Genomic DNA, 57,671 nt, shown 5'->3' on the forward strand with positions numbered 1-57,671 from the left:
ACGGCTCTTTTCTCAGTTGTGTGATTAACGCGCTGAGTGGTCCGACGGATAACCCAGTATATGTTCGCTTTGATGTTTCCGTTGCCGGCAAAGAAGCGACCAGCCTGATTGGCCGTTGCCAGAAAGCCGTTGATGAGGATAAAAAAGTCCTTATCGGCTTCACCTTAAGTAATCCGTCCACGGATATCTTTACGCTTAACAAAGGCGATCATGCCGGCGAGCAGCGTGTCAGCCTGAAAGCCCGCTTAATAAAAGTGGACTGGATAAAAATAGGCCAGGATATGGTTTATAAGACTGAAAAACCGGACTCCATGCCGCCTCAGAACGGTACTGCTCAGCCCGAATACGCTGAAAATTCTTTCTGAGTTATTTTTACCCTCACCTCCCTGAATAACGGACCTTCCTTCAGGGAGGTCTGTTTTCTTTATTAAGGAAACACATCATGAATAATTCAACAGGAATTCTGGCAGCAGAGTCCGGTTTTACTTTACCTTTGCAGGTGCTCAAAAGCGGTCGCGGTTATTATATCGGTACGGCAAATCATGAGGGACCTGTTTCCCGTGAGTCTGAAGAATACTTCAGTACCCATAAAAAAGCGGTTCAGGCGTTCACCACTGGTGCCTGGACTCAACGTGAGTGGGCATAAGGAGAGAGCCTCATGGCTTCACGTGGAATTAACAAAGTCATTCTGGTTGGAAATTTAGGCCAGGATCCTGAAGTGCGCTATATGCCCAACAGTAACGCAGTGACCACGCTGTCGATAGCGACTTCAGAGAGCTGGCGCGATAAGCAAACCGGCGAAATGAAAGAGCAGACCGAATGGCACCGTGTTGTGCTGTTTGGCAAACTGGCGGAAGTGACCAGTGAATATCTGCGTAAAGGCTCGCAGGTGTATATTGAAGGCCAGTTACGTACCCGTAAATGGCAGGATCAGCATGGCCAGGATCGTTATTCTACCGAAGTGGTGGTCAACGTGAACGGTAGCATGCAGATGCTGGGGAGTCGTCAACGGTCGGGTAGCTCCTCTTCCCAACACCAGGGCTCTCAACAGCAGGGATGGGGACAACCTCAGCAGCCTGTATCAGGTGGTCAGCCGTCTCAGGTTGGGCCGTCGTCAACCGGACGCACCGCTGCCGGCATGCCGATGGATTTTGACGACGATATCCCCTTTTGAATGACATAAAGTAATTATTGTTAAGTAATTTATAGTCAGTTATATTCAACCGATTGGTTTTGCTGACAGTAAGTGGAATTATAGCCCTTCTAGTGCGTAAACACTCGAAGGGCTTTTTTGTTAAAGTTAATTTTGTTGCATTATAAGATGATATAAAAAATTTTTTGTGAAGATAAGGGTTTTTGACTATTCTTATTTTGTCAACAAGAGAGGTGCAATGAAAATAGAGCCAGTCACACACAAAACCGGTGAGCAGGTACCAATGATGCTGGATGCTTATGGTATGCCCGTAGCCATTACCTAATGAGTTTATTCTTTCCAGACGCTCCCTTAGCACCAATACTTTGGTTCGGAATTTGAGATAATTGTCAGTGCTTTATCGCTGGCTGGTGAAATCGAATTGTGACTTGTCAGGGAAATTGCTGGCACAGAACCCATTCAATGAGGCTGAATTAAAAGGTATTTTGGTTGAAGCGCTAAGAATTGATCAGTAGTTAATCACAGAAAATAAAAATAGGGGTTTCATAATGTCTATCTATCTTAATTTCCCACCACCCGCGAACTGGCAGGATTTTCAAATTCTAACATTGCGACTTGTAGAACAAATGTGTGAACCTGATACAGTGAGAGAATATGGAAGGCAAGGACAGCGGCAAGATGGTGTTGATGTGTATGGAGAGATGTCTGGTGAATTGCATCTGGGCGTTCAGTGTAAACAGATGGAGCCCGGCAAGAAACTAACTATGAAGTTGATTCAGGATGAAGCTGACGCAGCATTAGCTTTTAAGCCTGACTTACATGTATTCATAATTGCAACAACTTTAGCCGAAGATACTGCAATTCATAAGGCAGTGACTACACTTAATGCGTCAAAAAAATATAATTTCAAGATTAGTTATTGGAGCTGGAATCATTTCAATGACAAGCTAAATCGATCTAGTAAACTAATGGAGGAGAGCTACTGTAACTACGCTAAATCGTTTGATGATAATGAATATCTTCGTGACCTTGAAGCGATTTTCGAAGCTTTTTCTCGACCCGCATTCATTGACAATTTTAAGCACGAGCTAAACTACAATGATTTTCTTCACGGGTTAGGTGACACAGTACTTTTTCTGCAAACAGGCCTCCTAAGAGATCGGCTTACTGGGGAATTACTTCGTGGCACCTATCCTCTTAGCATGTTGCCTGCTGGTGAGAGCAAAAAGTTGCGCAAACGCCTACTTGACGAAGTCAAGAATCTTCGTAAGCGCGCTCTTGAAGATTACTCGAATGGACAACTGGATCAGTCTAAAGCACAAGAATACAACGCTTCACGATATCTTCTTATCTCAGAAGTTAACAAATTATTTTTATCTAGTGGGATGCCAGTAATTGTCCCATTATATGGTTTTTAGTTAGCTTTTTGTCGTAGATGAGAAATCCAAAAGGTTTTAGCGCAGAAAATTACATGGAAAGTGTTTATCTGAGAATCGCAATTTTGACCTGTGAGTTCAATCGATGTGAGACCGTCCAGTAGAGTTCTGCGCCGACAAATTGTAAAGGTCCTATCTTTACACTTATCTGCTAACTTCTAAAAAAAGACATGTTAAGAAGTTGGTAAAAGAGTGTTTAAGTTAATAAAGTTGAATTAACAATTTATATGCGATATTTTCAATAAGTTGAACTGTTTTTATGTGAATTAGTTGCTTCGTTGGCAGCAGCGTTGCTTACAACGCTAGGGCAAGATTCGGTGCCTAGATGAGTCTGCTCGACACGCCCAGCAATCCTAAGGATGGGCTCCCTGCCTGACTGCGGGGCCTCTCTAGGCACCGCGGGGTTCGTTAATGCTCTGCTGGGCATTTTTTGTTCGTGTGTCTAATTATGCGTGCTGGGTCGTTCTGTGATACCTATGATCTTCTCTAGGTCAAGTTTTGCAGGGCTCTATTACGAGCCCTTTGATTCATCACCGTCCATTTTCTATTTTGGTATGTATATGGTCGGTGACAGCTGTGAGTCGATCACCGCCCCCGGCTCGATTGAGTATAATGGCAGTTCGCCAGGCAGAGCTAGCGGAGAGGGTCTATACGTCGTTTTCCCGTCTATTATTTCTTGATAGTAAAAGGTGTCTGTAGGGAAAACGTAATCGATGAAAGACTCTAAAGTCGAGATTAGTTGGTCAATATCTCTGGCCCAATCAATTTTTATTGCATTGAGTATTTTCGTATGTCCGAGATCCTCGATGTCTTCAAGATGGCCGAAGTGTCCATCCACAAGCCCTTGGATATTTCGAACCGCGCTGCGGTAATCCTTTGCAAAATGGCTAGATTTTGAAAAGTTTAGAATCCAGCGTCCTACAGCCTCGCTTTTGTTTAAACTGACCTCCCCTTTGATGGGGACCTTGTTATGCTTTGTCTTTTCCGAAATCCCTATGCAGAAAGTGCAATATTTGTCTTTGACAGGCTTTCGTTTGAAGTAAGAGGCAAGGAACAAATCTTCTCCATTGTTGCCTTCTACTTCGCCGACAAAACCTATTGTTTCTTCATCGTTCGATATCAATATGAAAAGATCTGAATTGTCTAGCGTTCCGTTCAATGTAAGGCCGAGACCCTTTGTTTCGGGGTATGCTTTTTTGTTTCCAGGCAAAAGCATAAGAACTCGATCCAAGTTGTAGTTTTGCTTGGCAAAATATAGCTCGGAGTCGTTTCCGACTTTGAAGATATTCATCTTCGTGATGTTGAACCCGTTTATGTCATAGTCGGCCAAGATACTGGTGCATAAGCTTTTAAAGCACTCAATTCCAGTTTTTGTTCTAAGGAAGTCGACCATGACATATTCAAATGCATGATTAAGAACGGTTTTCTCCATGTTTTTAAAGAAGCCGCTTTCTCTGAGCGCACCTCTATAGTCTTGGAGGCTTTTGCTGTTATTCCAGCTAGATGGAAGGTTTTTCTGGTAGCGTACAGTTTTAAGAATTCCACAGTAGAACGATGCCCAGTAAGGCGCAGTGTTCAGTACCAAGGTTTTCTCTACTTGAGGAAGGATCACTGTTGTACTGTTATTCAAATCTTTACCTCGGTAGGTTTTGCGAATGTCGTGTTTTCAGCCCCGAACCTGATTTGCCTCGGTGAAAGATTGGCAAAATCTGGTACATCCGTGCATGGTGAAGCGTCATTTTTAGTCAGTTGGAACAGGCCGCCAACGCTACTGTTTTGCAAGCCTTTTGTCTACTAGCTGCAAAGGTTGATTCAGTGTCGTTGATTTTGATCGAACGTTTAGTTTTGTACGAGTAGGTGGCTGGCTATGGTATGCACTGGCCTGAGCTGGATGAGGACCTGAGTACCCAAGGGCTGCTTCGTGGTGCTAAAGGTGCGATTCCACGACAATCGCCGGTGTAATTTGACAAACAGAACGCTGACCTTCCGGTCGGCGTTTTTTTCATCTGTGGAAAATCAGTTGTTAATTGAGTGAATGCGGGGGGATTTCGCACAGTGAGGCCTGCTAATCACTGTAAAGGAAACCCCGGATGAAATTTCAACCCCGTTATAAGACTCTGTCTGTTGTTCTGCCGCTGCTTTTACTGGCCGGCTGCTGCTCCTCTCCACCTCAGAAACTACAACAGCGTGAAGCCGCTGTACCCACGCCTTCCGTGGCTGTCACCCGCAATGTTCAGACTGTCGCGCCTGATGAATATGCCAGAACGCCGGAGGTGGTGCGTTATGACCGTTATCTGCTGGTCAGCACGGATCCGATGGCTGCCCAGCGCGATCCGCTGTCGCAGATTATTGATATCCGTATCCCGTCATCCCTGCATCCGACCGTGGCGGATGCCCTGCGCTATACCCTGAAGCAGTCCGGCTATTCACTTTGCGCCACAGGACCGGCAAACGGCGTTCTGTACCGCCAGCCACTACCGGCCGTGCAGTATCAGCTGGGACCCATGCGACTCCGCACCGCCCTGCAGGTGATGGCTGGCCCGGCCTGGCAACTGGAGGTTGATGATGTTCAGCGTGTGGTCTGCCACAGTCTGCGTGACGGGTATCAGTTACCGGCCAGTCAGTTACCGCCTGTCCAGGTTCCCCGGAAGGTACCCACCCCGGTTACGGGAGGGTTCCTGAAAAAATGAGCGAAAAGAACATCACTGAGTCTGTTCCCGCCGGGGAAAAGAGGCGTCTGTGGTCATGGTGGTCTGCTGCCGGCGTCTGTCTTTGTCTGATGATGGCAGCGGCCGGCTTTGTATTGTACGTGCTGGTCAGTGGTATGACTGACCTGGATACGCGCCTTTCACGTCTGGAAGCACAGGATAATACAGCCACAACCAGCACACTGTTATCCACTCTTCAGTCGCAGGTCTCAACGCTGCAGGCCGGGCTGGCTGATAACCAGCAGCGTGTGACCGCACTACAGAAAGAGACCGAAGCCCGGACCGGACCCTCGCAGGAACTGGCCACTCTGCAGGCATCTGCCGCACGGCTGCAACAGGCGCAGCAGGAGATGGAAACCCGGCTGAGTGTGCTTGCTGACCAGCTGAATGCCCTGAAAGCGGTACCGGCTGCTGCGACTTCGGCTCCGGAAAAAACACCGACAGAAGTCAAAAAACAGTTACCTGTTAAACCCCGTTCGACGGCTGTTGTTGCACGTCATGCGCCGTTTGTGCTGACCGGCGTGGAAAGACGAGGCGCGGAGTCCTGGGCGGCGGTAGCCCCCCGCGGTTACCACAGCCTGTCGCAGATAGCGCTTATCGGGGAAGGGGAAACCGTCTCCGGCTGGACGCTGGTTCGTGCCGGTTACAGCGAAGCGACTTTCCGTGTCAACGGGCGCCTGACAGCCCTTAAGGTGGAGTAAACCATCATGCAACTGAAACTGACTTTTCTTGCGCTGGTCATGCTGAGTTCGCGGGCTCTGGCGGCCACGGATACCTCCGTAGTTGAAAACTCGCAAACCACTCAGAGCCAGACGCAGTCCCTGCAGCAGAAAGCCGGCGAATGGGGGCTAAGCCCGGAGGATTACCAGCGGTATCAGCAACTGATGAATGGCCCCAGGGGGATTCAGTCCCCGGGGCTGGACCCACTCTCGGCGCTGGGGATTGAGGCCCGCACGCCGGCAGAGCGCCGTCAGTATGCGGAAAAATGGGTTAAAGAGGAATTTGCCCGTACGCAAAAAGAACTGGATTTCCAGCGGGAAATCAATACGGCATGGCAACGGCTTTATCCGGACAGACTGCCGGTGAATCTGGGGAATGCTGCCGGTGTTGCCCGGGATACCGGGGGGCGTCTGGCGTTGTTCGTTAAGTCGAAGAACTGTCCGACCTGCGATGCGCGGCTGTCTGCGGTGCTCAGTGACAATCGTCCGGTTGATATTTACCTGGTCGACAGCGAGGGGAGTGACGATACGTTACGCCAGTGGGCCCGTGCTCACCGTATCCCGGCGGAGAAAGTCCGTTCCCGCCAGATTACGCTGAACCATGACGGTGGCCGCTGGCTGCGCTTTGGCGACGGAATGATGCCGGTGTTGCTGCAACAGGGAGAAAAAGGATGGCATATCGCCGCATTCTGATCGCCCTGATGCTGGCTGTAAGTGGCAGTGCAACGGCAGCAGGTGAGACTGTACCGGAAGGGTATATCCGGGTGGCCGTTGCGCATGGAGTACCGCCGGAAGCGCTCTATTCTGTCTCGCTGACGGAAACCGCTATGGCGCCACGATCAATTGCTGCGGTGGTCAGGCAGAAGACAAATCTGCCTGCGGTGAGTCGTCCCTGGCCGTGGACGATTAATGTGGCGGGTAAGGGATACCGCTACGCCAGCCGTCTGGAGGCCTGGCGGGCACTGCAGGTTTTTATGTCACGCTATTCCCTTAAACGTATTGATGTCGGTCTGGCTCAGGTAAACCTGGGCTGGAACGGGCATCACTTTGTTTCGACCTGGGCGGCGTTTGACCCGTACACCAACCTCAATGCTGCAGCCAGCATTCTGCGCGAGTGCTGGGAGCGTAAACCGGGTAGCTGGCTGGATGCGGCCGGTTGTTATCACCATCCGGCGGGTGGGCAAGCTGCAGCACGATACAAAACTATCGTGAAACGTCATCTTGTCCGTCTCAGCGGCACGCCCCGCCAGTCCTCTTTGTTGCCGCCTTCTTTATTACCGCAGACAGTGGCAGCCATTGCCCCTGAACCTGGTTTTATCTGGACTGAGCCCGGGAGTGAACCCTGATGAAAAAACTGTTTTTAATGATGTGTCTTTTTCTGCCCCTGACGGGCCATGCCGGACTGAACGTCCTCGCTGACCTCGGCGGGGAGGATGCCACGTCTTATTTTGACGGCATTAATAAACAACCCGGCCTGCCGGAGGCGTCACCGGCAACCCCGCCAGTTTCTGCGATGGCAGCAATGTTTCCGATCAGCACGCCGGAGATGATGCCGGGGACGGTGGAGGATCGTCCGCTGCAGTTGCCGGGCATTGGTGCGCTTTTCCTTATCGGTGATGACGAACAGTCACGGTACTGGCTGGCGGAGAATGCGCAGGCGCTAATTGCCCGACATGCGGCAGGCATGATTGTCAGTGTTGACAGTGCGTCGGCTGTTGAGTCATTGCGGGATCTGGCTCCCGGTGTTCCGATGGCACCGGCATCCGGCTCTGAGCTGGCCCGCCGTCTGCAGTTACGACATTACCCGGTGATGATCACCGATACCGGATTGTCCCGACAGGTGCGGCCGTGATGAGCGCACTGCAACTGAGTGCTGCGCTGTTGGTCAACCCGTTGCCGGCCCCGCTTCTGGCGGCGCTGTTTATCATGGTGATGCTGCGTCTGAGCTTTCGCCAGCGGGAGAAAGCCAGCGTTCGTCGCCACCGTCGCTATCAGGCTGCGGCGGCACGGGTGCTGGAAAAACTGGGCACTCTGCCGGGGGACGGTCAGCGTATGCAGTACCTGCGCAAAATTAACCCTTATGTATTTGAGGAATTGCTGTTGCTGGCGCTGGAACGACAGGGGCTGACGGTCGTTCGTAATGCGTCTTACAGTGGGGATGGCGGCACTGACGGACAGGTCATTATTGATGACGAATGCTGGTTGATCCAGGCCAAACGCTACAGCCGGGCGATTACACCTGCCCATATTCGCGACTTTGACCAGCTTCTTGAACAGCGTACCTGCTGCGGTTTTTTCATTCACACCGGGCGGACCGGACACATGAGTCGGGCGGTCTGCTCCACCTCTCCGCGTCTTTTTATCATCAGCGGCCAGCGCTTGCTGGATCTGCTTGCCGGCCGACATGGCTGGCTGTCAGGTTGTTCATATTTTCAGAGGACATCTGTATGACATTTTCTTTACAGCGTTTACTGCGGACCGGCTGTCTCAGCCTCGCCCGTTTACTTTTTTTGTGGCCGGCGTTACTGACCGGAGCCGTGATGCTGGTGATGGCCTTCCTGTCGTATCAGGGGGGCGTCACATCGCGTCTGGATTATTACACGTATGAGGCTGCCCGCTGGCGCAACGCGCCGGAAGGGAGCCTTATGGTGCGGCGCTGTATCGATGCCGCTACGGACAATGCCGTATTCCCTGTTGCACCGCTGAGCGGGGATGAGTGGCGTGTGATGGCAGCAAGGGAAACTGACTGCCCGACAGTGGCGGAACCGTTTGAACAGGCAGCTGAAAACGATATCCGTGCATTACACCTGCTAATGAAAATTGTTCTGGTGATCAGCGTTTGCCTGGAACTGTTTATGACGGTTCGTGCTCGTAGGGGAAGGGGGCACAGTGGCGCGGTGGCGCATGTTCGCATGGCAAAGGGCGGCGTCCGTATCGTCAGGGAGGAAGATAATGAGTAACCGCTACGTGATTGAAGCCCTGTTGCGTCCGGCGGTTGAGCTGAATACTGCTGTCGTGGCCGGTATGGCGGCATATGTTTGTGTACAGGCTCCCTGGGCTGTGGCGCTGGCACCTTCAGTTAGTTATGTAACCGCGTCTGGCTTTGCGGTGTTATCTGTTGTGCGTGCCCGGCAAGGGATGAAGATTCTTCGTTATCGCCGCAATCTGACCCGGCTCCCCCGCTACATCATGAGCGCCGGACAGATACCGGTCAGCCGTCAGCGCCTGTTTCTCGGGCGCGGGTTTCGCTGGACGCAAAAACACACCCAGCGACTGCAGGATACGCTACGTCCGGAAGTGGCGAAGTACCTGCAGCCGGGCTGGCTGTATCAGGCCGCTCGCTGGCTGGAAATGAGGACGGAGCACTCAGCTCCGGGGCTGGGAAAACTGCTGCGTACGGATTCGCCCCTGAACCCGGTTCGCCCATTGCCGCCAGTGGGTGGTAATCCGGTGTTGCATGGCATTGAGCCGAATGAGCAGGATGTCTGGCTGACGCTGCTGGAGCGTGTGGGGCACACCATCGTCTATGGCACCACCCGTGTGGGGAAAACACGCCTGGCAGAGCTGCTGGTTACCCAGGATATTCGTCGCGGTGAAGTTACCATTGTTTTTGACCCGAAGGGCGATGCCGATCTGATGAAGCGCGTCTGGGCTGAAGCACACCGTGCCGGCCGGGGCGACGCGCTGTATATTTTCCATCTGGGCTGGCCTGAAATATCTGCACGCTATAACGCCGTCGGGCGTTTTGGTCGGGTGTCAGAAGTGGCGTCCCGCGTGGCGGGCCAGCTGTCAGGAGAGGGGAACAGCGCGGCGTTCCGTGAGTTTGCCTGGCGGTTCGTCAACATTATCGCCCGGGCCCTTGTAGCACTGGGCGAGCGTCCGGATTACACCCTGATTATGCGCTATGTGAACAATATCGCCGATCTGTATATCCGTTACGCAGAGAAGGTTATCCGTGAGCAGCTTCCCTCGCTGCAGGCTCAAATTCAGAATAACGAGCAGATTCTGGGGGATGATGATGTCCCGCGGAATATGCAGGGGCAGCCGGATGCGATACGTATCTGGTCCATTGAGGTGGCACTCAGTTCAGAAGAGGGAAAGCAGCTGTATGATCCCATTCTGGATGGTCTGCGTAGCGCAGTACGCTATGACCGTACCTATTTTGATAAAATTGTGGCTTCCCTACTGCCTTTGCTGGAGAAACTGACTACCGGGAAAACAGCGGAGTTGCTGGCACCGGACTATCTGGATATGAACGATTCACGACCGATTTTTGACTGGGAGCAGATAATCCGCAAAAAGGCCGTGGTGTATATTGGCCTCGATGCGCTCAGCGACAGTGAAGTGGCCAGCGCCGTGGGAAACTCCATGTTTGCCGATCTGGTGAGCGTGGCGGGTCATATCTACAAACACGGTATTCATGCCGGGCTACCGGGAGAGGGGGAGAGCAAGGTCCCGATTAACCTGCACTGTGATGAATTCAATGAGCTGATGGGTGATGAATTTATCCCGCTTATTAACAAAGGGGGCGGCGCCGGCATGCAGGTGACGGCCTACACCCAGACCTCATCGGATATTGAGGCCCGGATCGGCAATGCGGCCAAAACGGCTCAGGTCCAGGGCAACTTCAACAATCTGATTATGTTACGTGTCAGGGAGAACCGTACCGCCGAACTCCTGACCACGCAGCTGCCGCAGGTGGAGATTTACACCAAGACGCTGGTCTCTGGCCATCAGGATACCGATATCAGTGCGGGCCAGGATTTTACCTCCAGTACGCAGGATCGTGTCGGGACGGTCAAGGTGCCGTTGCTGGAGCCAGCTGATGTGGTAACACTTCCGAAAGGGCAGGCATTCGCCCTGCTGGAAGGCGGGCAATTGTGGAAAATCCGCATGCCGCTGCCTGCCGGTGATGTGGATGATAAACTGATGCCGCAGAGTATTGCGAAAATTGCCGAGGAAATGCGCCGCAATTATCACAGTGGTGAAGCGTGGTGGAATGATGCGCCGGCCATTGTGCCAGCAGGAGGTGAACTTGGCTGAACCTCAGCGTAATAGTCCTCCTCCGCCCCGGCCGGAGAAGCCACATGGTTTGCTTTATAATGTGTTCTGGGGCTGGCCCTGGGCATTGTTCGGCATGCTACTGGGTTCGCTGATGTTGAGCCTGCTGATTGAGTACACCGGCATAGCGTTCTTCTGGCCGGAAGCGGGGGCAGCCCACAGCGAGGCGGTGATGAATACTGAACTGGGCTGGCTGTCGACAGAATTCACCCGCAGCCTGTTGCTGTCTGAGCCTTCTGTGACTGTTGTTCGATGGGTAACATTAGCGTATCAGTGGCTGTTTGTTGACAGTGGGTTTACTGGCTGGATAAAGCAGCAGAATGTGTTGCAGACTGGCAGCGATAACGAGCTGACCCGTAATCTGAACAACTGGAGTGGGTGGCTTGCGGGCTATCTGCATGAATATCTGATGGCGACCGTATGGATATGCGTGATTACCCTGGTGCGGGTAACCATACTGGTTCTTTCAGTCCCGCTGTTTCTGATGGTAGTGCTGGTTTCGCTGGTCGAAGGGCTGGGACGCAGGGATCTTCGGCGCTATGGGGCGGGTTATGAAAGTTCGTTTGTTTATCACCATGCTAAAAAGATGGTGAAACCAGCTATCGTAGTACCCATGATGCTGTATCTTTCCTGGCCGACGGCGGTATACCCCAACCTGTTGCTGTTGCCTGCTGCCATATTGCTGGGTGTCGCTATCACGGTCACCACGGCTTCATTCAAGAAATATCTTTAGTTATCGGCGCTGGACGAAGGCGTACAAAACTTGTTTTTGTGCGTCTTCGTCAGCAGACAAGCCCCTGAACAGTCGCTAACTGGCGCGTCAGTTTTAAACTCAGACTTGCCGCTGGTAAATGATCAAAAATTTTGGGTGCACGGCGTTGGCGATTAGAGGGGGACAGGTCAGGAGTGGCCTTACGTTTCTAATGAAGAAATTTCTAGCATTTCTTAGTGTTAATAAATGAGGAACAGGCAGGCTTGTTCATTGGCTTCTGGGGAAAATTTAAGTATTTTAATGTGTTAACTTGAGTGGGGTAAAGGAAGATTGCTACAATACTCTGCAGTAAGGTGGTACTGGAAAAAGTGTCACCTCAAAAAAGCGAAACCCCGAGAGGGACCAAAGTCTGTCTCGGGGATCTAAGTAGATTGTTGGAGGCGCTTAGTGTTACCACCAGAGGGGCCGAACCAACTGCTCTGATAAGGATTCTAAACACTCATGGCTGAAAGTCAAGTTCCTTACGATTACGCTGGCAACGAAGCTGGCATCATTGGAAACCTGTCTAAAGAGCGATTCGCGCCCTACTTAAAAAACGCTGGGTTTAATACACAATATGCATTTAGTTTGTATCTTTATAATGCACGGTTGTCAAAATCCTTCCTTTATCCTTTACATATTCTTGAGGTCACTCTCCGGAACAGGATGAGCGAGATATTTAGCGTTTATTTCGATGAGAAATGGTTTAACCATAGTTCTTTCAGATCAGGTTTATCAGCTGAAAGCATGGATGCGCTTGATCGCGGGATTAGAAGAGCTAAAAAGCCCAACAAGGAAGATATTATTTCAACATTAACTTTTGATTTTTGGTCAAACCTGTTTAGGCCAGAGTACGATCGGTTTGTATGGCAAACAAATATGCAGAATTTATTGCCGAATATCTCTATGACCCGAAAAGATTTCGAGAAAACGGTCAGGGATATTAACGATTTTCGAAATCGTATTGCGCATTATGAGCCAATACATAAAATGAACTTGAGTCAGATGCATGTTAAAATATTAAATGCATTGCAATGGTTATCAAATGAAACCAGCCTCTGGGTGAAGCATCATTCCACTGTCAACGAATGTTTACGCATGAAACCATCACCTAAAGGAGACGGGAATGTTTTAATAAGCGACCGATGTGATAAAGATTTTAAAGTGGTAACTCTCGATGAAGCTATCAGTGAGATAAAAATCTCAAAATTTACAGTTTGTGTTAATGGTGAAGGTGATATAAAGGCTGTTCTAAAGAAAGAACACCTGGCCAAGTATTTGATCTCCCAATCGGAAGATGATGAGATAATTATAGATCTTAAGTCTCATAATATAAGCACTCTAATTGAAAAGCTAAGTGTTAGTAACATGAATTTTTGCAGTGCAAGTGAGCCTTATAAAACTATTGAAAAGTATTTCAAAAGTAGAGTCAGTTTTCTTGTCGTTCTGGACAAAGGACAAATCATGGGCATAGTAGAGAAAGCACATCGGAGATATTAAAATTTTTATATAGTTAATCAGTTAATAATATTCTCCCTCCTGCACAAGTGGGTTTATTCACTCCTTCATAAACCCGATCCGCACTCCCCTTTCTGAGGGGGCTCCCGAGAAATATTATCGTGAAGATCTGACCGCTTGATCGAGAACGATAATGAAAATCCGCCAGGTCAGTCAATCTACTGTAACTGACCGCTCTTCGTTCAAATCCAGCTGTCAGATTAGATGGTGTTCTGTTCGCAGAAACTTGTTGATATTTGGTAGTTTTTAAAAGTCCTCCCGCAGCCTGACTAGGTTTGTAAGCCCACTGTTGCATGTCGTCATATAATTAAATTCGTCTTTCTTCTTACCGCCAGCATTGCTTCCTTTTCCGCAAAATTTTCAAAAACGCAAATAGAGTTTATCGCTGACGAGTCTTTTTGTCCTGCGCATCCTGTACGCACCTGTTAATCCTCAAGGAGGTGCGTATGAATCATCCCCGTCCGGTCCGAAGCCTGAGCGCTCGTATCCCGGGCATCACCGGTCTGTTGCTGTTGGCCACATTGTCAACGACTGCACAGGCGGCAGAAAAAGACGAGCTTGCCTCAGCCCAGCGCCAGCTGGATCAGGTGCAGGCTTCGCTTGAACGTGCCCGCGTAGCGGCGGCCCAGGCCGATCCTGCTGAGCAGGGGCGTTTCTTTTTTGACTACCGTCAGGCCACATCCGATTTAAACACCATTCGTGCCGGTATTGACCGCTATCTGGAGCCATCCCGGTCCCAACCCCGGGCTTCATCTGTCAGCGGCAATTATCGTCGGGAGCGTCCCTGATGGGAATGACCTCCGCACAATCCACCGCCTTTAAAGCTGCCTCCGGCAATGTCGAGGTCAGCATTCTGCACCTGGTCTGCATCGGTGTGTTACTGGCCTTTCTGTTTCTGTGGGCTGCATGGGCATTGTCCGATGTGTGGACCGGCTGGAGTAACGAGAAAGTTCGGAATGCTGCGCTGGGTCGCTTTGCTATCCGGGCCGTGCTCCTGCTGGTTGTGAGTATCTGGATGTTTGCCAGCTGAATTAACCAATCAATTTCTGGAGAAAAATTTATGTATTACTTTGAGTCTGTTGCCGCCCGCGTGCGTCGTGGTATTGACCGCGTTATTAACCGTACGTTCACGTGGGCATTACTGGTCTGGCTGACCTGTAAACCCGCATTTGCTGACCTGCCCACTGTAGAAGCGCCTGAATCAGGAGGCGGCAGTGGCCTGATGGGGCAGATCAAAGGTTATCTGCAGGATGGTGTTGTTATTGGTGGGCTGGTAGTAGCCGCCATTGCGTTCATTAACGTGGCGATTGCAGCAGTTCATACTTTTTCTGAGGTCCGGAATGAGAAGGCCACCTGGACGAAGTTTGGCTCCATCATCGTGGTGGGTGTGGTGTTACTGGTTGCCGTTATCTGGCTGCTGGGCAAGTCCGCCGCCATTATTCTCTGAGGCGACCCCATGCAGATCATTCGCTTTTTACCTGACCGTCTGAACAGTGAACCGGTGGTGTTTCGCGGATTCACTACACCGGAGATGGGGCTTGCTGCCCTGGCCGGTCTGGGCGTGGGTCTGCTCCTGTCTCTGCCATTTATTCCTCTTGTCGGCTGGGTCATTATCCCAACCGGCATGTTACTGGCGCCGTTACTGGTTATCGGTTTCGGTGGCCGGTGGCTGAGCCGCATTAAACGCGGCAAGCCGGAAAACTATATCTGGCAGCGGCTGGAGGCGTTCAAACGTCGTCACAGCCTGGGCAACCCGACACTGATCGTTGATGCCCGGGGATGGTCCCTGAAACGAACCGGGAGAGAAAAATGAGCCGTTTTCGTCATGCGGTCAAAGACCGGGATCAGCATATTCTGACACTGCGTATTGCCTGCGGTGTACTGGCCTTTTTCCTGTTAATCACCTGCGCCGGCTGGATGCTGGCCCCAAACAAACTGACTGTCCATAACCCACCTGATTTACGTACCGGCAGTACCCGACCCTGGTGGGAAGTACCGGCGTCATCGGTTTATTCCTTTGCCTTCTATATTTTCCAGCAGCTCAACGCCTGGCCGAAAAATGGTGAAGTGGATTATCCGGCAAAAATTCATGCGTTGTCAGCCTATCTGACCCCGGGTTGCCAGGACTATCTGAATACCGAGGCCCGGAAAAGAAGCAACGCTGGCGAACTGACTGACCGTGTTCGTGTGGTGTATGAAATTCCCGGTCGGGGTTATCAGTCGAAGAGCGTCAGCGTTATCAGCAGAGATAACTGGGTGGTTCGTCTCGACCTGGTGGCGGATGAGTATTTTCATGCTGAACCGGTAAAACGCGCCCTGGTCCGTTATCCACTGAAAGTGGTGCGCTGGGAGGGGGATGCTGAACGCAATCCGTTTGGTCTGGCGCTGGACTGCTATGACGGTGTACCGCAGCGTCTGGAGGCGGCATTGCCGACGGAAATTCCCGCGAAATCAGGAGTGTTTCAGTGATGAAGACCCGTAATGATACCCGCGCCGGGCTGATGGCGCTGTCCCTTTTGCTGTTGCCGCTGGTCTCTCTGAACAGCGAGCTGGCTAAGGCTGATGAATTTATGAAATGGGAGCGTATCCCGTTGCAAATCCCGCTGCAGGTGGGGCTGGAACGGGTGGTATTTGTGGATAAAAATGTCCGGGTGGGTTTTCCTCCGGCACTCAACGGTAAGCTGCGTGTGCAGAGTACCGGCGGGGCTGTCTACCTGAAGGCCGACAGCGCTTTTCCTCAGACGCGGGTGCAGTTGCAGGATGTGGAAAGCGGTGAGGTTATTCTTCTCGATGTCACTGCCGGTGAAAAAGGTCCTTCCGAGCCCGTTCGTCTGGTCTACAGCGGTGAGGTGAACACGGTAAGCAGTACGGCCGATACCCGTCGGCAGGCGGAAAACAGCAACATCCAGCCGGGAAGTGATGACGGTACACAGGCGAAGCGTAAAAAGGTGCAATACAGCGCCCCCGTTCCGGTATTGCTGACCCGTTATGCTGCTCAAAGCCTGTATGCGCCGTTGCGTACGGTAGAAGCCGTGCCGGGTATCCGCCCGGTGAATCCGCATTTACCCAAACGCCTGACAACACTGTATCCGTCTGAAGCCATAACGGCCACGCCGCTGGCCGCCTGGGGCGTGGCAAATCGCGCTGTAGTGGCCGTCCGTCTGCAAAATACTGCCAGCCGCAGGATTGTACTGGATCCTCGGGCCCTGCTGGGACAGTTTGTCGCGGCGACGTTCCAGCACCGCTGGCTGGGGCCGGTGGGCACGCCGGAAGATACCACCACAGCCTATATCGTGACGGGCACGCGGCCGGAAAGCGCTTTCATCGCTGAACCTTCCCCGATGCGTAAGGCTGTTCATACCGCGAAGAAGGGGGTTAACCATGCAGATTAAGTCCAATGCCATGGTGAAATTCATTGTTCCCGCAGTGGTGGTGGCGGGGCTGGCTGTGGGCCTGAAAAGCTGTAAGGGAGAGCGATTACCTGAGAATGCATCGGGTGATGTGACGACGGTACTGAAAAATCTTTCACAGGATGAGCTTAAGGCGCTCGGAGTGGAAGGTGATACGCCGGAAGATACCCTGCGTACGCTGATAGGTCGGCTGAATGACGTTCGCGATCGCCAGAAAACGCTGGATAAGCAGAATGCCGATTTGCTGAAAGAGAATGAGCAACTGCGTAAACGCGGCACTAATGTATCCGGTCAGGTTGACGAGGCAGTGCAGGAGCTGCGTAAAGAGTATGACAAACGTCAGCAGCAGCTACAGAACGAACAGACCAGCCTACTGGCAAAAGTGCAGGCACTGTCTGAACAGCTGAAAACCACCGACCGTGGTGCAGCAGGTGCAAAACCGGCTTCTGACAGCGATATTCCGCTGGGTCTCGGTCTGGATGGTCTGGGTGGCAGCACCCATGGTACCGCCACCCGGGGCGATGATGGTCTGATGTGGGTGACGCCAGGCGATCAAAAAGCGGTCGATCCGCGCGATACCGCCAGTGGTAAGGCTTCACCGCAGTTTCCCACTTCATTTCTGGACAACAATCCTCTGACCCGGCAGAAAGCGGCCTATGAGCAACAGGTTAAGGGGCACACGAATGAGAAGGGGGCACAGGACAGCGCTGAACCTGTTTACACCCTGCCGGAAAATTCCACCCTGGTGGGCAGCCGGGCGATGACGGCGTTACTGGGCCGCATCCCGATTAACGGCACGGTGACTGATCCCTATCCTTTCAAGATCCTGATTGGTAAAGACAACCTGACCGCCAATGGGATTGAACTGCCGGATGTGGAGGGGGCGATTGTCTCCGGCAGCGCCAGCGGTGACTGGACTCTCTCCTGCGTTCGTGGGCAGGTGAACAGCATCACCTTCGTTTTTGCTGACGGTACGGTCCGTACCGTGCCCCAGCCAGACGTCAGTGGGAAAAACACCGGCAACGGCAATACGCAGAATAAAACCGGTACCGACGGCGGCATCGGCTGGATTTCGGATAATGACGGTATTCCCTGTATCAGCGGTACCCGCAAGTCTAACGCGTCAACGTATCTGCCTACTCTCTTTGCGCTCTCTGCTGCCGGCGCTGCCGGGGAAGCTCTCAGTGAGGGGCAGTACACCACGCAGAACAATGTTAACGGGATTTCATCCACGCTGACCGGCAGTGCCGGCGAAGCGGCGCTGGGGAAAGCCCTCTCAGGTGGCATGAGTGAGACCACTGACTGGGTTAAGCAGCGCTACGGGCAGACGTTTGACGCGATTTATGTGCCGCCGGGTGCGAAGCTGGCCGTACATATCACCCGCCAGCTTGCCATTGACTATGAAGATAACGGCCGCAGGGTTCGCTACGATTTCACCCTCCCGGGTGGTGTCAGCGACAACGGCGGTCTGGACTGAAGGGGAAGATGATGAATCAGAATGTCACACAGGGTTTTACTCTGACCTGGCTGTTTCGCGGACAGGGTGAGTGGGGGATCCAGTTCACCAACGGTTTTTTTGACACCATGGAAGAAGCAAAACAGGTGATGAGTCTGGCACCGTTCGCACAGTTGCTCTGGGTGGATGCGAGCCTGATGCTGGATCTGAGTGCCACATATAAGATGATACCGGTTGAGAACGACAGGTTTATTGCCGGTCCACTGGTGAATGGGTCTGAGGGTATCCGGGAGTCACTGTTTCAGACAACAGACGTTCTTTTCTGCCGCCCCGAATATGCTTCTTTTGAGCTGATTTCATGTAAGGCGACCCGGTTGGGCCTGCAGGGCGACGACGTTGTGTCCACCGTTGTGCCGGAGGAAAAGAATGCGGGCTTTTCTTTGATAAAGCCTCCGTACCGCATTTTTCTGGTCTGCCTTTTTATTCTGACGGTTATTTTACTGACCGGCTGTTCAACGACAAAAGAAGAGATGCTGCCGACAGGCGATCATACCATGCTTGAACTGTGGAACGGGGCGGACGGAGAAGGGGGTACAACACGGCAGTCCACTGCGGCAAGGGATGCGCTGCACCGTCCGTTAACCGACGATGAACGCCGGAAAGGTGCTCAGGACGATCGCAGCTACAGTCGTACGCAGGAGAGTGAAATCTCACAGCAATTCTCACGTTTGCCCAACCCGGATATGGTGATGTACCTGTATCCCCATCTGGCTGGCGGTAACACGCCAGTGCCTGGCTACAGCACCGTATTTCCTTTCTACAGCCAGACACAGTATGCAATGCCTGGTGAACGTACGGAGGCGCTGTAATGTTCTCTCTTTTCAGTCGTAAAAATGAAGCAAAGCCAGATGGCACGGCAAAGCAACTAAAGGAAGAGGCTTCTCCTCTGGTTATTCGTGGTCGGGAGCCGCTGACGCGACCGGGCCGGATGAACCGGCAGGAAGAGACAAAAGTCTATCACGCTAACCCGTCCATCATTGATTATCTGCCCTGGGTGGAATTCCTGGATGAAGATCAGTGTCTTCTGCTTGAGGACGGTATCTCCGTCGGTGCCATTTATGACGTAACGCCGGTGGCCACGGAAGGGCGCACGGATGATCGGCTGGAGCAAATCCGCAATACGGTGGAAGATGCCCTGCAGGACAGCTTTGATGAATATGATGAGAATCCTTGGGTGGTGCAGTTTTTCTGCCAGGATGAGGATGATGCCGAAGCGTATCTGGACCACTTACGCGGTTACGTGAAACCGCATGCACAGCGCACGGCATTTACGGAAGCCTGGCTGGGTGAAATGGCGCGCCATATCCGCAGTATCTCGCGGCCGGAAGGACTGTTTACCGATGCGCTGATCACAGGGCAGCCGTGGCGCGGTCAGCAGCGCCGCACCCGCATGGTCATTTATCGCTGGATCGGGAAATCCGCGTCCCGGGACCCGATGCCGCCAGTGGCGATGCTCAACCAGGCGTGTGAACGTGTGGTAAGTGCGCTGGGTGGGGCCGGTATTCGTTGTACCCGTCAGAATGGCCTGCAGGTGCACAGCTGGCTGCTGCACCTGTTTAATCCGTCTCCGGACTGGGTGGATAAATCCACACTCTATCGTCAGGCGGCGTATGCCGATCCGCGCGACTTCCCGGCGGGAGTGGCACCGGTCAGCAATGATTTTGCTGAAACGCTGTGGTTTACGCCACCCGTTTCGGATCCGGAGAACGGCGTATGGTGGATAGATAATAAACCGCATTGTGCGCTGCCGGTTGAGAGACTGCGTACTCCACCGGAGCCGGGTACCATCACCGGTGAACAGGCCCGCGGTGAGAAAAAAATCAACGCGCTGATGGATATGTTTCCGGAAGGGACACTGCTGTGCATGACGATTGTTGTGCAGCCGCAGGACAGACTGGAAGAACAGTTCAACCGTCTGTCGAAAAATGCCGTCGGGGAAAATACCGAATCCGGCCGTGTCCGCCAGGATGTTAAAACAGTGAAAGAGTATCTGGGAAACCGGCATAAGCTGTACCGCGCCGGGATCACCTTCCTGCTGCGCGGTGATGATATGGATAATCTTAAACGCAAACGACTTGACCTGACTACTGTACTGCTGGGTGCTGGCCTGCAGCCGGTTCGCCCGGAGTTTGAGGTAGGGCCGCTGAATACCTGGCTGCGGGCGCTGCCAATGTGCTTTAACCCGGACAGCGATAAAAAACACTGGTACACCCGCCTGACCTGGGTACAGCACCTGGCTGGGTTGCTGCCGGTTACCGGGCGGGAAACCGGTACCGGCAATCCGGGGTTCAGCTTTTTTAACCGTGGCGGAGATATTCTGACGTTTGATCCACTGAACAAGTATGACCGTACCCAGAATGCGCATCTGCTGTTGTTTGGACCGACGGGGGCGGGTAAGTCGGCCACGCTGTGCTATGCCTTTTCTCAGCTGATGGCGGTTCACCGGCCACGTCTGTTTATCGCTGAAGCCGGGAACAGTTTTGGCCTGCAGGCTGATTATTTTGAAAGCCTTGGGCTTTCTGTCAACAAGATAAGCGTCAAACCGGGTAGTGGTGTCAGCCTGCCACCGTTTGCCGACGCGCATAAACTGGTCGAAGAAGGGCTGGCAGCACATGCCGTTGATGAGAGCGATCTCCCCGATATCGATGCCGACAGCGACGGAGAGGGTGAAGACGAGGATAAGCGGGATATTCTCGGTGAGATGGAGATTTCGGCCCGTATGATGATAACGGGTGGCGATCCAAAAGAAGAAGCCGAGATGAAGCGTGCCGACCGGGCGATGATCCGTGAGGCGCTGCTGATGGCCGCACATGCGACATATAAAGAAGGGAGGCAGATGCTGCCTTCTGACCTGCAGAAAGCGTTATACAGCATTGCCGGCGATGACAGCGATGAGGGGCAGAATGTCCGTAATGCCCAGCGCAAGGCGAAAGCCGCAGAGATGGCGGAGGCGCTGGGGATGTTCACTCAGGAAGGCAGTTTTGAGGCGGAGCTGTTCAATCGCGAAGGTGAGCTGTGGCCGGAAGCTGACGTCACCCTGGTGGACCTCGGTCACCTGGCGCGAGAGGGTTATGAAGCGCAGATGGCGCTGACCATGGTGTCAATGACCAACATGATTAACAATATTGCGGAGAGGGACCAGTATCTCGGCCGCGATATTGTCTTTGCGGTGGATGAGGCGCATATCGTGACGGTCAATCCACTGCTGTCGCCGTATATGACCAAAGTGGTCAAAATGTGGCGAAAGTTAGGGGCCTGGCTGTGGCTGGCCACGCAGAACCTGAAGGATTTCCCGGATATTGCGGAGAAAATGCTGAATATGGCGGAATGGTGGATTTGCCTCACTATGCCACCGGAAGAGGTGAAAGATATCAGCCGGTTCCGTGCACTCACGCCTGAACAGGAAGCCGTGCTGCTTTCCGCCCGTAAGCTGTCAGGTTGCTATACCGAAGGGGTGGTGCTGGCCAAACGTATTGAGGCGCTGTTCCGTGCTGTTCCCCCCAGTCTGTATCTCGCGCTGGGCATGACGGAGAAAGAGGAAAAGGCGGAACGCCGGGCGCTGATGCGCGAGCATCACTGTAGCGAACTGGAAGCGGCGAAGCTGATTGCCCGCAAACTGGACCGGTTGCGCGGACTGACTGACGCACACGATGAGGAGAGCACGGCAGCATGATGACGCTGAAGTATCCGGTGCCCTGTGTCTGCGGTAACGACAGCCCGGATAACAATGTTTTCACCCTGCCACCGCAGGGTGAACCCGGGATGTCTGTGGTGACGCAGGCTAATCTGCAACGTCTGAGCGAACACATCCGACAGCGACTGAATGGCCCGGTGACCGTTACCTGTCACCCTCATCGGGTGGGCCTGAGCAGCTGTGTGGCAGTGACGGTGGAGGGCAGGCTCCGCAGAGCGGTTAATATCCTTATCACCGTCAGCGGGCAGGGAAGCTGGCCCGCAGAGGAGGAGTATGAACATCCCCGCTGGTATATTACCGTGACGGATACGGCTGATATGCTCTATCTGGTGCTTTGGTTAGGTGATATATTAGGCTAAATTTTGAATAACTTGATAGTTTGGCCATTCTCCACTGGCCTACTATCAGGCGACAACGGCGGCGGACTGGCGGAGAAATACCGGGTAGGTGATCAGGAACCAAGTCAGTCAATGGTAAGGAACTGGTATGGCTCTATTGGATGTAATAAAAGGCTGTTGGTCAGCAAAAGAAACTGGTGCTTCGATTAATGAACAACAGGGAGTCTACGATACCTTAACGCCGAAAATAATTACTGATAGCAGTGTTGAACCTTATTTTGATGCGCTGGATTTTGCTTTTTCCAAATCAGATGTGAAAAATATTGCTATTACTGGACCTTATGGTGCAGGTAAAAGTACAGTTATTCTTTCCTATCTTAAATCTCGTCTTAAAAAAGATTTTATCAATGTGTCACTTGCTGATTTTTCCTTGTCAGGAAAGAGTGAAAAATCAGAATCAGAGAGCGTAGAGATTGAATTAAGCATACTCCAGCAGATCCTGTACAAGGAAAATAAAGATAATCTTCCTGATTCACGTATTGATCGCATTCAGAATAGAAATAAAAAGCACATTTTTTCTCTGTTCACTACTGTATTAACAGTGGTATGGCCGATATTATTGTTGGCTGTGACGTTGTTTCCTAAAAAAATCCTGTCCTTATTCAGCGTAAATGAAGGTACGCTTAGTGCGATCATTGATGCCTATCCAGTACGGTTGGTGTTAAGCGTTGTTATGGGGATGGTTGGTTTGTATTTTATCGTCCGAGCCGCCTCTAAGGCTGGTATTTTCGATAAAAAAATTAAGCTTAGCAAGATAGCATTTCTTCAGGGCAGTGCCGATATAGCACCCCAGGATGCTTCTTCACTGCTTAATAACTGCCTGGATGAGATTGTCTATTTCTTTTCCCGTTCAAAAAATAAAATTGTGGTATTTGAGGATTTAGACAGATTAGGTAATACCGAAGTGTTTGTTAAGCTAAGAGAGATTAATCAGATAGTTAATAATAATATCCAGGGTGAACCGGTTAGATTTGTTTATGCCTGCCGGGATGATATTTTCCTTGGTGCAGATATCCGGACTAAATTTTTTGACTTTATTTTACCTGTGATCCCGGTGATGGATTCCCGGAATGCCTACACTCATTTAAAAAACAAACTAAATGATTTTCCGGCCAATGAGCAGGCGCTTCTTAAGCAGATGTCATTGTATATAAGTGATATGCGCTCTTTGCAAAATATTGTCAATGAGTTCAATCTGTTCAAGAAGGTGGTTGATGACAATAGGAATCAGGCGAAGATTTTTTCACTTATCTTTTATAAGAACATCTACGCACAAGATTATAATTTAATAGATAAAAAATCGGGTGTTCTATATTCATTCATCCACGATTATCGGTTGCGTAAACTGCATGAAAGCTATTTCATTAGTTTGGATAAAAAATTAGAACAACTTAGTAATAAGTTGGTGGAGATAAAAAAAGAATCTGCAAATACTGATAAGGAATTACGGAAGCAGATTGTTAGTCGATTTATTGCTCCTGAATTATGGCCTATTGTGCATTTTAGCTCCGAACAATATTACAGCAATGGTCATTATATGACTCATGCTGAAAGTTTATGTGACGATGAAACAAATTTTATTGCGTTCTTTAGTAGGAAATCACAACTTTATGTAGGTTATGGTAATTATAATTCTAATAATTACCAACCTATTGCCCATTCATCCATAATAGAAGAATATAACCTAAGAGTTAAGGTTATTGCCAAGGATAAAGCAGCAGAATATCAAAAGACCGTCAGTGAAATTGAGGATGTTAGGGAAAATATTCGTACTCGTAATTCCATCTCACTGGCCGAATTATTAAAATTGATTGGTTGGGAAAGATTTAAGGAGATTGCTGAAGTCTATATTGAAAAATGTGATGATCGCACAATTATTGACCTGGAACAGTTGGAAACTATCCGCAATGGATTCCGCTTTGGCGGCTTAGAGGCTCTTTATTACCTGTTGACCAATGGTCATATCATGCAGGATTTTATGATGTTCCGGTCTGTCTTTCATAAGGGAACCATCTCTGTTAATGATAATGACTATATCAAAGCCGTTGGTCGTCATATGGGTTGTGAAGAAGTAAACCAGAATTTTTTACTGGACAACCCCAAAGATGTGTTGGCGGAATTGATTGGCCAGCGTTATCAATATCGAGCTGGTGCTATCCACCATCAAATCGTAGCACTATTGCTTGATAGTCGTCATAGCGTTGACACAAAAAATTTGTCTGAGATGGTTGCGATGATATTCCAGAAAACCTCTACGGATATTCTGGCTATCTTTAATGTATTAGAATCCTGTTTTGTTGATGCCGATTATTTTACCCGGTTAGTGGTCTTTTCCTTGGGAGATAGCCGCTATCTGGATAAGATGATCGCGGTGATTGAGGAACAGGAACGCAGCAGCATCGTCACGTCAATTGTTACGAAGATGGTAGCTTTAATCTCACCTGAGGTATCAGCCAATCAGGAAAATTATCGACAATTTATTGTCGAGCAAGGGTTTAGTTTGATTTCTTTTGTAGAAGGTAGCAATCTTGAACCATTTCTTAATAATATCAAACTGCTGGGTGTTATTTACCAGGATATTTCTTTGCCGATCACTCCCTCTGAAACTCAGGCATTAACCTTTATCGCCGAAAATCAGATGTATACTCTGGATAAGAAAAATTACAGAGTTATCGTTGCTGGATTATTACAACATGAAAATATACCTTGCGATCGGGTAGATGAGTTCCCATGGTCATTACTGGAGACGTACCAATTATCCAGTGTAAAAGAGTACGTGAATGACAATATCGATATTTTTGTTCGGGAAATATTTATAGACTCTAAGGAAAGTAGTAAGACTATTGTATCGGTGCTTACTCACCCAAATTTAAGTGATGACCTTAAAATTGGTATACTGAAAAAGATGCAATTCACTGTGGTGGATTTACATGATTTTCCAGAGCATATTGATGCTGATATGGATGAATTATCATACCATGATCTGTTCTACCGCTACGATCGCGTAGCGCCGGGATGGGATGCTTTATTAAATTATATTTGCGAAGGGTGCAGCCTTGAGGTATTAACCCAGTACATTGAAGAGCATGCTCAGGTTTTGAGCCAAAAGGAAGTGAGCCTGATTGATGAGGAACGCTATGATCTCCTTTATATGAAGGTTATTTGCAATGATAAACTTAGTGATAGTGCATATTTCTCAGTGTTAAAACCAGTTTATATTAATGTTCATCATTGGGATGAACGGTTGAGCCTGGACAACTTTCTGCGTCTGATAAAAAATAGCAAAGTAGAGTTGGATACAGAATCCTTTAAACAGGCAGTGCAATGTTTCATTTCGGATACTGCTAAGGGAAGTATTGAACCATTTGTACTGTGGTTTTCTCAATTTAAAGAAACCTTTTTCTCCGATACAGATTATTATCTTCGGGATGAGCATGACGATACTTTTCTTGAGGAAATGTTGGTTGCTATTCATAATTCCCAGTGCTTCACTTTTTCGGAAAAAGCCACGCTGCTGTTCAAATACCGTGAGCGTTACCATGAGTCCTTCCTTGATGAGCTAACTATCTCTAACGAAGGTTTACTCGCTATAATTGCGCTTTCTACTGATGATAATTTTTCCATGAATCTGATAGTCAGGCTGTTAAAAAATGGCTATCGCAGTCGAGTGGAGATCGCACGTCTGGTGGGCAGGCTTGAAGAAAAAGAATTCTCTAAGATATTTAATCAAAAAAGCGCAACACTGAATCTCAGTAATGGTCAACAAGCGGAGCTATTCCTGTCTGCTTTACAGCAAGCTGGTCTTATTAAGAAATGGTCACTTCGGGAAGCAGGCAAATATCACGTACACTGCTGTTATGAAGAGGATGAGAACTACATTGATTGAGAATAAGGGCAACTGCCTTCTCCCGTTTCTATGCGGACGGGAGAAAAGGAACTGTTTTGCATCTGAATAGCGCTACAAAAAGCAAGTTATGTGTTGTCCTACGGCAGCTACATGCTCATGAATGGCAAGTATAGAGGTATCAGGAACGGCTATATTAGCAGTTGTAATTAGCAGGACATGACATTTACTGGTAAAAGGCAAGCTCAGCGTAACACCAGTAATTAATTTTTATTTTTGGGTTTTTAGTTTTTCGATGTTTTATTGAGCGTTGGGGAGCACGCTGTCAGACGATTCAGTCTGATGGAGTCTCCCTAATGAAATTACGCAATTTTCTCCTTCTGCCGTCATTGTTGCCGGTGTCCGTTCTGGCCAGCACGGTGGTATATACCGACAGCCAGCACTTGCCTGAAAATCTTTCCCCGGATGTCGTGGTTGTGTTGCTGGATGAACCTGAACGCCTGCAGGCGAAAGTGTTTGGCCAGCTTCCGGTTGACCCTGAGCTGGCAGCAATGCAGGCAAGGCAGGTGATGTCCTCCCCTCAGTGGCAACAAAAGCAGCAGCAACTGGTCACAGCATATCGCCAGGTAGTGCATGCCCGGGAACTTGGTATCCGCAAGGTGCCCGCTGTCGTTTTTGACGACCGGGAAGTGGTTTATGGCACAACTGATGTAGCGCGGGCTCAGGCACTACGGCTGCAGGCAGGAGGTGGTCAGTGAATCAGCCTCCTTCCCGACTCAGAAAAACGTTCTGCTCTGCCGCTGTCGCCACCGTTCTGGCCACAGCGTCAATACCTGCAACGTTTGCTGCGCTGAATACGGCACAGATAGTGGCCAGTGCAGTGACGCAGGACTGCATTAGTTGGCGGGTAAGCGGTATCTGCTACTGGCTGTTCTGTACTGCATTCGGCTGCACCGTAAAAACCTCTGTAAAGGTCACCCATTTTATTCCGGAAGCGGTGGTTTCGACCTACGTTGCGCCCGGTGGAAATCCCTGGACAGAGATGGCTTTTGTCAGCCAGACGGCGGGCGGGCTGGAAAATGCCGTTACTGGTGCTTTGTCAGGAGTAACTGCCGGCGGTGCTAATCCGGCAGATATGAAGAACCCGGGGCAGCGTAAATCCAGTATTCGCTTCAAATACGCCGATGCCATTGGGCATCCGGCCACGTCTCTTATCGGTGGCAGTATCGCCGGGTATTCCTGCGATAGCGCCGCCACTCCCCTGATGCCGTATTTCCTCAGCACGCTGGACTCTATTGCCTGGCGAACGGGTGTACCGGAATCGCTTTATCCCGAGGCACTGATCCCCGGTCGACGGGAAATCGGTAGCCAGGCATCCGGCAACATGTGGGGCAACGTCTACCCGCGCTCCGGGTTTGTCAGCCAGACCGATGATGACAAAGCGTCGGCGGTGGTGGCACAGCGTGTGGCAGACATTATCACCCGGACAGGCCAGCCGCACGTTTATCAGGTGTTGAAGGGGACCCGCCGCGACGGGTACTGGCCACCGGGAGAAGTCACGGAAAACACCGGCACTAAGAACCATAAGTGGCAGCGTCTGGCGCCTCAGATGACTCAAAGCTGCGCGGTATTTCCGGACGGTAGCCATAGCGCGGCTACTGATAATAACGAGGCCTTTGCTCTGTGGCAGCCCTACAGCTGCTGCAAGCGTATGGGGCAAAGATTCCTGAGCAGCACTGATTTTTGACGAGGTAAAACATGAACATCGAAGCATTGAAATTGGCGACTGGCGCAGTGTTACTGCTTGCCGGAACTGTGGGTACCCTATTGCCTGTCCGGGCTGAAATTTCGCTACCGCAGGTTAATGACAGCGCTTTTGGCTACGGCAAATCCGTTGACGGCGCGGTATCCGATAAATTGTTTTATACCCTGGGCGGTGGGTCGGTGATATCGCAGCCGGCGACGCGCAGCAATATGAAAAAAATGGGTCTGGATGTGGGGTGGAGCAGTGACCTGATGTGCGGCAACTTTGACCTCAAAACCACAATTGGCAACCAGTTAAACGGCGTAACCGATGGTTTTAAAAATCTGATGGGTGACGTTATTCAGGGTGCAACTGGCGCGGTGGCCAGCCTGCCAGCAATGCTTATTCAGCGGGCCAACCCGGGACTGTATGACATGCTGACCAACGGTGTACTGCAGGCGAATGTCTCGTTCGACAAAGCACAACTGAACTGCCAGAACATGGCGAAGAAAATGATGGATTTCAGTGATACCAGCAAGTGGAGCCAGGCAGCTATAGCTGAAGAATATAAATCGCTCGTCAATAGTGGGGAAACGGACGCAATACGGGCAGACCAAAAATATCAGGATGCTGATGGAACCGCTGGCAAAAAATGGATTGGTGGTCAGATAAGAGGAGGAAAAGGGCAGAAGGCGATCCGGCCGACCTATGATTTGGCATCTGCTGGTTACAACATGATGAACAGCCTCAACGTACTAAGTTCAGAAACCGTGAGTAGCACCAGTTGTAACGGTGGTGCCTGCAGTAAGTTCAGTAATGCTGAAGAAGCTGCACAAGCCGTGGTGAGAGTTCTTGGTGATCGCTCAATGCGCACCTGCAGCAATGCGTCGCAATGCACCAGTGGAGATACCGATGATCAGCCCGGTCTGTCCGTTGCTGGTACAGGATTTGCCCCGATGCTGGAAGAAGCCACAAAGAACAATACAGAGCAACTGGTGAAACTGGTTAATGGTGCCGTAAAACCCACGGCAAATGAACTGGCGAAGCTGAAAACGGGTGGTTTGCCGGTAACGGCCAATGTCATTAAGGCACTGCAACGTGACCCGGATAATACCGCACTGACAGTTCGTCTCGCCAGTGAGCTTGCCATGTCTGATACGGTCGAAACCGCTTTGTTGATGCGCCGGATGCTGACAACAGGTATGAGTGAGCCAAATGCTCAGGATCAACCTATTGCACTGGAAGATGGTGTTCGCCGGATTGATGCACTCGATCGCGAAATCATGGCATTGAAGAATGAAATGGACCTTAAACGAGAGCTGGCGAGGAACTCGGTACTGACCATCATTGAGCGGGACAACGAACGTGTCGGCACAAACCCGATGATTCAGCAGACGGACAATGCCGACAGCCGGTTCCAGAAACTTGATACTCCTGATGCAGAGTAAGGAAATTGTGATTATGAAAAACAGTCACCGCGACCTGCTGCGTAAAACAGGAAAAGGGTTAAAAGTTGGGACGCTTTATCTGCTGGTTCTGGCATTGATAATGGTCCTGGGATTCTGGCTGGCCGATACGGGAATGCGTCATCCGGAGAGCGTGGCATCCCTGAAGCGATGGATGTACGCAACGCGCTACGGCTGGCTGGCGTGGCGGCTGGTTATCTACTGCGCCGTCGGGTGGGGGGTGTGGAAAATCTGGCATGCACCGGGCTTTCGGCAGGAATATCGTCGTCCACTGCTGCGCATCGCCGGCGCCAGCACATTATTCTTTCTGGTCTGCGAGTACTCCATTTTTTCCGGCGTGGGAGGCTGATTCACTATGACAACGAACAGCTATCTGGAGTATTTCCTGACCCTGCTGGGCTGGCTGGTCAATAATGGCCTCTGGGACGTCCTTGTCAGTACCGGACTGTTTGCGCTGCCAATGGCCTTTAAGGTCGTGGGTATCTGGCTGAAGGTTCGCGAAGAAGGGGAAGATGAAGGTAACAAGGGTATGCTGTCGCTACCTCGTATCGAGAATGCGCTTTATGGTGCGTTCTTCGTGATGATTGCCTGTTGCGTTCCGCTGATTCAGGTGAGCCTGACTACGCTGGAATTTGATAAAACCCGAGCGAAAACGTGTGGAACCTGGACACCAAAAGCGCCTGATGAAAGTGGTTACAATAACATTATCTCCAGTATGGACGGCGAAAGCGCGGCTGCGCCGGTCTGGTGGGTGTTGGTCCATAAGTTATCCAAAGGTGTGACTCAGGCAGCGGTGGCCGGCATTCCCTGCCGGCCGGATCTGCGGCAACTGCGGTTTGAGGTGCAGCGGACGTTCATTGAGAATCGTGCGCTGGCTGATGAGTTGCAGGATTTTACCAACGATTGCTACTCGCTTGCGCTTTACCAGTGGAAACGGCGCGATCAGGGGCAGACAACAGATAAGGCGGCTTTGTCAGACCTCAGTTGGATAGGCAGCAGTACCTTTCTTAAAGGAGACTACTCCACCCTGCAGTCGAAATTGCCGCGCGGGATGTTCTCCTGGAGCGATGCCCGTGACAGTGGTCGGCCGAATACCGGTAATGGGGGATACCCTTACTGTTCTGAGTGGTGGTCGGCAGCAGATACCGGCCTGAAGGCCAGGGTGATGAAGCAGGTTGATGACAGCTACTGGCTGCGTTTATCTGCGGCGATGAAGATGATTGGCAGCAGCCAGACTGATTATCAGGAGGAGGTAATACGTCGGCTCGTCAGTCCGGCGAACCTGACGGTATCGCATGGCGGTGAAGTATATAACGGCTATGGTGGTAATGCGGATATGACGGCAATGAATGCGATTTCCCGCATCACCGGAACGGCAGGCGCTTCGGTGGCCTCACTGGGCGCGTTCCCGGCTCTGGACGCGATGCGTCAGGCATTGCCGATGGTGCAGGCCGTTATGCTGATGGCCATTTATATTATGGTGCCATTAATCCTGGCCTTTGCGGCCTATGAGTTCAAGACGGTGATCACCCTGACGTTTGTCATTTTTGCCGTGAACTTCCTGACGTTCTGGTGGGAACTGGCCCGCTGGCTCGACAGCTGGTTGCTGACGGCGCTATACAGTTCTGATACCCACTCACGCTTTAATATGATGGGATTCCAGAATACATCGGATGATCTGATTATGAATCTGGTTATGGGGACGATGTTTATCGTGCTGCCAACCGTATGGATCGGTGCATTGTCTTGGGCGGGTGTAAATATTGGTGTGGCTATCAGTAATGCATCTAAAGAAGGGACTGGCAGTTCACATCAGGCAGCTCAGAATGGCGGAAATCTTGTGAAAGGAGGGATTAGCAGTTTCCAAGCGGGAATGAGTAAGGGAATGAACAAATAACTACTGAAACACAGCGCTGGTATGAGCAGCGCTGTTAGTTGTTATCGTTATGCCATTGCTCAAAATCTAAGTAAGGGCGTGTATCAAACAATGCCGGCGTTTCTTCCGCTTCATCATCGTTGAAACTTGTCAGTAAAGATCTGTCGTCAGCGTGATTGTCTGGTTGAGGGGCAGGTAGCACCGCATTCAGTAGCCTTTTCATGAAAATATTCATATCTCAGTTTTCTCCTGTTTGACTGAGCGCTGTTTTTTTGTTCGAATCACCCTTGTATCATAAGGATTGTTGAAGAAGTGCGCAACCTCATCGTGGCTGGAGATAGCGACATTAATTGGATTGTAAATAATTTTTAAGGAGGAAAGCATGTTCAGGAAGAAAGTATTGGTTGTTTGTATTGTCTCTATGTTTATAACAGCATGTTCCATGGATGAGTTATCTTCAGTAAATAAGAAAATCAGTGATTTTGGATCGTCAATAGCAGGAAATCAGTCATCGCAGAATGAATCAGACATGCCTAAGTTAGCACCTAAAGTTGAAGCCAGTCAGGATTCCACATCAAAAGATTTATCTATTCCAGTTGATGTCGATACTGCCGCTGCTCGTTTGCGCCGTTATTATAAATTTATGACGACAGATGAGTTAAATAGTATTAAAAATAGAGAAAGTACTTCGGCCCGTTTGGCTGCTGCTGCGATTGAGGAACAAAGGCCTGAATGGTCGGCATCGGCAGGAAGTTATTATAAAATGGGGCGAAACTGGGGGGAAGGCAAAGATCATATTACACTGGAGGTTGAAAAGAATGGTGTTGGAAGTCGTATCTATATTCAGTTTTTTTCTTCAAACCCACAACATCTAACAGAAGCCTATTTAGGTAATTTGTATACGCAAGTGAAAGGTGTTGCAGAGGGCAAGGTTCGATAAACTATGAGGAAAATAAGAAGGATAGCCTCCTTCTTATCTTTGTTTTCATGGTTACAACCAGAGACTGGCGTCGTGAATAATAATGGAATAGCTGCTTATGTTGGTTTTTGGGAAAGGGGAAAGAAATGAAATCTTTTCATGATTGGTTTTATTCATCATGTTACAATTCATTTAAAGTTAAAAGCAAGAGACAAGTTATTTTAACTATGGAGAGTTGGCATAAATGTTCTGAGGGGGTGGCGGATAAAATTAAAAACGAAAAAGGGATAAGTTCTATATGCCATAAAGGATGCTCGCGTTGCTGTTCTTTACATGTTTCCTTAATTACGCCGGATGTGTTTTTTATAGCTGAGAATTTAACAAAGAATTTGAGTGAGTCAAAGTTGTTTTTCATTAAAAAAAGGCTAAAACTTCGAGCTGATAAGGTTGAAGAATATATTGATGATAGCTATAGAATGGAGTGTGTTTTTCTCGGAAAAAGTTCTGGGCAGTGTGTTATCTATAATTACCGTCCGGAAGCGTGCAGACGTTTCTTTACTAATGATGAAAAAGATTGCATTGAAAGTAATGGTTCACCACTTCAGGATGGTGCGGTGTTTTATTCAACTGGGATTCTTTCTTCTTATATGGCTCTTGCAGCACATAACAATGACCTATTTATAGATAGTCATGAGATGAGTAAGTCTTTATATATTGCTCTGGATAATCCTTTGCTTTTTAAAAAATGGCTGAGAGGCGAGCCTAATGTTTTTCCGGGTGTTAAGTGGGAAGGGTATCATCAGGAAATTAAAAAAATGAATGCTGATATGAAGATCAAAATAAAGTAAAACATCCTGACATGAAAATATTGACGTAAGCCAGCCTCTATTGGTAGGCTTTAAGTGTTGTAAATGTCGTCAATGACGACCACCAATGCTCCTGTAGCCTGTGAGGAGCGCCTTCGGGTGGCTACTGTCGCGAAAGCGACCACCAATGTTCCGTGCAGTCTGTGAGGAACGCCTTCGGGTGACTGTAAAAGAATTCTCCCGTAGCCTGAAAGGGAGAGCATATTGAATGTGGTACATCTGCACACCTTTGGAAGCAGATATCGTTAATACAAGCGCACTATGACGCGGCGATGAGGGTTTCTTTCTCTTTGCTCAGCTGCACACCGGTTCGGGTGTTGTACAACGAGCTGGCCACTTCCAGTCAGACAAATATCGTCTGTGGAAGTTGCATCAACATTTCGTTTCTTCAGTGATACGTCCTGAGTTTCGTACGACTTTTGCATCGACCGGATAAGGCCATTTGGTACATTTGGCCGCTTACGGCGTTGCATTACGAGCACGAAACTGCGCGGCGTCACTTGTGTGCAAGCGAAGCGAACACCAAGTGACGCGCGCAGCGCATACCATTCAAACACACGCACAGCGTGGTTTTCATCGTTTTCGTACCATCTGACACACACGTAGTCCGTGTTATTCGGAGAGAAAACGTCTTCACATCAACGTTTGCACGACGGAATACCCGTCTGAACGTCTCAAACTTAATAAGGAGAAAATCGGCTCGATATCGATGGCGACACTACGCAGGTAGTGTTGGAGGCAGCTTGACGAACGTCAGCTCTGCATTAGCAGCAAACAGGTCAGAGACCTGCGGTGCCTCGCAAGAACTCAACATTTCGCCGCCCCGATGCACAGATATCAGCTGAGACGCAGGAAGCGCAAAAGTAACCGTGTCGTCGGGGATGAAATCATGGGGTACAGATCCGTCTGTTTTGTAGAAAGCAGAAGGTTGTGTATGCCGCAGGGAGATATAAGAATGTCCAGATTCAGTAAGCAACTTGATAAACAGCTCGTCACGCTTGCGCGTCAGGGGCAGGGTAGTTTTAAAACTGTCGCAGACCGTTCAAGAATTGCCGAACGATTCTCTGAACGGCTGGCGAAGTTAAATATTCAGATCAGGGATGCAAAGCATATAAAGACTGTCCATATTCAGAGATACATCCAGAGTCGACAGGCAGAAAAAATATCAAATCGGACATTGCAAAACGAAATGGCGGCTGTACGTTATATCATGTCTGTTGCCGGAAGAAATAAACTGGCAAATCCTCAGCATGAATTATTGAGCAACAAAGCGTTGGGGATTTCTGGTGCAAGCCGGGATGGTACTAAAAAGGCCATATCTGACGACACGCTTCGTGAGGTTATTAATTATGCAATGAAAAAAGACGAAGGTGTGGCCCTCGCGGTTCAACTGGCTCGTTATATTGGACTTAGAACTGAAGAAACTGTTCAGTCAGCTAAATCATTAAAAACGTGGCAGCAGTCGCTTTTAAGTGGAAATGAACGTGTCCGGGTTGTATTCGGAACTAAAGGGGGGCGTCCGAGAGAGACAACAGTTTTTGACAGGGAAAAAGTTCTGACGCTTTTAAATAAAGCTATTACGTATTGTGACAATAATAACGGGAAGCTTATCAACAAGCCAACCTTGCATACTGCAATAGAACGCTATCGTAATATTCTTCGCGATGCCGGAATGACAGGGGAGAATGCGCCGCATTCTTTGCGCTATGCGTATGCAAAAGATGCTGTGAATTTTCATGTCAATAATGGCATGAGCCGGAATGAAGCGGTGGCTTTAGTATCGATGGATTTAGGTCATGGAGATGGACGAGGACGTTATATAAAGCAAGTGTATTTTAAAGAGGGTTTGGATGAATGAATGTTTATAAGTTAGAGCATCAGTATTACCGCTGGCATACGTTTTATGGTGTGTAGACTGGCCCCATGAATCTCCAGACAGTTGGTATCACTTAAATTAGTGATAGTCTTAATACTAGTTTTAGACTAGTCGTTGGAGTCCGAATGATTGATGTTCTAGGTCCAGAGAAGCGCAGACGGCGCAGCGTTCAGGAAAAAATCGCCATTGTTCAGCAGAGCTTTGAGCCCGGAATGACCGTGTCGCTGGTCGCCCGTCAGCATGGCGTTGCTGCCAGTCAGCTGTTCCTGTGGCGTAAGCAATATCAGGAAGGCAGTCTCACTGCGGTTGCCGCGGGTGAACAGGTTGTACCCGCGTCGGAGCTGGCATCTGCAATGAAGCAAATTAAAGAGTTACAGCGCCTGCTGGGCAAAAAAACCATGGAAAACGAGCTGCTGAAAGAAGCCGTTGAATATGGCCGACAAAAAAAGTGGATAGCGCACGTGCCCTTGTTGCCGGAGGATGGCGAATAAGCCTTGTCAGTCGTTGCCTCCGGGTCTCACGTGCGCAACTGCATGCCATGGCCCGTCGGTCGAAGGGCTGGCAGGATCGTCGGTGCAAGCGCAAGCCTGATGATACTGAAGCGCTGGCTCGTATCCATACCGTTATCGACGATCTGCCCACCTATGGTTATCGTCGTGTATGGGCACTGCTGCGCAGACAATCAGAAACTGACGACATGGCGGTGATCAATGCCAAACGCGTATACCGCATCATGCGTCAGAATGCGCTGCTGCTTGAGCGTAAACCGGCAATACCGCCCTCGAAGCGGGCGCATAGAGGGAAAGTGGCCGTTGGAGAAAGTAACCAGCGGTGGTGCTCCGACGGCTTCGAGTTCAGCTGTGATAACGGTGAAAAACTGCGGGTCACGTTCGCACTGGACTGTTGCGATCGCGAGGCACTTCACTGGGCGGCAAGTACCGGTGGATATGACAGTGAAACCGTGCAGGACGTCATGCTGGGTGCAGTAGAGCGTCGCTTCGGTAACAGGCTGCCGACATCCCCCGTTGAGTGGCTGACAGACAACGGTTCAGCCTACCGTTCTCATCAGACGCGTCAGTTCGCCAGAATGGTAGGACTGGAGCCAAAACATACGGCGGTACGTAGTCCAGAAAGCAACGGAATGGCGGAGAGCTTCGTGAAAACGATGAAGCGCGACTACATCAGCATCATGCCAAAACCTGACGGGTTAACAGCGGCAAAGAACCTTGCGGAGGCCTTCGAACATTACAACGAATGGCATCCGCACAGTGCACTGGGATATCGTTCGCCACGGGAATATCTGCGGCGGCGAACCAGTAATGGGTAAAGCGATAAAAAGTGTCTGGAAATATAGGGGCCAATCCAGTGTGCGTACAACGTTGACATTTCACGAACTGAATGTCCTGTGCGCATATCTGCAATTGTTACATTTTGAACTTCCCCGTATTGATGGCGCACAAGATACCATCGCAGAGGATAATGGAGAGAAATTACTTAAAACCATCTTTAATGCTGAGTCTGTTTATGAAGAGGAAAAATATTCACAAACACTGGATTTTCATGATAACTGGAATGAATACTGTGGCGGCCGTTTGGGTGAATATATGCATGAGATTATTCAGGTTGCCAGACCAGATGCGTACAAAAAATTGCTGCAAAATATGATAGCTGAATGTCGGGATGCGATCAGTCGATATCACGAAGGAAAGTTCTGGCTGGAAAACCCTGACAAATGGAGCAGCGATGTTGAAAGTAATATTCATCGGCTCCATCACCTTGTTGAAGGGGACGCAGTAAAGCCTGAGTGGGGCTGGCAGACGATGGGTGGTGCTTCGTGTACAGGACGTGTTTATGTGCGTAATGATAATCAACCCGACGTACCGTCTCCGTATGATGACTGAAGACGTTTGTCACCGTCGCTCACGATAGGCGACGGTGACTTGAAATCACCTTGCGGATGCGCTTATTATTTAAACGCTAATCTGTCGCTTAAGCGACCACCAATGTTTCAGCAGTCTGTGAGAAACGCCTTCGGGTGACTGCAAGAAAATCTCCCTCAGCCTGAAAGGGAGAGCATATCGAATGTGGTACATCTGCGCACCTTTGGAAGCAGATATCGTCAATACAAGCGCACTATGACGCGACGATGAAGGTTTCTTAAACTTACCAGACAGTCAGAATAATGCCGTTTCTGACTCCCCGACGGGAAATATCTTCCCGATCGGGCAGGTGTTTCCCGTTTTTTTTTACAGGAGAAACACGATGTCCGAATCATCCGGTTTAGCACTTCCCCTCATTGTTCACTGGCCTTATCGCTTAAAAACGGTCATTCAGCGAATAATCCAGGGCAGACGGTTACCCCATGACAGTAAGTGGTTTACCAATGTGTCCGGTAATTTTGCCGTTCGCGCTCATGTCGCGTCGACAGAGAAGGGGCTGCGGGTATGGCTCACACTACGCAGAGGCTGGCACAGCGGTGAATATGTTTATTCTCGTTTAGCTGTCCCGGTTCCTGAAAATGCCAGATGGCATAAAGCTTACCGGCTTGCGTGCCGGCAGGCCGGGCATCTTGCTCACTTTCGTTATCGCTTCCAGCCATAACAGCCATCCATTACCTCATATATCTGAGCAGTTGATATCAGCTTAACAGTTGTAGTCTGTGACCCTCCCTAACGGGGATTTAGTTCCCGTCCGGGGGATAAATCCCCTTTTTGTTAACTATTAAAGAGGATTTATCCATGACTGAACGTTTCTTACCAGCAGGCCACCCTGTTGTATACACTATCGAGCAGCGGAGTACCGTTCCGGTCGAGACCTGGAACAAATTTACCTCAGCGATTATCGATATATACCACTGCCTGCCATGCTGCATGCGGCCGGTGAATCCGCGCCGGAACAATGAGCAAACCGGTGCTTTCTCACTTTTCCATCCCGACAGTAGTCCAAAAGCTGACGAGCTGGTCTTCAGCGGTAAAACGGGCGAAGGTTACAGGCATCGTATCATTACCATATCGCGTGAGTGTACCCGGGATGTCCTGAGCGTGGATGAGATTGAAACAGAGCATCAGATGTCGGTAGATTTGTTTACCCGCATGGTGATGCTGGCACTTCATAATATCTGTGCTGCACATTTTATTGTTCATTCCACGGCAGGAGCCTGTTCATGGGCGCTGCCTCTGGCCACCCTGAACCGGGCCCGAGACGACCAGTTCTCAGCCTGGGAACTCCCTGATGCGGTGCAGTATGCCACATCGTTTTCGCAGGAAAATGCCCGGCTGACTGAACAGGCTATCGCCGGCAGTCTAACCCTGAGCCCGGGAATAAATCTGTCCCGCGAGCAGTGGGAGGATATTGCCGCTCTGGAGTTCAGATTGTATGAACCCCTGGCGTATCTTTCAGCCGATCCGGAAGCCCCTTCGCTGGAACTCGTTTTAGGCTCCAGTACCGCTGATCTGGTGATGTTGAGTGGTTTAGACGCTCTGCTTTACTGGGGCAGCGTCAATATGCCGGACTATGCGGAAGGCGTTCCGGATCAGGAACCGATATTTCTGTCCCGCAATCATCTCGCATTATTGCGCGATGACATCCGCAACGGCTGGTTCTCGTCGTACAACAACGATCCGACCTACGGAGAGATGTTCTGTACCGAGTTGCAGCTGATTGCCGTGTGGGCGGAATACTGCATCCGTACGCTGGATATGGAGCGGGAAAGTGTTTTCCTGTTTGCGATCTGGTAAGTGCTGATTCGTCTTAACCCTTCAGAGGTGCTCTGACGCCGTATGAATAATTCCAACCCGGCAGGGAGACCTCCTGCCGGAGGTCCCTGTCTTTCAGGAGTGCGAATATGTTGCGTTTTCACGGAAAAGACCTGAAAGCTGTTCTGACCGAGTCCTTAAGTAACGACAGGCCAGTGGTACTCACCTGTGACGTAACCGTGTCTTTGTCCGTTCAGGATGGCGAACGTTTCCGTTCGGCCTCCGGACGTGAAGACCAGTTACGTCACCAGGCATTTGCAGATGGCTGTCATCCCGACAGGGATCAGGGATGGGCTACGCTGGCCCCTGCACTCGTCGACAATGCTGTTTTCACTAAACCTCTCGTCCTGACGGAAGGGCGTATATGGGACATGCTGGCGAAGAATCATCAGCTCACTCTGATGCTTCCAGAGAACGATATTGCGGTATACAGCGGTGAACGGCGTTATGTGCCGGTGGCCGGTTACCGGGATCTGACGGACCGGCTGCATGTGACGGCCACCGGGTATTTTGCTGCCTGCAGCAGTCGCAGCGAGCTGAAATACTGGCGTATGACAGCATTACGGTTGCTTGAGGATGTTCATGCCGTTGCGTGCCGTCATGCCAGGCCTGCGGATCATAGCCGGTTTCTGATAGCCGCTCATAATCTGCAGTGCCGGACAGAATGTGTTTCATCTGACGGGGCGCTGCTGCTTCTGAGCGCCTGATCTAAATTCCACCCACCTGCGGCGTGTCTTACGCCCGCAGGGGAGGGGCACGCCTGTTTCAGGAGTGCTCCATGAAAACTGATAACCGCAAAACCACTGCCACGGTTTGTAAAAAGCCGGCGGCACGCAAAACCTCCTCCTCCGGCAAACGTCGCCAGGCAGAAACGGCCGCGACGCTCACTGGCAGCGGCGATATTTATCGTCTGGTCACTGACCGGATAATTGTCGCGCTGGAAAACGGTATACGCCCCTGGCGACGGCCGTGGCGAAACGCGCAGCAGGGGATCAACACCCTGATGCCGGTCAACTCGCTTACCGGCCGGGACTACAGTGGCGTGAATGTTCTGCTGCTGTGGCTCGCGGCTGAAGAGCGCGGTTTTACCAGCGACCGCTGGCTGACATACAACCAGGCACAGGAGACCGGAGGTCAGGTCCGCAAGGGCGAAACCGCCACGCTTGCTGTGATATACCGCGACTGGACAAAGCAGGCAGAAGACAGCAACGGCAATAAGCTGTTTGATGCTGACGGTAAGCCGCAGATGGAAACGGTGCCGATGTTGCGCCAGTTTCCTTTGTTCAATGTTGAACAGTGCGATGATCTTCCCGACCAGGTATGTGGCACTGCCACCGTCACCCGGCCGCAGGAGGATTTCGCTGGTGTCAGTCCGGCACAGCTGCAGCAGGTTCTGTCGGTGGTGAACGCCACCGGCGTGCAGTTTTCACCCAGACCGCAGAATAGGGCGTATTACCGTGCCGCCACAGACCAGATAGTGCTGCCACTGACATCACAGTTTGACGCTGAAGGCGACTACTGGTCCACGGTGCTTCACGAGCTGGTGCATGCCAGTGGCCATGCGAAGCGACTGAACCGTGAAGGGATAACTAGGGCGTCAAAGAAATTTGGCGACCCGGTGTATGCCTTCGAGGAGTTGATAGCCGAAATTGGCAGTGCCTTTCTGTGCGCACATCTCGGGATAACCGGTGATTTGCAGCATGAAAGTTATGTTGACGGATGGCTGTCAAAACTGAAATCCGACAAAAAGGCGCTGTTCAGTGCCTGCCGGCAGGCCCGGGAAGCGTCGGAATATTTGCTCGCGCCACTCAACCGTCAGGCTGAAACGGCGTAATTAATCCGCCGGGTGACGGCAGTTATACATCCGTCACTCACCCGTGAGGGCATCGTTCCTCACGGGATGATGCTCTCTTTTTTTACTGAGAAAGAGGAGTATCAACTTATGTCTGAATGGTGCCAGAACCGTTTTGAAATTACCGGTAAATCTGTCTGTATCGATGTGTTGTTGCAGTGGATAAACGGTTCAGACACGCCGCGTTATCGCCACGCAATACTGCAGAGTATACAGCTGTTCCTGGCAGGGTGTGCGGGGGTACTGAAACCGGTGCGAACTGTCTCGTACATCCCCTTTCAGGGGCTGGTTCGTCATGGTGTCGGGCAGTCAACGGCCGCTAACCTTGCGTTTGAGCAGTGGCTGGAGTTGCTGCAGAAAGACGTGGCGCTGGATACGGAGACTATACGCCGGATTGACCGGCTGTATCACCAGTCCTGCCTGGGGGCGCTGAAGTGGGAAAATATCCCTCAGGCGTCACGGGACATCATGGCTATGCTGATGAAAAGGCAGTATGCGGACTGGTTCGGTCTGGCCGGCCTGAACGATGAGCCTGATGCTGCGGTTTGCTGGGAACGTCTGCGGGAATACCCGGAACGGTCGCAGCCCTGCGATATGCTGATGGTTATTCCGACGCGGCTGGCCACAGAGCTTAATGGCTCCGGTGGGCTGCTGACGGGAGTATCCACAACGTTGAGCTTCTACAGCCGCATTTACGGGATGGAGTGGCCAGCCGGGCATAATGTAAACCTGCACCGCCATGCCGCTAACGGGTTAACGTTGCGGCTGGATTCTCCATGGTATCCGCCGTCAGGTGAGGTGGTGGCCGGTATTTCCGCTCTCTTTGAGTGTGAAGTGCGACATACGTACAGCGAACCGGTCAGCGGCCTCAGTGGTTATGACTGTTATGACCTCGGGGCGCATGTGGATGGCCACCAGGGGGGGCCGGTGGACACTCTACAGTCAGCGCCGGCGCTGTATCTGGTCAGTAGTGAACAGCCGCATCCTGAACCGGAGACGGCTGGTTACAGCGAAGTCCGTGGATAACCGGTTTCTGACCATTTAACTCTGACCATTTAACCGCGCTGCAGCCTTCACCGGCTGCAGCTTTTTTACCCTCAGGGGAACACTGTTCTCCTGCCCGGGATACGTGTTCCTCTTTTTTATGGAGAATGCGTATGACCGGTTTTATTGACCATGAAAAAGCGTTTATCTCACTTTTTAATCAGACCGCACGATATCATCACCGCCATAAGGTATTCGAAGATTTTGTCAGTTGCAGCGTTATTGCGCTGGAGAACCGCCTCTGTTTTAACGAAGAGCGGGAAGGTAAATATCTGCGAATAATCGGTGGTTATGAAAAGCCGGATGTTATCCGTATGGCGCAACTGCTGGCCCATATGGTTAACGGATTGCAGAATGGATTCTGTGACTTTCTGGGGAACGTATTTATGCAGCTGGAACTGGGCGATAACTTTCGCGGGCAGTATTTCACCCCCTGGGATGTGGCCAGAATGATGGCGCAGCTGCAACTGGGGGATGTGAAGACAATGTTTGATGAAAAGCCTTTCATCACCCTCAGCGAACCCGCCTGTGGTGCAGGTTGTATGGTGCTGGCCTTTGCCGATGTTCTTAATCAGGCAGGTTATGCGTCGTACCGCTATCTGTGGGTCTCTGCAACGGATATTGATCCGCTGGCGGCCGGGATGGCTTATATCCAGTTGTCGCTTTGCGGAGTTGCTGGTGAGGTTGTCATTGGCAACGCATTGTTTGACGAACGGCGTCGTGTGTTACTGACGCCCGGTCACTATCTGGGCGGCTGGCCGGTCCGGCTGCATTCACTGCGAAATAAGGTCGCATGATCACATTATAGCGCTCCCGCCCGGGAGCGTTTTTTCTGTATAAACGATTGATATTTAACCATAAATAAAACGGCCACTAAAAAGTGTCTCAGTATACGTTAAGTAGTGAATAGTTGGTTAAGAGCGAAAAGCCGAAGTTGGTGGGAGTTGGCGCCACCCCAAAAGTGACTACAGAAAAAACACAGGTTGACGCATGAAATTTGCAGATTAATTGTATATTTTCATGATGTTATGAGATATATTGATTATAATGAGTATAATTATGCCTTGAGTTAATTAAAAACATGAAACAAGAATCTATTATTCAAAAAATTTGGAGTTTATGTAACATACTGAGAGGTGATGGAATAACATTCTACCAGTATGTATCTGAACTCAGCTATCTGCTGTTTCTAAAGATTGCTCAAGAAAATGGTTCAGAAAAATTGATACCTAAAGGCTACCGATGGGCCGATCTAGAGTCTCATGAAGAAGAAGGATTACTAGGGTTCTATCAAGAGATGCTCACCCATTTGGGCGCAAATGCTGAAAATGAAGTTATAAAAGCGATCTATGCATTCCCTACAACAGTTTTCTCCCATTCCGAAAATTTAAAAGCTGTGATAAACGGCATTTCAAAAATAGAGTGGTATCAAATAGGAAAAGATGGATTTGGAGATCTCTATAGCGGTTTAATTGATAAAAGTGCTCAGGATACTCGTTCGGGGGCTGGGCAGTACTTCACTCCGCGATCTTTAGTTAACACTATAGTTAGATTAATACAGCCCAATCTTGGAGAATTAATTCAAGATCCTGCGACAGGAAGTGGGGGGTTCTTAATTTCTGCCGATAGTTATATTCGAAATAAATATTCACAGGCAAAATACATAAATAATCCACCTAAATATCAAGGAGTAGAAATAGAGAAAAACACTCGTAGAATTTGCTTAATGAACACTTTTCTACATAATTTAGATGCAAATATTATTTATGGTGATGCTCTTACTGATGATGTAGCTGAGTTGAATGAAGCTGATGTAATTATAGCAAATCCACCCTTTGGTAATAAGGCCGGGGGGCAACGCCCTTTACGCAATGATATCCCATACCCCAATACAAATAAGCAACTCGCTTTTTTGCAGCATATTTATTTGAGGCTTAAAGCTGGCGGTCGGGCTGCTGTAGTATTACCAGATAATGTACTATTTGAATCTGGTATAGGAGCCGATGTACGTCGAGATTTAATGAATAAATGCAACTTACACACTATTTTGCGCTTGCCCACTGGTATCTTTTATGCTCAAGGTGTTAAAACTAATGTACTATTTTTCACCAAAGGCTCTGCCAAAAATAAATATCAGGAAATAAATTGTACTGAGAATGTATGGGTATATGATTTACGTACAAATATGCCTAATTTTGGTAAGCGCACTCCTTTTGGTAATTCCGACATTGGCTTTGGGTCAGCAGATTTTGGTACAGATCCGCACCTCGGCGCGTTTGAGAAAGTGTTTGGTAATAACCCTTATGGGGCCAGTGAACGTACTGAAGGTGAATACAGCTTTGGTGCACAAGAGCTCGAAGTGGATAAAGATGCCGTAGCAGAAAATCAGGATATTGATGAAAGGCTAGCCCATTCTCGCTGGCGCAGCTTTAGCCGTGAGTGGATTGCGAACACTAAAGGCGATTCGCTCGATATATTATGGCTGAAAGACAAAGATAGCGTTGAAGTATCTGATTTGCCCGAGCCACATTTATTAGCACGCGAAGCAAAAGATGAATTAGAAGCAGCATTGAGTGAACTAGATGAATTATTAAATGTGTTGGAGGGGTGAATTGATGAAAACGCCTTTTCCAAAAACATGGGCAAGTGTAGAAGGCTCTGACTTTGTAATTGATCCAAAGTCTGACATCGTAGATGGGCCTTTTGGTTCAAACTTGAAGGCTTCTCAATATACTAATACTGGTGTACCAATCGTACGTATTCAAAATGTTAAAAGATTTAATTTTATCGATAAGAATATAAAATTTATTAGTAACGAGAAGTATGAAGAACTTCAGAGACATAGTTTTGTCAGTGGCGATATTTTAATTACAAAGCTTGGTGACCCTCTTGGGTTAGCTTGTGAGGTTCCTGAAAAATATAGATATGGCATTATTGTAGCAGACCTAGTTAGGCTACGTCCAAATATAGAAATTTGTTCAAAACCATTTCTAATTTACTTACTAAATTCTGAAATTGTTATTAAACAAATTGAGAAGCACGTTAAAGGAACAACTCGGCCAAGAATTAATTTAGGGGTTATTCGTGGATTGGCTTTGCCTCTCCCCCCTCTAGCTGAACAAAAAAAGATCTCCGAGAAGCTTGACGTTCTGCTAGCAAGCGTAGAAATCATCAAAGCACGACTTGAACGCATTCCCGAGATTCTAAAAGCGTTTCGCCAATCCGTACTTACTGCTGCTGTGAGTGGTAAGTTGACGAAAGATTGGAGAGATGCTTTAGGAGACAACAAAAAAATTTCCAGATCAGAGATATTAGATGCTAGAAAACTTGCATGGGAAAAGTTTGAGCTCAAAAAACGATTGAACAATGGCGAAAAAATTTTAGGCGAAAAATGGAAAAAAAAATATAAAGAACCGGCAGAAATTTTGGCCGATCATTGCTTCGATATCCCTGATTCTTGGGAATGGTCCAACTTGGGGGAGCTATCCTGGAGTGTGAAAGACGGTCCTCATTACAGCCCTAAATACACTGATAGTGGAATACCATTTATTTCAGGGGGTAATATATCATCGAACGGCATTGATTTTTCGAATTGCAAGTACATAAGTTCTGAACTTCATCAAGAACTGTCAAAACGTTGCAAACCAGAAGTAGGTGATATTTTATACACCAAAGGTGGTACCACTGGGATCGCATATTTCAATACTGAAGAGAGAGATTTCAGTGTTTGGGTACATGTCGCAGTATTAAAAATAATACCGATAATAAATGGTTTCTACCTTCAAAATGCTCTTAATTCTCAGCATTGTTATGATCAATCCCAAAAGTATACTCATGGCGTTGGCAACCAAGATTTAGGGTTGACTCGAATGGTTAACATCACAATACCAGTCCCACCATTAGATGAACAAATTGAAATTGTCCGCCGTGTTAAAGAGTTGTACGCCTTTGCCAACCACATAGAGCAAAAGAATAATTCCGCTTTAGAACAAGTTAGTAGTCTGACTCAATCGTTTTTAGCCAAAGCCTTTCGCGGTGAACTTACTGCTGATTGGCGTGATGCTAATCCTGATTTAATCAGCGGTAAAAACAGCGCTGAAGCTTTACTAGAGAAAATTAAGAACAAACGTGAGGTTATCAATAAACAGCCTAAGCTAAAGCGTCCCAATATAAACAAAAGGATAGGTAGCCATATGAGCAAACAGATCATCAAAGTGGTCGAAGCGTTAAAACTTGCAGGAGAACCGCTTAGTGGCCAGCAACTGTTAGCGGCAGCTGGCTACCCCAGCGACAGTAGCACCGAGCAACTTGAACAGTTCTTTTTAGATATCCGTGACTCCTTGGTAATCGAGAAGTCTATTGTAAAGCTTGAGCGCAGTGACGACAGCCAAGACTGGTTCGCCTTAGCTAAGCCACCAATGAATAAAGCAAAGAATTAAGGATAGCCCATGAAAGTCGACAAACTACATATTCGCTCACGTTACAAAAACCTTGAAAACGTGAAAGTGGACTTTGACGAAGACCACCTGATGACAGTAGTGGTGGGCCGTAATGGTTCCGGTAAATCCAATGTTTTAGAAGCCTTAGTGACTATATTCCGTAACCTCGATCTGGGCGAAGCCCCGCCTTTTTCTTACGAAATTATTTATCGACTTGGTGAGCGTCACAAGCCCAGCCAGCCCAGTGAGCGATGGATAGAAATAACCATTGATGCCGATCCAGATCGCGGTACACTTGCAAAGCAATATGAAGTTAGTGTGCGCGATCTTTTAAGTGAAGACATATCAAAAGACATGTTTGATAAGCTACCTTCAGGCATCACCATTCCGTTTTCAAAAGTTAAGCGTGATAAAAGTGGTAAAGCACCATACCTGCCTAATTATGTTTTCGCGTACTATTCAGGCCCAAGCGATCGTCTTGAAAATCATTTTAAAAAACACCGTACGGATTTTTATCGTAGGTTACTCGAAGATAAACTGGATCTAAAAGGTGATATCCGACCATTATTTTACGCTAAACCTCACCACAGCCAATTCGTATTACTTGCCTTTTTTTTATCAGAACAAGACAGCGCAGAAAAGGCATTTTTGCGAGAACATTTAGGTATTGAAGGATTAGACAGCATTCATTTTGTTATGCGCCAGCCTGGGTGGGCTAAACAGAAAGGTGAATTGTTTTGGGGCGCCCGAGGTGTTGTTCGTAGATTTTTAGATGAACTGATACAACACGCTCTGTCACCGATAAAAGTGACTCGTCAAGAAGATATCTCTTTAACCGGTAATAATATCCGTAATGAGTTCTTTCACCTATTTTTACCTGATGTAAAAGCACTGCGTGAGTTCGCCAAAGTTCTCAGTGCTGACGAATTGTTTAAAATGCTTGAAAGCACCTTATTATCCGAAATTATCTCTGAAGTAAGCATTCGGGTGAAAGTATCTAGCAGCAAGGAACCTCTCACTTTCCGCGAACTCAGCGAAGGTGAGCAGCAACTACTGACAGTATTGGGGCTGCTCAAGTTCACTGGCGGTAAAGATTCATTGTTTTTACTCGATGAGCCTGACACACATCTTAACCCGTCTTGGGCTGTAAAATACCTTAAATTTTTGCGTGAATTTGTACCTAATCACGATACCAGTCACTTACTGATGGTAACCCATCATCCCCTTGCGATTGCGGAACTGAAGAAAGAGCAAGTTCAGGTTATGAAGCGTGACGATGAAAAGCAAATATCCGCCAAGATGCCAGATGAAAACCCGCGTGGCATGGGAATCAATTTAATTTTACGTAGTGATATGTTTGGTCTGCAGACAACGCTCGATGATGACACGAACCAAAGGCTTACAAACAGAAATGCACTCGCTGCAAAGGAAACTTTATCTAAGGAGAGGATTGTTCGCGAGCAGGGATTTCAGCCTGAGGATGAAGAGCAATATTTAGGTAGGTTAAACGCTGAGCTCGAACATTTGGGTTTCAATCTTGCTACGGATGATCCAGATTATCTTGAGTTCCTTCGTAATAAGTACCACGCCAAACATGAGGAACGTCATTAATGCGTTGGATTTGCAAGGACGAGATTGAGGAATGCTTGACTCAAGCATGGAGAGACATGGCTGATCGAGCAAAGGCTGATTTAATTGCTGCTCCAGACGAAGATACAAGGAAAGCGATATTACAAAGAGTCGCGTCCTCAAATGTTTGGCGAGAGTACTATAATTTACTTCCTGATACTTTAAAGCGCAAATGTTGGTATTGCGAAGCCGAGGAGATCCGATCGGATATGCCAGTTGATCATTTCAGACCAAAAAGCAAGGTTGAAGATGATAAGCAGCATGATGGCTACTGGTGGTTAGCATTCGATTGGCAAAACTATCGATGTGCTTGCACATTCTGCAATAGTCGTAGAGTTTTTAATGAAACCGAGGGGGGGAAAGCATGTCGTTTCCCGCTTGAAAATCCTCAGGAGAGAGCTTTTGCACCTGCAGACCAGATCAAACTGAACAATGAACGGCCGTACTTTCTCGATCCTTTCAACCCGGATGATGAAAAGCTGCTCTGGTTTGATAACGATGGACTGCCAACCGCTAAGCCATTGGCAACGGCTGAGCAGCAAACAAAGGTTAAAAATTCTATCGAAATATTTCATCTGCATGAGAGCAGAATAGCCCGAGCTAGGAACAAAGTACGCTTAGAGGTTGAACGACAAGTTAGGAAAATAAAAGATAATGATGATGTACAGGCGGCCAAAGCTAAGCTGCGACGCATGGTAAAAGATACTGAAAAGTTATCGCGTGCTGCGGTTGTGTACTTGCGAGCGCACAGAGAAATTCCGGAGGTGAAAGACATATTGGATTTAGACTAACGCAGCATTTATGGGGCGAGTCAATAATTCCACCGCAATTCGCTGAGCAATCCTGTATCTATGTACTTAGGTGTGAAGTAGAAGACTAACTTTGGCCATTTGAGCAGAAATATAGAGCTTCTGCGTCAGGTACTTAGCCGAATGTCAGAACGGGCTTAGTTAAGCCGGTTGCAAGTTAAATTTCTGAGAGAAACGAATGCAACTTGCACCGGCACACCAGGCTAGGTACATGATATTCAAATTGCTGATGATTGGTCTGTTCGTCGGCATTTGCAATGAGTTCAGGGCATGATCAGTCCATTGCGCTATCGCCCGGAGCGTTTTTTATTTCTGAAAATGGATATCTGGTTTTTTGTCGCCGCAAGCTTCCCCGGTTGACAGTGTGAGAGTTTCAACTGTCTCTCCCGGAGAACCCAATGGCCTGGAAAACCACACCAGAACAAAACGCCATCATCGCATGGCAGGGCAATCAGCTTGTGGTCAACGCGTTTGCCGGTACCGGCAAAACCACCACGCTGGTGCAATTTGCGCAGGCAAACCCGGACAGCAAAATGCTGTACCTTGCCTATAACAGAGCCATCCGCGACGAAGCCGAGCAAAAGTTTCCCTTCAACGTTGAGTGTAAAACCTCCCATCAACTGGCCTGGTCGCATTTCGGACGGCATTTCAGGAACCGGCTGACGGCAAATTTGCGTATTACCGATGTGGCCCGGAAACTGAATACCCGGCACTGGCCGCTGGCGCGTCTAGCGCTGACAGGGCTGAATGCGTTTCTCTGTAGTGCTGAACCGGAACCCGGCATTATCCACGTGCCGGCAGAGGATGAGCGTCATGGCCTCTCTGCAGATAAAATTCTGGGGGCCGTACAGGTTCTCTGGTATGAGATGAGTCGTACCGAATCTGATTTCCCAATCACACATGACGTCTACCTGAAGCTTTTTCAGCTGTCCGGCCCCTGTCTCGCCAGTAAGTGGGACACCATTCTTTTTGACGAAGCCCAGGATGCCAATCCGGTCACCAGTGCCTTTGTCCTCAGTCAGCCCTGCCGGGTTGTGCTGGTTGGTGATCGCTACCAGCAGATTTATCGCTTCCGTGGTGCGGATAATGCGCTCAGTTCTCCCCGGCTGGAACAGGCCGATCGGCTGTGGTTGACGACCAGCTTCCGGTTTGGCCCTGCGGTCGCACAAATGGCGAACGTGCTGCTGGCCATGTCCGAGGAGGAGATGAAAGTCACCGGCAGCGGTGAGGATGATGAAGTGGTTACACATCTGCCTGCCGACGTACCTCATTACTCCGTTCTCAGTCGGACGGTCTCCGGCGTCATTGGCGCTGCGCTTTCCGCCAGCCTGCAGGAGAAAAAAGTTTTCTGGGTGGGGGGCATTGAAGGGTACAAAACGGAAGAGCTGGAAGATCTGTACTGGTTCTCTGCCGATATGCCCGAACGGATGCAGTGCCCCCGTCTCGGTCAGGATTACCAGGACTTTGAGGAATATTGCTCCATTGCGAAGGCGACGCAGGATGTGGAGATGAATCAGGCGATCCGATTGCTTGATGAGTATTTTCCACTGCCGCAAAAGCTGACCATCATGCGCCGGCAGGTTGTGACGCATGAAAAGGATGCGCAGGTCACTGTGTCTACTGCGCATCGCAGTAAAGGACTGGAGTGGGACGTTGTCGTACTGAATGAGGATTTTTGTGACATCACCGACCCGCTGCTCTCTGCAGAGGAGCGACAGGACGAAACCAATCTGCTGTATGTGGTCGTGACCCGCGCCCGTAAGACACTGGTGCTGAATGAGCTGATGCTGTGCCTGAAGGCGGGTGAAGAGCAGAAAGATTGCAAACAACCTGCAACGGGGGACGTGGAAAACGATGGGGGAGAAGCGATTTCCCCATGTTAAATAAAATCAAAATGTTTTTGTCCGGTACGCCGACTGTCACAGAGCCATCCGACAAACTTTCCGTTTCGGTGCCGACGGGTTATTTCTCTCCGGTTAAGGCTGAAGAACAGGTCATCACCGCATTGCGCCAGGATGCCCTGCAGAAAATCCGGGAAAATAATGCGTTGTCGACAGAGGTATACCAGCGACTTTATCTGGCTCCTCTGAACCTCCTGCTTGAACGGACCCAGAATGTACCAGCGGCACCTGATGGCCGGTGGGCTTATGCCGGGGGATTTGGTGATTTAAGCCTGCGTTTTACCGCTTATGCTGTGAGGCTTGCCCGGGGGTATATGTTTCCGCCAGGTGCGGCGCCGGAAGAACAGGCCGCGCAGGGTGTTATCTGGCAGGCCGTTATTTTCTGGACCGCGTTATGTTATCACCTGCCATTACTGGCCAGTATTGAAGGCGAAACCACCGGCGGTGTTAACTGGCAACCGGGCATATCTGTGCCTGATGCACCTTATCGCTTCCGGTTTCGTCATTCTTCTCCGAACGCGCATGATGCTTCTGCTCTGGCGGCGCTGGCCGCCGGACAGTTAATACCCACTGAAGCGATAAACTGGCTTTCAGGTACCCCGGCAGCGTTGTTCAGTCTTGCTGGTGCATTCCGCAATGGTTCTCCTGATATGCCCCTCATCAGGACGTTGCTCGACCAGGCGGCAGAGAAGGTTGATTCGCCAGTACTCCGGAAAGAGACAGGTGAATCTTCTGTGGTAATTGCGCCGCCAGATTCTGTAACGTCACAGGAGGGGACGTTGGTCGTTCAGACGGACGATAATTTATCCTCTTCTGTAGTCGAGCTGGCCGCTTCGGAGCTGATGACGTCACTCAACGATACCGGTGGCGGGGACTGTCAGCCACCGCTGAACGGGGTAAGTACAGTGGTTCCGCCGGAAGAACCGGATAACGGCAGCCCGGGCCAGGAGGATGCCGATATGCTGCTCAGTCTTTTTTCCGCAGTAGCGGATGCTGAGGTTATGGATGAAACAGTGGTGCCCGTCGGGAAAGACGTTCCAGATGAGTCTGCTGAGACGGAAGAGGCCACCCGGCATAGCGATACCGATGCTGATTGTCTGTTGCACACCACACAAGGAGAGCAGGGCCACCCGGTTAATATCGGTGTTGATGTCAGACAGCCAGGCGAGGCGTTTCTCGCCTGGCTGTCTGACGGCATGGCATCTGGCAGGATCACCGTCAACCAGCATGATTCACGGGTACATTCCGTTGCCGGTTTTATTTACCTTTTGGTGCCGGATATTTTCTTTCTTTTTCTGAAAGATACCGGAAGTGACAGCCACAGGGAGGAGATTCAGACCTCGTTTGAGAAACTCCAGCTCCACCGTGTTCGCAGGGGGGAACGTTTTATCCGGGCGAAACTGTACTGCTCAGAAAACAAACAGGGGCAGTTCAGCAGGGTTAATGGTTATCTTATCAAGACTGTCCGCCTGAAAGGGGTGAGACCTCCGGAGGACAGCAAACTCCTTTTCTTTCCATAGGGATGTTACACACAGGGATCTCTACAGGGATCTGTTTTGGTTTTTTGGGAGAAGAATAAGATGCGGAATGAAATAACCTGGGATGAACTGCTTGAAGAATACTTTTTTGCTCACCGGCTGAGACCCGCTACCGAATGGAGCTACAACAAGGTTGTCAGAGGGTTCAGACGTTATTCTGGTGATACCCTGCCTGCGCAAATTACGCACCGTCAGGTGCTGGAGTGGCGGCGCTATTTGCTTCAGAAGAAACGGCAGTCGACGCTGACGTGGAACAACAAAATCGCACATCTGCGGGCGCTGTATAATTACGGGATGGAACATGAAATCCTTCCGCCGGGGAAAAATCCGTTCAATAAAAGCAATGTTCAGCGGGATACCAGGAAGAAAAAAACGCTGACACGATCGCAGCTGATTCGTGTTTATCTGGTCATGCAGCAATTTGAAGAAGCTGAACGGGCAGGGCGCGGTATCAGAGGAGGGCGTAATGCGCTCTGGCCGGCGTGGTACTGGCTGACGGTTCTGGATGCGTTCAGATATACGGGGATGCGGCTAAACCAGCTGCTGCATATCCGGCTGGGTGACATCAATCTCAGTGAAGGGTATCTGGAACTCTGCCTGGAAGGCAGTAAGACACACCGTGAATGGCGGGTTCCCATTGTCAGTGCGCTGAAGCCCCGGCTGCATCACCTGATAGAAAAATCAAAGGAACTGGGGGCGGGAAATGGAGATTATCTGTTTGATGTGAACAGAATTTACCTTAACCGTCATGTGGCATGGGATGCCGCTAAGGTTCATCAGAAGATCAGATCATTTTTCCGGCGTCTGTCGAAAGAGTGTGGTTTTACCGTGTCGCCACATCGTTTTCGCCATACGCTGGCGACGGAGCTGATGAAATCACCGGAACGAAATCTTCAGCTGGTAAAGGACCTGCTGGGGCACCGCAGCGTCAGTACAACCATGGAATATGTGGAGCTGAAGATGGATATCGTCGGAAAAACACTTGAAGCTGAGCTGTCACTTCACACAGATGTTACAGGCGAAAGAAATTTACACCTGTTGACACAAGCGTAGTTGACTGGGATGATTAACGGTGATCGAGAAAAGGGAGCTTGGTAGGACAAGCTCCCTATCTTGAGGGACAAGTTCTGGATATCAACCAGTGCAAACGCTCTTGAAAACACCGGAGGAAATTCCGTATGACCGGACCCTGCATTTTCCGCCCGTTAAGGATCTCATCTCTTAACCAGCGTGCTTTGATGCAAATAAGTGGTGCCCGGACTCGGAATCGAACCAAGGACACGGGGATTTTCAATCCCCTGCTCTACCGACTGAGCTATCCGGGCAACGGGGCGCATTAAACCTGATTCACCGCACCTCGTCAACGAAATTTATCTGTTTCGCAGCAGACTGAACAATCTATCACCAGATTGCGTCAAAAGCACGCATCTTCAGGCGAAAAACGCCGTCCAGGCCATTGAAATCGGCATCGCCAGCACCAGGGCAGGCAGCATATTCACCACGGCGAACATTTTAATTCCGCAGATGCGCAAACCGGTGGCAACCAGCAGCATCCCGCCGACAGCGGTGAAATCCGCCATCATCATCGGCGTGGTTAACGGCATAATCAACGATGCGCAGGCCGCCAGCGCCAGCTGGATGGCCAGCATCGGTACGCAAATGGCCGAGACCGCCAGCCCCAGGGTGCAGGCGAAGATGGTGGCGGTAAAGAAGTCGAGAAACGCTTTGGCGATAAGAATGCTGGCGTCGCCGGTCATTCCTTCGCGCATCGCGCCGAAAATCCCGGTTCCGCTGGCGCAGAACAGCACGATTATCGCGACGTAGCTTTGAATATAGGACTCATGCGCTGAGACCTTTTTCTGTCCCTTTTTGGGCGAAAGCAGCTGCTGGAGCTTACTGACCAGCGTATTAATGCCTTTCTCCATGTTGCACACTTCGCCGAGCAGCGCGCCCACCAGCGTTGAAAGCACCATCACCGGCAGGTTGGCGCATTTGATCACCAGCAGAATGCCGATGCCCAACGACGCAAGGCCAAAAATAGAGGTCATTGATGTACGAATCCGTTCCGGCAATCTTTGACTTAAGAGTGCGCCGAGTACGCCGCCCAAAAGGACCGCGCCGGCGTTAATAAATGGCCCTGTAACCACAGCATGACTCCTGTTAATTATCCCTAATGACTGCATTATTATGACGCCAATCGGGCAAAAAGGCTTGCGCATCCGTGGTGTGGCTGCATACGTAATTCATCTTGCGCGGTAGATTTAAAGGTGACATGATTGCGCGAATTTTCTCCTCTTCTGAATGAGGCCGCCGGGATGACGACATCGCCACTACATCACCAGTGCCGCTGCGTACAGATGCGCAGGCAGCCTCGTCTTGCTACCCTTACTCTGCAACTTCTGCCCGCCATGCGGTGAGCGTAACGCGGGCTCACTGCAGGACAACAGTAAGATCGGACGCGGTCTGCTTTTACTGATGTCTGGCGGTCGGAGCTGGGATCCAGCCAGACCCTGACATTTCGTTGGCCAGAGCCCAGACGCCCTGGCCGAAGCCTTTTACTCTCCGGAAACGGGTATTCGCGCTCATGAAATCAATGCACATTGCCGCCAGCCGCGAGCTGGTATCCCGCCTGTCCACCCACCGTCGCGTGGTGGCCCTGGACAGTACCGATTTTACCGATGTGGCGGCAGTCGTCATTACCGTAGCGGACAGCCGCAGCGGCATCCTTGCGTTACTGAAACGCACCGGGTTCAACCTGCCGGTTTATCTGTTCAGTGACGCTGACCACGAAAAACCAGAAGGCGTGACGGCCATCGTTAGCGGCAAAGAGCAGGAGTGGCTCGAACTGGAAGCCGCCGCCTGCGACTACGAAGAGAATCTGCTGCCGCCGTTCTTCGATACCCTGACCCAATACGTTGAGATGGATAACAGCACCTTCGCGTGTCCGGGCCATCAGCACGGCGCCTTCTTTAAGAAACACCCGGCGGGACGGCAGTTCTTTGACTTCTTTGGCGAAAACGTCTTTCGCGCCGACATGTGCAACGCCGACGTTAAGCTTGGCGATCTGTTGATTCATGAAGGATCGGCCAAACACGCGCAGAAGTTTGCGGCGAAGGTCTTCAACGCCGATAAAACCTATTTTGTCCTTAACGGCACCTCGGCGGCGAACAAAGTGGTGACCAACGCGCTGCTGACGCGCGGCGATCTGGTGCTGTTTGACCGTAACAACCATAAATCCAATCATCATGGCGCGCTGATTCAGGCCGGGGCAACGCCGGTCTATCTTGAAGCATCGCGCAATCCGTTCGGTTTTATTGGCGGTATCGACGATCGCTGCTTCGATGAGAAATACCTGCGTGAACTGATACGCGAGACGGCGCCGGAAAAAGCCGATGCGCCGCGCCCGTTCCGCCTGGCGGTGATTCAGCTCGGTACTTATGACGGGACGGTGTACAACGCCCGCCAGGTGGTCGATAAAATCGGCGGTCTGTGCGACTACATCCTGTTTGACTCGGCCTGGGTCGGCTACGAGCAGTTTATCCCGATGATGGCCGACTGTTCACCGCTGCTGCTGGACCTGACGCCGGACGATCCGGGTATTTTTGTCACGCAGTCGGTGCATAAACAGCAGGCCGGTTTTTCGCAAACGTCGCAGATCCATAAAAAAGATAACCACCTGCGCGGGCAGGAACATTTTTGCCCGCATAAGCGGCTCAACAATGCCTTTATGCTGCACGCCTCGACCAGCCCGTTTTATCCGCTGTTCGCCGCTCTGGACGTGAATGCCAAAATTCATGAAGGAGAGAGCGGGCGCCGCCTGTGGGCGGAGTGCGTGGCGCTGGGTATTGAAGCGCGCAAGGCGATTATCGCCAACTGCAAAATGATCCAGCCGTTTATTCCACCGGTGGTGGCGGGGCGTCCGTGGCAGGATCATCCCACTGAAGCCATCGCCCGCGAACGGCGCTTCTTTAGCTTTGAGCCGGGCGCGCGCTGGCACGGCTTCGAAGGCTATGCCAGCGATCAGTATTTCGTTGACCCCTGTAAACTGCTGCTGACAACGCCGGGGATCGATGCGGAGAGCGGAAAATATACCGATTTTGGTATCCCGGCGACCATTCTGGCCCACTACCTGCGTGAAAACGGCATCGTGCCGGAGAAGTGCGATCTGAACTCCATTCTGTTCCTGCTGACGCCCGCAGAGAGCGCCGAGAAGCTGGCGCAGCTGGTGGCGATGCTCGCCCAGTTTGAGCAGCATATTGAATCCGACACCCCGCTGGCCGACGTTCTGCCGACCATCTTTAATAAATATCCGGTGCGCTATCGGGATTACACCATCCGCGAGCTGTGCCAGGAGATGCATAACCTGTACGTCAGCTTTGACGTGAAGGATTTGCAAAAAGAGATGTTCCGCAAGAGGAGCTTCCCGCGCGCGGTGATGAACCCGCAGGACGCCAACCGCGAGTTTATTCGCGGTAACGTTGAGCTGGTGCGCTTAAGCGAAGCCGAAGGGCGGATTGCGGCGGAAGGCGCGCTGCCGTATCCACCGGGCGTGCTGTGTGTGGTGCCCGGAGAGATCTGGGGCGGGGCGGTGCTGCGCTATTTCCTGGCGCTGGAGGAGGGGGTCAATATGCTGCCGGGCTTCTCGCCGGAGCTCCAGGGGGTCTACAGCGAAACGGACCCTGACGGCATTAAGCGGCTATATGGCTATGTGCTGAAAGCATAAAAAACGCGCCCCGTTGATAACACCGGGGCGCGTTTTTTTATTCGTAAATCTGGGGTAAGCCGTTTATTTAATGTGCGACGGTCTGCGCCCCGGTTGGTACGCGGACGTGCTTGTACTTAAACAGCGCTACAAAGGCAAAAGCCAGAACCAGCGAATAGCCGGCGAAAATCAGCCATACGGTTTGCCAGTCGGTGATCCCTTCGACGGTAAAGTGCTCCACCACTTTACCGCTTACCATCCCGCCAAGTATGCAGCCGAAGCCGTTGGTCATCATCAGGAACATCCCCTGCGCGCTGGCGCGGATTTCCGGGCGAACCTCTTTTTCCACAAACACCGAACCCGAGATGTTGAAGAAGTCGAAGGCGCAGCCATAAACGATCATCGACAGCACCAGCAGCACGGTGCCGAACGGGGTCGGGTCGCCGTAAGCGAACAGGCCGAAGCGCAGCATCCACGCCACGATACTAATCAGCATCACGTTCTTGATGCCGTAGCGGCTGAGGAAGAACGGGATGGTCAGGATGAACAGGGTTTCCGAGATCTGCGAAATCGACATCATCACCGAGGCGTGCTGCACGATAAAGCTGCTGGCGAACAGCGGATCTTTATCAAAGCTGTGCAGGAAGGTGTTGCCGAACATATTGGTGATTTGCAGTTCGGCGCCCAGCATCATCGAGAAAATAAAGAAGATCGCCATACGTTTATTTTTAAACAGCGCGAAGGCATCAAGACCCAGCATGGCGGTCCAGCTCTGGTTTTTCTGCTGATTAGCCACCGGAATATGCGGCAGCGTCAGGGTGAAGAGCACCAGCAGTAAGGAGAGCGCCGCGCCGATATAAAGCTGCATATGGCTTAGCTCAAATCCGGAGAAGCTGACGCCCCACATGGCGAGGATAAAACCGATGGTGCCCCAGATGCGAATCGGCGGGAAATCGGTCACGATATCCATATTCGCTGACTGCAGCCGGTAGTAGGAAATGGTGTTAATCAGCCCCAGCGTCGGCATATAGGCCAGCGAGTTAAGCA

General features: G+C 50.1%; 54 protein-coding genes and 1 tRNA gene (2 of these 55 running past the window's edge). 50 read left to right on the forward strand and 5 right to left on the reverse strand.

Going from position 1 to position 57,671, the window contains the following annotated elements:
• The 4 genes from EGY08_RS19265 to EGY08_RS19285 all read left to right on the forward strand — a co-directional run.
• Positions 1-365: the 3' portion of an STY4534 family ICE replication protein gene (locus EGY08_RS19265; RefSeq protein ID WP_123828776.1), read on the forward strand. It extends 100 nt beyond the left edge of the window; 365 of the gene's 465 nt are visible here — the last part of the coding sequence; its start codon lies off the left edge, out of view; the stop codon is at positions 363-365.
• 77 nt (positions 366-442) lie between these two features.
• Entirely contained in the window at positions 443-646 is a 204-nt protein-coding gene (locus EGY08_RS19270) for a hypothetical protein (protein ID WP_032191374.1), read from the forward strand.
• 12 nt (positions 647-658) lie between these two features.
• Positions 659-1,174, forward strand: a complete 516-nt coding sequence (locus EGY08_RS19275; RefSeq protein WP_123828777.1) for a single-stranded DNA-binding protein — start codon at positions 659-661, stop codon at positions 1,172-1,174.
• A gap of 527 nt (positions 1,175-1,701) precedes the next feature.
• Positions 1,702-2,571 carry a hypothetical protein gene (locus tag EGY08_RS19285; protein WP_123828778.1) on the forward strand — a complete coding sequence of 290 codons (870 nt, stop codon included), beginning with the start codon at positions 1,702-1,704 and terminating at the stop codon, positions 2,569-2,571.
• Positions 2,572-3,133: 562 nt separating this feature from the next.
• Here the strand turns inward: EGY08_RS19285 and EGY08_RS19290 are convergent.
• Positions 3,134-4,219 (reverse strand): hypothetical protein, encoded by a 1,086-nt coding sequence (locus tag EGY08_RS19290; protein WP_123828779.1) that lies wholly within the window; start codon positions 4,217-4,219, stop codon positions 3,134-3,136.
• Positions 4,220-4,461: 242 nt separating this feature from the next.
• Here EGY08_RS19290 and EGY08_RS19295 point away from each other — a divergent pair, with 242 nt between their 5' ends.
• The 27 genes from EGY08_RS19295 to EGY08_RS19425 all read left to right on the forward strand — a co-directional run bounded on the left by EGY08_RS19295 (position 4,462) and on the right by EGY08_RS19425 (position 31,315).
• Positions 4,462-4,551 carry a DUF2442 domain-containing protein gene (locus EGY08_RS19295; RefSeq protein ID WP_227636269.1) on the forward strand — a complete coding sequence of 30 codons (90 nt, stop codon included), beginning with the start codon at positions 4,462-4,464 and terminating at the stop codon, positions 4,549-4,551.
• Between the two features lie 128 nt (positions 4,552-4,679).
• Positions 4,680-5,279: a PilL N-terminal domain-containing protein gene (locus EGY08_RS19300; protein ID WP_123828780.1), complete on the forward strand. Its 600-nt coding sequence runs from the start codon at positions 4,680-4,682 to the stop codon at positions 5,277-5,279.
• Positions 5,276-5,998: a hypothetical protein gene (locus EGY08_RS19305; RefSeq protein WP_123828781.1), complete on the forward strand. Its 723-nt coding sequence runs from the start codon at positions 5,276-5,278 to the stop codon at positions 5,996-5,998. Before EGY08_RS19300 ends, EGY08_RS19305 begins: the two co-directional genes overlap by 4 nt.
• A 6-nt stretch (positions 5,999-6,004) precedes the next feature.
• Positions 6,005-6,709 carry a TIGR03759 family integrating conjugative element protein gene (locus tag EGY08_RS19310; protein WP_123828782.1) on the forward strand — a complete coding sequence of 235 codons (705 nt, stop codon included), beginning with the start codon at positions 6,005-6,007 and terminating at the stop codon, positions 6,707-6,709.
• Entirely contained in the window at positions 6,688-7,362 is a 675-nt protein-coding gene (locus tag EGY08_RS19315; protein ID WP_123828783.1) for a transglycosylase SLT domain-containing protein, read from the forward strand. The genes EGY08_RS19310 and EGY08_RS19315 overlap by 22 nt, the downstream gene beginning before the upstream one ends.
• On the forward strand, positions 7,362-7,868 hold the full coding sequence (locus EGY08_RS19320) for an integrating conjugative element protein (RefSeq protein ID WP_117077257.1): 507 nt from the start codon (positions 7,362-7,364) through the stop codon (positions 7,866-7,868). Before EGY08_RS19315 ends, EGY08_RS19320 begins: the two co-directional genes overlap by 1 nt.
• Positions 7,868-8,467 (forward strand): restriction endonuclease, encoded by a 600-nt coding sequence (locus tag EGY08_RS19325; protein WP_123828784.1) that lies wholly within the window; start codon positions 7,868-7,870, stop codon positions 8,465-8,467. Before EGY08_RS19320 ends, EGY08_RS19325 begins: the two co-directional genes overlap by 1 nt.
• Positions 8,464-8,976 (forward strand): hypothetical protein, encoded by a 513-nt coding sequence (locus tag EGY08_RS19330; RefSeq protein ID WP_116523494.1) that lies wholly within the window; start codon positions 8,464-8,466, stop codon positions 8,974-8,976. The genes EGY08_RS19325 and EGY08_RS19330 overlap by 4 nt, the downstream gene beginning before the upstream one ends.
• Positions 8,969-11,059, forward strand: a complete 2,091-nt coding sequence (gene traD, locus EGY08_RS19335; protein WP_123828785.1) for a type IV conjugative transfer system coupling protein TraD — start codon at positions 8,969-8,971, stop codon at positions 11,057-11,059. Before EGY08_RS19330 ends, traD begins: the two co-directional genes overlap by 8 nt.
• Entirely contained in the window at positions 11,052-11,810 is a 759-nt protein-coding gene (locus tag EGY08_RS19340; protein ID WP_123828786.1) for a TIGR03747 family integrating conjugative element membrane protein, read from the forward strand. Before traD ends, EGY08_RS19340 begins: the two co-directional genes overlap by 8 nt.
• 480 nt (positions 11,811-12,290) lie before the next feature.
• The gene (locus EGY08_RS19345) at positions 12,291-13,328 is read left to right on the forward strand and encodes an Abi family protein (protein ID WP_123828787.1); all 1,038 of its coding nucleotides are present in this window, start codon (positions 12,291-12,293) and stop codon (positions 13,326-13,328) included.
• Between the two features lie 464 nt (positions 13,329-13,792).
• A complete protein-coding gene (locus EGY08_RS19350) occupies positions 13,793-14,134 on the forward strand; it encodes an RAQPRD family integrative conjugative element protein (RefSeq protein ID WP_123828788.1) in 342 nt (113 codons plus the stop codon).
• Positions 14,134-14,376, forward strand: coding sequence for a TIGR03758 family integrating conjugative element protein (locus EGY08_RS19355; RefSeq protein WP_016190712.1), 243 nt, complete (start codon positions 14,134-14,136; stop codon positions 14,374-14,376). The genes EGY08_RS19350 and EGY08_RS19355 overlap by 1 nt, the downstream gene beginning before the upstream one ends.
• 30 nt (positions 14,377-14,406) lie before the next feature.
• Positions 14,407-14,793 carry a TIGR03745 family integrating conjugative element membrane protein gene (locus EGY08_RS19360; RefSeq protein WP_123828789.1) on the forward strand — a complete coding sequence of 129 codons (387 nt, stop codon included), beginning with the start codon at positions 14,407-14,409 and terminating at the stop codon, positions 14,791-14,793.
• A 9-nt stretch (positions 14,794-14,802) separates the two neighbouring features.
• Complete coding sequence (locus EGY08_RS19365; protein ID WP_123828790.1) at positions 14,803-15,159, forward strand: TIGR03750 family conjugal transfer protein; 357 nt, start codon at positions 14,803-14,805, stop codon at positions 15,157-15,159.
• Complete coding sequence (locus EGY08_RS19370) at positions 15,156-15,815, forward strand: PFL_4703 family integrating conjugative element protein (RefSeq protein WP_123828791.1); 660 nt, start codon at positions 15,156-15,158, stop codon at positions 15,813-15,815. Before EGY08_RS19365 ends, EGY08_RS19370 begins: the two co-directional genes overlap by 4 nt.
• On the forward strand, positions 15,815-16,738 hold the full coding sequence (locus tag EGY08_RS19375; protein WP_123828792.1) for a TIGR03749 family integrating conjugative element protein: 924 nt from the start codon (positions 15,815-15,817) through the stop codon (positions 16,736-16,738). The genes EGY08_RS19370 and EGY08_RS19375 overlap by 1 nt, the downstream gene beginning before the upstream one ends.
• On the forward strand, positions 16,728-18,233 hold the full coding sequence (locus EGY08_RS19380; RefSeq protein ID WP_123828793.1) for a TIGR03752 family integrating conjugative element protein: 1,506 nt from the start codon (positions 16,728-16,730) through the stop codon (positions 18,231-18,233). The genes EGY08_RS19375 and EGY08_RS19380 overlap by 11 nt, the downstream gene beginning before the upstream one ends.
• Positions 18,234-18,673: 440 nt before the next feature.
• Positions 18,674-19,081 (forward strand): TIGR03751 family conjugal transfer lipoprotein, encoded by a 408-nt coding sequence (locus tag EGY08_RS19385; protein WP_123829439.1) that lies wholly within the window; start codon positions 18,674-18,676, stop codon positions 19,079-19,081.
• Positions 19,081-21,945: a conjugative transfer ATPase gene (locus EGY08_RS19390; RefSeq protein ID WP_123828794.1), complete on the forward strand. Its 2,865-nt coding sequence runs from the start codon at positions 19,081-19,083 to the stop codon at positions 21,943-21,945. The genes EGY08_RS19385 and EGY08_RS19390 overlap by 1 nt, the downstream gene beginning before the upstream one ends.
• Positions 21,942-22,325, forward strand: coding sequence for an acetyltransferase (locus EGY08_RS19395; RefSeq protein WP_123828795.1), 384 nt, complete (start codon positions 21,942-21,944; stop codon positions 22,323-22,325). Before EGY08_RS19390 ends, EGY08_RS19395 begins: the two co-directional genes overlap by 4 nt.
• A gap of 127 nt (positions 22,326-22,452) precedes the next feature.
• Positions 22,453-26,250 (forward strand): DNA-binding protein, encoded by a 3,798-nt coding sequence (locus EGY08_RS19400; protein WP_123828796.1) that lies wholly within the window; start codon positions 22,453-22,455, stop codon positions 26,248-26,250.
• 314 nt (positions 26,251-26,564) lie between these two features.
• On the forward strand, positions 26,565-26,966 hold the full coding sequence (locus EGY08_RS19405; RefSeq protein ID WP_117075971.1) for a TIGR03757 family integrating conjugative element protein: 402 nt from the start codon (positions 26,565-26,567) through the stop codon (positions 26,964-26,966).
• Complete coding sequence (locus EGY08_RS19410) at positions 26,963-27,955, forward strand: TIGR03756 family integrating conjugative element protein (protein WP_123828797.1); 993 nt, start codon at positions 26,963-26,965, stop codon at positions 27,953-27,955. Before EGY08_RS19405 ends, EGY08_RS19410 begins: the two co-directional genes overlap by 4 nt.
• Before the next feature lie 11 nt (positions 27,956-27,966).
• A complete protein-coding gene (locus tag EGY08_RS19415) occupies positions 27,967-29,400 on the forward strand; it encodes an integrating conjugative element protein (protein WP_123828798.1) in 1,434 nt (477 codons plus the stop codon).
• Between the two features lie 13 nt (positions 29,401-29,413).
• Positions 29,414-29,767, forward strand: coding sequence for a hypothetical protein (locus EGY08_RS19420; protein WP_123828799.1), 354 nt, complete (start codon positions 29,414-29,416; stop codon positions 29,765-29,767).
• A 6-nt stretch (positions 29,768-29,773) separates the two neighbouring features.
• Positions 29,774-31,315: a conjugal transfer protein TraG N-terminal domain-containing protein gene (locus EGY08_RS19425; protein ID WP_123828800.1), complete on the forward strand. Its 1,542-nt coding sequence runs from the start codon at positions 29,774-29,776 to the stop codon at positions 31,313-31,315.
• 34 nt (positions 31,316-31,349) lie between these two features.
• Here EGY08_RS19425 and EGY08_RS19430 read toward each other — a convergent pair whose 3' ends face one another.
• Positions 31,350-31,529: a hypothetical protein gene (locus tag EGY08_RS19430; protein ID WP_123828801.1), complete on the reverse strand. Its 180-nt coding sequence runs from the start codon at positions 31,527-31,529 to the stop codon at positions 31,350-31,352.
• Positions 31,530-31,676: 147 nt separating this feature from the next.
• Between EGY08_RS19430 and EGY08_RS19435 the strand changes: the two genes are divergently transcribed.
• From EGY08_RS19435 to EGY08_RS19520, 18 genes are all read left to right on the forward strand, one after another.
• Complete coding sequence (locus tag EGY08_RS19435) at positions 31,677-32,234, forward strand: hypothetical protein (protein ID WP_228712756.1); 558 nt, start codon at positions 31,677-31,679, stop codon at positions 32,232-32,234.
• 125 nt (positions 32,235-32,359) lie between these two features.
• Positions 32,360-33,061: a YkgJ family cysteine cluster protein gene (locus EGY08_RS19440; protein ID WP_016190729.1), complete on the forward strand. Its 702-nt coding sequence runs from the start codon at positions 32,360-32,362 to the stop codon at positions 33,059-33,061.
• 973 nt (positions 33,062-34,034) lie between these two features.
• On the forward strand, positions 34,035-34,937 hold the full coding sequence (locus EGY08_RS19445) for an integrase domain-containing protein (protein ID WP_177447625.1): 903 nt from the start codon (positions 34,035-34,037) through the stop codon (positions 34,935-34,937).
• Positions 34,938-35,080: 143 nt separating this feature from the next.
• A protein-coding gene (locus tag EGY08_RS19450) for an IS3 family transposase (RefSeq protein ID WP_096913407.1) occupies positions 35,081-36,282 on the forward strand; the annotation gives its coding sequence in 2 pieces (ribosomal slippage) (positions 35,081-35,396 and positions 35,396-36,282; 1,203 coding nt in all).
• On the forward strand, positions 36,275-36,856 hold the full coding sequence (locus EGY08_RS19455; protein WP_123828803.1) for a hypothetical protein: 582 nt from the start codon (positions 36,275-36,277) through the stop codon (positions 36,854-36,856). Before EGY08_RS19450 ends, EGY08_RS19455 begins: the two co-directional genes overlap by 8 nt.
• Positions 36,857-37,217: 361 nt before the next feature.
• Positions 37,218-37,556 carry a hypothetical protein gene (locus tag EGY08_RS19460; protein WP_123828804.1) on the forward strand — a complete coding sequence of 113 codons (339 nt, stop codon included), beginning with the start codon at positions 37,218-37,220 and terminating at the stop codon, positions 37,554-37,556.
• Positions 37,557-37,693: 137 nt separating this feature from the next.
• Positions 37,694-38,692 (forward strand): hypothetical protein, encoded by a 999-nt coding sequence (locus tag EGY08_RS19465; RefSeq protein ID WP_123828805.1) that lies wholly within the window; start codon positions 37,694-37,696, stop codon positions 38,690-38,692.
• A gap of 107 nt (positions 38,693-38,799) precedes the next feature.
• Positions 38,800-39,417 (forward strand): hypothetical protein, encoded by a 618-nt coding sequence (locus EGY08_RS19470; protein WP_123828806.1) that lies wholly within the window; start codon positions 38,800-38,802, stop codon positions 39,415-39,417.
• Between the two features lie 71 nt (positions 39,418-39,488).
• Positions 39,489-40,544, forward strand: a complete 1,056-nt coding sequence (locus tag EGY08_RS19475; RefSeq protein ID WP_123828807.1) for an ArdC family protein — start codon at positions 39,489-39,491, stop codon at positions 40,542-40,544.
• A 108-nt stretch (positions 40,545-40,652) separates the two neighbouring features.
• Positions 40,653-41,588, forward strand: coding sequence for a DUF1281 domain-containing protein (locus EGY08_RS19480; protein ID WP_123828808.1), 936 nt, complete (start codon positions 40,653-40,655; stop codon positions 41,586-41,588).
• Positions 41,589-41,719: 131 nt separating this feature from the next.
• A complete protein-coding gene (locus EGY08_RS19485; protein ID WP_123828809.1) occupies positions 41,720-42,403 on the forward strand; it encodes an N-6 DNA methylase in 684 nt (227 codons plus the stop codon).
• Between the two features lie 284 nt (positions 42,404-42,687).
• The gene (locus tag EGY08_RS19490) at positions 42,688-44,217 is read left to right on the forward strand and encodes an N-6 DNA methylase (RefSeq protein WP_123828810.1); all 1,530 of its coding nucleotides are present in this window, start codon (positions 42,688-42,690) and stop codon (positions 44,215-44,217) included.
• A gap of 4 nt (positions 44,218-44,221) precedes the next feature.
• The gene (locus EGY08_RS30790; RefSeq protein WP_154922311.1) at positions 44,222-46,045 is read left to right on the forward strand and encodes a restriction endonuclease subunit S; all 1,824 of its coding nucleotides are present in this window, start codon (positions 44,222-44,224) and stop codon (positions 46,043-46,045) included.
• 9 nt (positions 46,046-46,054) lie between these two features.
• On the forward strand, positions 46,055-47,656 hold the full coding sequence (locus EGY08_RS19500; RefSeq protein ID WP_123828811.1) for an AAA family ATPase: 1,602 nt from the start codon (positions 46,055-46,057) through the stop codon (positions 47,654-47,656).
• A 56-nt stretch (positions 47,657-47,712) separates the two neighbouring features.
• Positions 47,713-48,465: a hypothetical protein gene (locus tag EGY08_RS19505; RefSeq protein ID WP_228712757.1), complete on the forward strand. Its 753-nt coding sequence runs from the start codon at positions 47,713-47,715 to the stop codon at positions 48,463-48,465.
• 416 nt (positions 48,466-48,881) lie between these two features.
• Positions 48,882-50,366, forward strand: a complete 1,485-nt coding sequence (locus EGY08_RS19510; RefSeq protein WP_123828813.1) for a UvrD-helicase domain-containing protein — start codon at positions 48,882-48,884, stop codon at positions 50,364-50,366.
• A complete protein-coding gene (locus EGY08_RS19515) occupies positions 50,360-51,904 on the forward strand; it encodes a TraI domain-containing protein (protein WP_123828814.1) in 1,545 nt (514 codons plus the stop codon). Before EGY08_RS19510 ends, EGY08_RS19515 begins: the two co-directional genes overlap by 7 nt.
• Positions 51,905-51,964: 60 nt before the next feature.
• Complete coding sequence (locus tag EGY08_RS19520) at positions 51,965-52,975, forward strand: tyrosine-type recombinase/integrase (RefSeq protein WP_123828815.1); 1,011 nt, start codon at positions 51,965-51,967, stop codon at positions 52,973-52,975.
• 196 nt (positions 52,976-53,171) lie between these two features.
• On the opposite strand, the gene EGY08_RS19525 is transcribed toward EGY08_RS19520, so the two are convergent.
• Positions 53,172-53,247 (reverse strand) — tRNA-Phe (locus EGY08_RS19525).
• Positions 53,248-53,352: 105 nt separating this feature from the next.
• Positions 53,353-54,069 carry a DUF554 domain-containing protein gene (locus tag EGY08_RS19530; protein WP_004125195.1) on the reverse strand — a complete coding sequence of 239 codons (717 nt, stop codon included), beginning with the start codon at positions 54,067-54,069 and terminating at the stop codon, positions 53,353-53,355.
• A gap of 437 nt (positions 54,070-54,506) precedes the next feature.
• Here EGY08_RS19530 and EGY08_RS19535 point away from each other — a divergent pair, with 437 nt between their 5' ends.
• Entirely contained in the window at positions 54,507-56,645 is a 2,139-nt protein-coding gene (locus EGY08_RS19535) for an ornithine decarboxylase (protein WP_123828816.1), read from the forward strand.
• A 67-nt stretch (positions 56,646-56,712) separates the two neighbouring features.
• Here the strand turns inward: EGY08_RS19535 and EGY08_RS19540 are convergent, their stop codons facing one another.
• Positions 56,713-57,671: the 3' portion of a nucleoside permease gene (locus EGY08_RS19540; RefSeq protein WP_004125191.1), read on the reverse strand. The gene runs 298 nt beyond the window's last position; 959 of the gene's 1,257 nt are visible here — the last part of the coding sequence; its start codon lies beyond the right edge, outside the window — the gene reads right to left on this strand; the stop codon is at positions 56,713-56,715.

Origin of the sequence: Klebsiella sp. FDAARGOS_511 (genome assembly GCF_003812845.1) — a bacterium.
In the GTDB taxonomy this organism is placed as follows: domain Bacteria; phylum Pseudomonadota; class Gammaproteobacteria; order Enterobacterales; family Enterobacteriaceae; genus Klebsiella; species Klebsiella grimontii.

Coding starts and splice junctions, on each gene's coding strand:
- EGY08_RS19270 (WP_032191374.1), top strand. CDS start 443: ATGAATAATTCAACAGGAATTCTGGCAGCAGAGTCCGGTTTTACTTTA.
- EGY08_RS19275 (WP_123828777.1), top strand. CDS start 659: ATGGCTTCACGTGGAATTAACAAAGTCATTCTGGTTGGAAATTTAGGC.
- EGY08_RS19285 (WP_123828778.1), top strand. CDS start 1,702: ATGTCTATCTATCTTAATTTCCCACCACCCGCGAACTGGCAGGATTTT.
- EGY08_RS19295 (WP_227636269.1), top strand. CDS start 4,462: ATGCACTGGCCTGAGCTGGATGAGGACCTGAGTACCCAAGGGCTGCTT.
- EGY08_RS19300 (WP_123828780.1), top strand. CDS start 4,680: ATGAAATTTCAACCCCGTTATAAGACTCTGTCTGTTGTTCTGCCGCTG.
- EGY08_RS19305 (WP_123828781.1), top strand. CDS start 5,276: ATGAGCGAAAAGAACATCACTGAGTCTGTTCCCGCCGGGGAAAAGAGG.
- EGY08_RS19310 (WP_123828782.1), top strand. CDS start 6,005: ATGCAACTGAAACTGACTTTTCTTGCGCTGGTCATGCTGAGTTCGCGG.
- EGY08_RS19315 (WP_123828783.1), top strand. CDS start 6,688: ATGGCATATCGCCGCATTCTGATCGCCCTGATGCTGGCTGTAAGTGGC.
- EGY08_RS19320 (WP_117077257.1), top strand. CDS start 7,362: ATGAAAAAACTGTTTTTAATGATGTGTCTTTTTCTGCCCCTGACGGGC.
- EGY08_RS19325 (WP_123828784.1), top strand. CDS start 7,868: ATGAGCGCACTGCAACTGAGTGCTGCGCTGTTGGTCAACCCGTTGCCG.
- EGY08_RS19330 (WP_116523494.1), top strand. CDS start 8,464: ATGACATTTTCTTTACAGCGTTTACTGCGGACCGGCTGTCTCAGCCTC.
- traD (WP_123828785.1), top strand. CDS start 8,969: ATGAGTAACCGCTACGTGATTGAAGCCCTGTTGCGTCCGGCGGTTGAG.
- EGY08_RS19345 (WP_123828787.1), top strand. CDS start 12,291: ATGGCTGAAAGTCAAGTTCCTTACGATTACGCTGGCAACGAAGCTGGC.
- EGY08_RS19350 (WP_123828788.1), top strand. CDS start 13,793: ATGAATCATCCCCGTCCGGTCCGAAGCCTGAGCGCTCGTATCCCGGGC.
- EGY08_RS19355 (WP_016190712.1), top strand. CDS start 14,134: ATGGGAATGACCTCCGCACAATCCACCGCCTTTAAAGCTGCCTCCGGC.
- EGY08_RS19360 (WP_123828789.1), top strand. CDS start 14,407: ATGTATTACTTTGAGTCTGTTGCCGCCCGCGTGCGTCGTGGTATTGAC.
- EGY08_RS19365 (WP_123828790.1), top strand. CDS start 14,803: ATGCAGATCATTCGCTTTTTACCTGACCGTCTGAACAGTGAACCGGTG.
- EGY08_RS19370 (WP_123828791.1), top strand. CDS start 15,156: ATGAGCCGTTTTCGTCATGCGGTCAAAGACCGGGATCAGCATATTCTG.
- EGY08_RS19375 (WP_123828792.1), top strand. CDS start 15,815: ATGAAGACCCGTAATGATACCCGCGCCGGGCTGATGGCGCTGTCCCTT.
- EGY08_RS19380 (WP_123828793.1), top strand. CDS start 16,728: ATGCAGATTAAGTCCAATGCCATGGTGAAATTCATTGTTCCCGCAGTG.
- EGY08_RS19390 (WP_123828794.1), top strand. CDS start 19,081: ATGTTCTCTCTTTTCAGTCGTAAAAATGAAGCAAAGCCAGATGGCACG.
- EGY08_RS19395 (WP_123828795.1), top strand. CDS start 21,942: ATGATGACGCTGAAGTATCCGGTGCCCTGTGTCTGCGGTAACGACAGC.
- EGY08_RS19400 (WP_123828796.1), top strand. CDS start 22,453: ATGGCTCTATTGGATGTAATAAAAGGCTGTTGGTCAGCAAAAGAAACT.
- EGY08_RS19405 (WP_117075971.1), top strand. CDS start 26,565: ATGAAATTACGCAATTTTCTCCTTCTGCCGTCATTGTTGCCGGTGTCC.
- EGY08_RS19415 (WP_123828798.1), top strand. CDS start 27,967: ATGAACATCGAAGCATTGAAATTGGCGACTGGCGCAGTGTTACTGCTT.
- EGY08_RS19420 (WP_123828799.1), top strand. CDS start 29,414: ATGAAAAACAGTCACCGCGACCTGCTGCGTAAAACAGGAAAAGGGTTA.
- EGY08_RS19425 (WP_123828800.1), top strand. CDS start 29,774: ATGACAACGAACAGCTATCTGGAGTATTTCCTGACCCTGCTGGGCTGG.
- EGY08_RS19430 (WP_123828801.1), bottom strand. CDS start 31,529: ATGAATATTTTCATGAAAAGGCTACTGAATGCGGTGCTACCTGCCCCT.
- EGY08_RS19435 (WP_228712756.1), top strand. CDS start 31,677: ATGTTCAGGAAGAAAGTATTGGTTGTTTGTATTGTCTCTATGTTTATA.
- EGY08_RS19440 (WP_016190729.1), top strand. CDS start 32,360: ATGAAATCTTTTCATGATTGGTTTTATTCATCATGTTACAATTCATTT.
- EGY08_RS19445 (WP_177447625.1), top strand. CDS start 34,035: ATGTCCAGATTCAGTAAGCAACTTGATAAACAGCTCGTCACGCTTGCG.
- EGY08_RS19455 (WP_123828803.1), top strand. CDS start 36,275: ATGGGTAAAGCGATAAAAAGTGTCTGGAAATATAGGGGCCAATCCAGT.
- EGY08_RS19460 (WP_123828804.1), top strand. CDS start 37,218: ATGTCCGAATCATCCGGTTTAGCACTTCCCCTCATTGTTCACTGGCCT.
- EGY08_RS19465 (WP_123828805.1), top strand. CDS start 37,694: ATGACTGAACGTTTCTTACCAGCAGGCCACCCTGTTGTATACACTATC.
- EGY08_RS19470 (WP_123828806.1), top strand. CDS start 38,800: ATGTTGCGTTTTCACGGAAAAGACCTGAAAGCTGTTCTGACCGAGTCC.
- EGY08_RS19475 (WP_123828807.1), top strand. CDS start 39,489: ATGAAAACTGATAACCGCAAAACCACTGCCACGGTTTGTAAAAAGCCG.
- EGY08_RS19480 (WP_123828808.1), top strand. CDS start 40,653: ATGTCTGAATGGTGCCAGAACCGTTTTGAAATTACCGGTAAATCTGTC.
- EGY08_RS19485 (WP_123828809.1), top strand. CDS start 41,720: ATGACCGGTTTTATTGACCATGAAAAAGCGTTTATCTCACTTTTTAAT.
- EGY08_RS19490 (WP_123828810.1), top strand. CDS start 42,688: ATGAAACAAGAATCTATTATTCAAAAAATTTGGAGTTTATGTAACATA.
- EGY08_RS30790 (WP_154922311.1), top strand. CDS start 44,222: ATGAAAACGCCTTTTCCAAAAACATGGGCAAGTGTAGAAGGCTCTGAC.
- EGY08_RS19500 (WP_123828811.1), top strand. CDS start 46,055: ATGAAAGTCGACAAACTACATATTCGCTCACGTTACAAAAACCTTGAA.
- EGY08_RS19505 (WP_228712757.1), top strand. CDS start 47,713: ATGGCTGATCGAGCAAAGGCTGATTTAATTGCTGCTCCAGACGAAGAT.
- EGY08_RS19510 (WP_123828813.1), top strand. CDS start 48,882: ATGGCCTGGAAAACCACACCAGAACAAAACGCCATCATCGCATGGCAG.
- EGY08_RS19515 (WP_123828814.1), top strand. CDS start 50,360: ATGTTAAATAAAATCAAAATGTTTTTGTCCGGTACGCCGACTGTCACA.
- EGY08_RS19520 (WP_123828815.1), top strand. CDS start 51,965: ATGCGGAATGAAATAACCTGGGATGAACTGCTTGAAGAATACTTTTTT.
- EGY08_RS19535 (WP_123828816.1), top strand. CDS start 54,507: ATGAAATCAATGCACATTGCCGCCAGCCGCGAGCTGGTATCCCGCCTG.